Source organism: Bacillus sp. REN3 (genome assembly GCF_017912555.1).
Lineage (GTDB): Bacteria > Bacillota > Bacilli > Bacillales > Cytobacillaceae > Mesobacillus.
This window is the reverse complement of the sequence record NZ_JAERSD010000014.1, coordinates 1-56,915: the sequence shown is the minus strand read 5'-3', so window position 1 is coordinate 56,915 and position 56,915 is coordinate 1. Positions and strand designations below refer to the sequence as shown.

The following is a 56,915-nucleotide window of genomic DNA, read 5'->3' as shown; positions in this document are numbered from 1 at the left end:
GTATAACCGCAAAAGAGAATTCTCAGCGGCCATTTAAAGAATACACCCAAAATAATGTTTTCTGAAATTAAGGCATGGATTGTTAAAGGGAAAAATCAGAATGAAGATTATAATTCTATTATTTACCCACTAGCTTGCAGCATCAACATGAAATTTGGATGCTATCCCATAATCTTTACCTGAATGGGGTGTAATGATATTTTTACTGTAATCCTTCCGTTTCTATGGAATTGTAACCTCCGCTTTCCATATGTTTAGATAACATCAATCTGTGGGGATTTCCATTTTCGCAGTAAGGCCTTTCTACAACCTTTTGCTTTTTTCGATCTAAAATTACAAAATAGAATAATTTCCCAAGAAGTTTCCCCCCCTTTCTGTCAAAAAGTATGTTACGGTGAAGATAAGTCAACAATCTTTTGCCTTTTCCGGATTGTTTCAGGAAGGAGTGCAAGAAATGGAAAAAATCAGTGTTTTTCTTGATGACTATCGCATTCCGCCAGCAGGTTATGTTTTAGTTGAAACAATTGATGAATGTTTAATCTTGTTGAATAATTACGAGGTTGATCATCTTTCATTGGACCATGACCTTGTCAGCCAAACGAGAAATGGTTATATGCTGGCGCAAATCATGGTTGATCGAAACCTTTACGCAAATAGAATCACGATTCACTCCGCAAATTCAGTCGGCGGGAAAGCAATGTATAATTGCTTTAAGGAAGCCCAGCAAGATTTCAGGATGCCGCTCTCCATCTCAGTGAATCTAAGACCACTGCCCCTTCACCCCTATAAATCCAGGATGCTTGGTGACAATCCAAATTAACCCTACTGTAATCCCCCATGCCATGCCATTGAAATACAATCCAAATTATGATCTAATCATTTCTTCTTGTTGAATAAAAAGCATTTTTCCCTTCAATATTAGGATTATTTACGAGCTTGCCGGAAAACTTCTGGAAAACACGAGGATCGAGAAAAAGCAGTAACGCATTTTCCACTGCAAGAAGAATTAACGGGCAAAGTCCAGATGGGATGTTTTTTCGCTTATAAAGAAAAAGAACATCCCAATGGATGCCTTTTTTAAAAGCTAAAACCTTTTCCTGAACCATTCTTTTGCGGCCTTTACTTCTCCGGCAGTTAGTTGATGCCCTCTGTCTTCCCAATGCATTTCAACTTGAGCATTGGCCTGTTCAAGCAAAGTCTGCAATTCTTTTGATTCCTCTGGAGAGCAGATGGGGTCATTATTGCCGGCAGCGATGAAAACTTCTGTTCCTGATAAATCAGGAATGCTTACACCTCTTCTTGGAACCATCGGATGATGAAGGATCGCTCCCTTTAAAGCATTTTGGTGATGGAATAGGAGACTCGCTGCGATATTGGCTCCATTGGAATAACCGACAGCAACGATATTCTCCCGCCGAAAATCAAAATTTTGTGCTGCCTCATCAAGAAAATCGTTCAGTTCTTGAGTTCTATGAATAAGATCTTCCACATCAAACATTCCTTCGGCAAGCCTGCGGAAGAAACGTGGCATCCCATTTTCCAGAACATTCCCTCGGATACTGAGTACATTGGCAGTATTGTCAATCATGCCGGCAAGCGGCAGCAAATCATGTTCATCACCTCCGGGTCCCATGGAGCGTTAATAATGTGGGTTTAGAATGATCTGTTCCTTTTTGGAAAATATGTTTCATATTCTCACCTTTCCAATCCAGCTCTCTTACTTGAATCGATATCAATTTTCGTTCAAGCTCAGGATGTATTGCCCGTATTGTTCTAGGAAGCATTATTTTCTGTACCAGTGTTACAAGTGATTCATCAAGGGCGAAGCCAGGTGGATCGGTGGCGATTTCAAAAAAAGGAGATTATCGTCCTTGAAATGGATTGCTTTAAGCTTTCTTAGGGTCATACAAATGACAATCTTATATCTTGAATTCGAGATAATTGTATATAGGAAAGCTCCCTATGTCAAGGGGACTCTATTCTTTGCTTCTTCAGGGATCTTTTAAATAGCTGAGATTTCCTTGATTCCTGCAATGCTGTTTTGATTAGCTGCTTTCTTTCGTTATTTGATGTTCCGGAAATTCTTAAATGGAAAATAGACAAATTCGCTTGTGCCGACAATCTTATCAATTTTGATGTAACCTAATCCATTCCTGCTATCCATACTGTAGAGCCTGTTATCACCCATGACAAATAGGTGGCCGTCTGGAACAGTGAGAGGACCAAAATCCCCGGTAAGCCTGCTGCCATTTTTAGTTGCGTATTTTAGATTCTCCGAAAGATACGTTTCCTTGACGATTTTGCCATTAATATAGAGTTCATCACTTATCATTTCAATCTCTTCTCCAGGAAAACCGATAATTCTTTTCACATAATTTTTTTCTTGACCTTTGATAATGACTATGTCGCCCCTTTTAAAGTCATCTATGGAATTGAATTTATTGACGAAGATTTTTTCCTTGTCATGTAGAGTTGGTTCCATTGAGGCGCCATCGACAATATAAGGTGAAAAAATGAATGCTCGGACAAGGAATGCTACAATTAAAGCGAAAAAGATGGATTTCATCCAGGAAACCAATTCTTGTTTTAAAGTGTTGTTCTCCATAATAATTTCCTCCTGCTATTTAAACTTATTGGTGCATCCATGTGTTTCATCCAGAAACCAGAAACATTCAATGGGTAAATACCTTGCTTTAACCTTAAAAATGCAACATTACTTTGATTCTATCATAACAAATGGCAATTATACCGTATTATGGTTGAAAAAAGGCACCCCAGCCGTTTTCACGACCGAGTGCCCCTATATTTTTACTCCATCGATAAATCGTGGCGTGTGTAAAAATTTTGGTATCTATATAAAATCTCGAATTTCGCTTCCTTTCCTTCACAAGGAAAGGTATAAATGGTCCTGGTAGGTTCGTCCATTTTTTGATAGTCGATAGAAAAATTCTCTGCCGCCGATTCCAGAAATGCCTCCAACTCTTTTCTTTTGATTGTATTGGGCTGCCCATGACTTTCCTTTTTGGTCCGTTTTGTATTGATGTATTGGTTGATCGATGCTAGAAATTGTTCTCCTTGATTGTGTAGTAACAGCGTAATCATTCCTTTACACATTTAGTATCTTTATCCGTTGTCAAAAGGGGTTTGATCTGTTGGATCTTGGTTCATTCGAAAGACCCGCTAAAGGATATAGAATGCGAAGGGCTTCCGAGCAATAATTGCGGTAGGACAGAAGAAAAGGAATTCCACATGGATAATAAAGTCTGAATAATAAAAAAAGTCAGAAAAGGAGTGAATTTACCATCCTTTTCTGACTTATGTCTGGTTCTATGCCCATTCATTGTTATCAGAATACTGTATATTAAAATATTTTAGGCATGTGGTCATAATCGTAAGAAAGATTAAGAGTTTTAATCTTATCCCTAAAAGGAATGATAGCATGTCCCGGCTGATCTAACAAGGGGAGATATCATTAATTCGGTTTCAGGACGAATAAAATATAACTCTTATCCCGTTTAAAATCCCAATCAACAAAAAAGTCAAGGATTTTTGAATCAAGCTGGCTTTCAATTTCAAGCCTATGTTCGTCAATCATCCGTTTTTCCAGTTTCTTTTTTACGACTTTCAGGGTTTCCTGGAAACCCAGTTGGATGAATTCCTTCTCAAGGCTGATGAGAGTCCCCTTTCTCACAACAATCAATGTCCGTTCATTGAGCAGTCCAGATTGGATTTGTTCAGGTTTCTTTTGGATTTTAATGCTTAAGTCGATAATCTCCTTCTCAACTTCTGCTTTATTGCGATACTGACTTAAAGCTGTCTGCTCTTTTGACTCCAGTATAAATAGAAGGACTCCAGTTTTGGCATCCAAATTCCAGTCATAATAAAACTCTTTGACTTGATCTTCTGTATTCGTCTCTATATAGGCCCTGATTTCCTGTTCCAATGTTTCCATCATCAGATCTCTTGTTTTCTGTACATATACACTTTGCTGGCTGCCCATCAACGTCTTTTCCATCGGGGATAGAAAATTAGTAACGTAAATAGAGACAAACGGGCTAGCTACACTGCAAAAAACATTGCCAGGTCCACGGCCAAAGTTTTCCCTCAGAAGCCGGCCGATGAAACCACTTATTTCTTTTTCCAAAACTGCTACATCCATATTTTATCCCTCTATCCAAGATACTCCTCATTTTATTCCCTGATTGAAACTTAGCAAAACATCTAGCAAGTCCCGTTCAGCGTGGGTTTTATTATTCTGTATTTTTTCGTTCTATCACTTGCCATATGTAATCAGGATAAGGCGAGTTGGCTGAGGCGCCATCCAAATGACCTCTGATGGATGTGCGTGCCATCAGCAACAACTGTGGAACGATTGATTTTGAAAAGCATAATTTGCATTCAGCTAAATCTCCCAAGGCTGATTCAAAATTCTTTCGCTGACAGTGGCAGGAAGAATTTCACACCTTTTTTATTGAAAGGCAGGATTTTCATATCTGCGATTAAATGACTTATGTAGCCAATAAGGCAGGTAGGGAAAATTCCAACTACACCAATCGATTGTTCGAAACCTCTGGCAATAGCCGCAAAAAATACTAAGCCGATAAGGGAATGCGTATAGGTTCTGTGTGGAATTAAAGAAGCAACAATGATATAGACACCCAATAATATAAGCCAGTATTCTTGAAGTGATATGCCTCCAGCTAAAACCCCTATTCCAGTAATAGTCAGCATCCGCCTTTGTGTCAGGACTGAGGAAATCATGACCATTGCCGCTCCAATTCCTATACCAATCCATTTTTCCGTTGAATCTCCTTCCATGAAGCTGTAGAGGACCATTAACAGCCCAATGAGCTGGGCGACTGGGCGGATCATCTTATATGATAATGTGATCTTGTTGCTTAATTTACCATCGATATCGATGTCAGGCAACAAACCGGAAACTGCTCCTATACCTGATAAAAGCATTGTTGCCGAAGGATCACTATTCACCGCAGTCGCCGTAAAGAAACCTGCTGCCGCACCTAGTGCCGCATGTGCTGTACCATTCAATCTCTTTCCACCTTTTCTCTCTATGTATGAAGAAATGATAGTATATTCTATAAAAAGCGAAGTGACAATCCGATGAAAGACTTAATTTATGTGAAAGGACCTCCTATGGCTTGATGTCTGGATTACTGGGCTCCCAATTATACTGTTCCAATGAAAGGGTATGAGAGTTATCAAAAACAATCCCTTCAGCTTCAAGCATTAATTTCTGGTTTATATACATTTCTTGCTCTTTAAAACCAATTTGCCCTTTTGAGTTGAGCACGCGATGCCAAGGCAAATGATGTTTTTCTGACATCGAATGGAGAACCCGCACGACCTGTCTCGCCGCTTTTGGACTCCCGGCCAGTCTGGCAATTTGTCCATAGGTCATCACCCTGCCGGCAGGTATGCCGCTAATGATATTGATAACTTCCTTTGTGAAGTTCTCCATGGCTCTCCCCCTTAAATTAAAATAAAATTGTAGTGAATGAAAAAAAGAAAATGATTAGTTTCCCGCATTCTAATAGCGGAGGATGCCTTATCAAATCAATGACACAACAGGGATTAGATGTACACTGCTGGGAAAAGTTCCTTGGTTCACAGCCATTCCTGAAACGACATGACGAGGAATGCTCAGCTCATCCAGCAGAAAAGATTTTGGAACGGCTTAGGAATCATGGGAATCTCCCATCACAATTAGACTATGGATAATAGCTGGAAATTATATGGGGAGGATGGATCGCGGATTCTTTAATTCCGTTTTTCCTCGAAAGGATCCGTTGGATTTTTTTTAAAAATCAGCAGGGAACGCTATCTTGCCGGTTGGAATGAATCACATGCAACACTGTAATCGCTGTTTTTTATGGACAAAGGAATCCCAGTTTGAGGGAGCCATGATGAATTTTTTATCCTTGATGAACGTTTGTAAAAGGATATACCTGTTAGAGTACAGTCAGTTGGACTTAAGCAGTCTGTAAGCTTTCATGAATAAATGGGGATGGTCTTCAGTCAAATAAGAAAAAAGCCCACTCGTTGTGTGCAAATATAGGAAGCTCTTTCCTGACATTTCCCTGAACGAGATATCCAGGATATCTCGTATCATAAAGTGATGACTGGCAGTAATGACTTTGTCAGGATAAAGTTTGATCTGTTCTTCCTGGCGGATGAAAATCTGTGTATTATCCATTACCTTTCTGTTCACTTTTATATACCTGTGAGAGCAAATCATATACGGTCCCCTTTTTTTGCAATGGTAAACTTCATTTTCCCCTCGGTCCTTATTTTACTCATCCCTTATCCAAATCACAAATATAAAAACCATGCAGCAACCTGAATTTGAAAGATATCAGACATATTGTCGAATGACAAGCTGGGGGATGGTTCGGATACTTTCCTTGCGAAGTTTCTGTAAGTTTGAAATGCTATTTTGGCTGCCGGCGCGTTCTGGATTAAAGGGAGTAATTACATCCATAAGATTTAAAAGCACCAGCAATTTGCTGGTGCTTTTAATATCAGCCTGTATTTCGCAATCCTGCTGCTACGCCGCTTATGGTCAATAACACTTGAGTTAATAATTCGTCCTCCGGTTCTTTTTCGCTGCGTAGCTCTTTGATTAAGTCGACCTGAATGAAGTTAAGCGGATCGACATATGGATTCCTGCGGTGGACGGAATCTTTAATATTAGGTGTATGGTCCAGCAAATCTTCATCATCGGTTATGTTAAGCAAAATGTTTTTAGTCCTATCAAATTCATCAACGATATTGCCGAAAATCCGTTCAGCAATCTCCTTGTCTTCAACAAGCGAAGTGTATTCCCTTGCTGTCGTAATGTCGGCTTTCACCATCGCCATTTGCAGGTTATCTATAGTGCTGCGGAAGAATGGCCATTGTTCATACATTTCCTGCAAAAGACTGAGGTTTTCCTTGCTTTTCTCTGCAAAGGCCTCCAATCCGGTACCTGCAGCATACCAGGCTGGGAGCAGCTGCCTGCTTTGTGTCCAGGCGAATACCCAAGGAATCGCACGAAGATTTTCAAATTTGGCGCTGTTTTTCCTGCTCATTGGGCGTGAACCGATATTCAGTTCCCCCAGTTCTTGAAGAGGGGTTGCCTGATTAAAATAAGTGATGAAATCAGGGTCATCAAAAACAAGTGACTGATATTTCTTTAATGAAATATCAGAAATTTGTTCAATCGCCTCAACCCACCGGCTATCTCGCAAGTGGCCCTGTTCTGATTCGACCAAAACATTGGCTGCAGCTTTCATGAGCGTGGATGTCGCTTGCTCCAGACTTCTGTAGGCGATGTCTTCGAGCAAGTATCGGGATGAAAGTACTTCACCCTGCTCGGTGATCTTCACTCCTTGCCCAAGTGTTTCAACGGGCTGGGAAAGAAGGCTTTTATTTAACGGACCGCCGCCGCGTCCAAGTGAACCGCCTCTTCCATGGAAGAATTTTAAACCAATTTCATATTCCCTGGCCATTTCGTTTATTTCCAGCTGTGCTTTATAAAGCTTCCAGTTAGCGGTCAATGTTCCGCCATCTTTGCTTCCGTCGGAATAACCCAACATGATCTCCTGCTGGTCATTCATCTTTTTCAAATGGTTTCGGTACACCGGCAGCTTAAATAATGTTTCCATAATTTTTGGGCCGGCAGTCAGATCATCTATTGTTTCCAGTAGAGGCGCTACATTCAAATCAGACTCCAGCCTTCCGTCTGCATGGAGCCTGAAAATGCCCGCTTCCTTTGCCAGCACGAGAACCTCCAGCAAATCGCTTGCTGATTGAGTCATGCTGACAAGATAAACTGTGATTGATCGTTTCCCGAACTCGTGATGGGCTTTTTTGATCATCTGAAAAACTTCCAGCATTTTTTGCGTATCAGGTGAGTAATCTTCATGGAGCAAAAGCAATGGCCGCGGATCTTCAAGGATTTTAGCGAGGAGCTCCAATTTCTCTCCCTCAGGCAAGGATGAATAATCCTGTTCGAGCCCAACTTTCCGCAAAATTTCGCTGATGGCTGCTTCATGTTCGCCACTGTGATTGCGAATATCCAGAGTTGCAAGATGGAATCCAAACAATTGTACTTGTCTGATCAGTTTTTGCAGCGTCTTTAGTTGGTGATGGACAGGGTGATGTCTATAGATACTTCTTTCGATCATCTGTAAATCTTCGAGCAGTTCTTCAGACGCCTTATAGCCGATTTCTGATTTGCCAGACTGTTTCAGCCTTTCAATGATGACCGCGAATTTCCTCCGATAGACCTCCCCTTCAACGGTCCATTTCATTCCTTCTGAAAGGAATTGCTTCTCGTCTTCCAAAACCGACTTCTTCAACTCTTCGCTGACATTGACATGTGCTGTTGAATGGCTGAATCTTTTCATCAAATCAACGAGGACCGCTTTATATTTTTTCAGGACAATCCTTCTTTGTCTTTGCAATGTTTCCCACGTTACTTCCGGGGTGACATTCGGGTTCCCGTCGCGGTCACCGCCAATCCACGAGCCAAAGCGAAGGAAAAGCGGGACTTTCCATTCATGTTCAGGGTAATGTTCCATAAGGCTTGTCTCAACCTCTTGGTGGATTTCCGGCAATACACCAAACAAGGTCTTGTCAAAATAATAAAGCCCATTTTTTACCTCGTCGATGACAGTCGGTTTATGGTCACGCAATTCGTCTGATTGCCAAAGTACAGAGACCTCATTATATAAACTCTCTTCGCATCTCTTCCGTTCCTTTTTTGACAGGAGCGGGTTATCGAGTGACTTCAATAGATCAGCAATCCGTTTTTGTATTTCAAGAATGGACCTTTTGGTCGCTTCAGTTGGGTGTGCGGTGATCACCAGCTCCAATGAAATAGTGTCAAGGACGTTTTGGATGATCTCCGAGGTAATATTGTTTTCCTTCAAAGAAAGAATCGCATCTTCTATAGAGCCGGGCTGCGTACTTTTTTCCGATTGGAGCAAGTAATCCCTGCGGCGGCGGATACGATGATTCTGCTCAGCCACATTGATTAAATGAAAATAAACAGAAAAGGCACGGATGACGTTTTTCCTCATTGGCCCTGTCAATGTTGATAGTTCTTGTTTCAATTCCGGGTAAGCTTCCAGATCATTTTCGTTACGGAGTGTCTTGCATAAAGCCCGGATTTTCTCCACTTTTTCAAGCAGCTCGGTCCCTCCATGGTAGACGAGAATATCTCCAAGGATGTTCCCAAGCATTTTTACATCTTTGCGCAAGGGCAAGCTACTGTCATTAATATCGATTCCTGATGTCATTGTTTCACCTTCCTAAAGATACTTGCAAGAATATTTTAAATATTAATATATCATATTAATTAATAGAATGTGAAATTTGAAGCAAAAAAATGGCTTGTTTTTTACTCGGGGAAAGTCCAAATCCCCCCTTCACGCAATTCTAGCTTTTTTGGTACTGATCGACTAACTCATCCAATCGCTCAAGATGGAATGCATAATCATAGATTGCCGATCCAATAATCACAATCCGAAGTTTATGTTCACGTTCGAAACCAGTTTCAGCCATGATGCTTTCCAGGAATTGGCTGGTACCATCAAGTACAGCCATTTTGTAGCTCGCTTCGATTTCTTGGATTTTTCCAGCATGTTTCAACAGAATCATTTCATGGTAAGTGATCAATTCCTCAAGATGCCGATCAAACACCATTGACTCTTCCATTTCGGGATGGCTTTGAAAAAAATGATTTTCGATGATATCCAGTAGTCTTAGGCCGTGCCTCAGACAGGCAAGCATTTGTTTGAAAACGACCATTTCCCTTACGTCAAGTCTGGTAATCCTGGAGATTTTTTCCCTTTCTTCGTCCAGGGTCTTATACAGTTCTTCCAGCTTGGCCTCGTCCTTTTTTAGCCTTCTCCATCCCTCCTGAAAGGACTTTTCCGTCAATTCACTTGAAATGACCGTTCTCATCAGCAATGATAACTCTTTGAAGGCTAAGTCCATTTCACTCGTAAATTTTTTGTTGGAACTCGGAGGGGAAACGAGGATGTTTACAAGAAAAGCTGACCCCATACCCACCAAAACAATGATGAATTTGTTGCCTGCAGCGAGCAGTCCGTCATATTTCTGTGAACTCATGATCACCAATACTGTGATCATCGTTAATGAAATTGATCCTTCCATTTTAAGTTTTAGACCGATAATAATGACGATGACAACAACGAAGCCGATAACCACTGGGTTGCTGCCGAACAAGTAAATCGCGCTGATAGCAATGACTGCGCCAAGCGTGTTTGCCTGGAATTGTTCCAATACTTGCTTCCAGGAACGATAAATGGATGGCTGTATCGTGAAGGTTGCAGCTATCGCAGCGAATAATGGCGGCTCAAGGCCAAGCCAGTTTGTTATATGTATCGCCAGCATGACAGCAAGCCCGGTTTTCAGCACGCGTGGACCTAATGTGATCAATAATATCCCCCACTCTGATAAGAAAAAGGCTTAAATACCCTATTCACATTTTACAATCTTATGAAACACATGGGAAAGAAAATCCCCTTCAAAAAAGGTTATCCTAACATATAGAGGGAATAATTATGAAGCAGCAGTTTGACAATGGGGGGGGAAGAAAATGATAAACCTTGGACGATCTCATGATCCAAAGAAGAATGCAAAATTAATTTCTGACATCAATGGAGGACAATTGGATACAAGGAAACTAGTAACAGAGACAAACGCGCTTTTTTTAGAGACAAGCAAGGACTATAGTCCCCTTGTTGCCAGGAGTTCATCCACATTGTCCATGTTTTTAACAAACTTCAAGTCTTCAATAAAAAGGCTTGCATTTTCAAAATCAGCATTCGACCAAATAAATCATTACGAGACGGTAGTCGATAAAAATGGGAACGTTTACCCTGAATGGATGGAAAGACTGAATGAAGAATATAATCATTTGATAACCGAAATTGACCGTGAAGTGAATATCGAGGACTTTGGTGCAGTCGGAGACGGACAAACGGATTGTACAGAAGCGTTTCGACTGGCTCTTGGAAAAGGCAAGGTAAAGGTCTTTCTCCCAGAAGGAGTGTATGTAACAAGGGGCATCAAACTGCCGTCCTATACTTACATGATTGGTTCAGGAAAGGGAAAAACTATTATCAAGCTGCATGATTCCGCCCCAAAAGGAACCCGGCTAGTAACCAACAAAAATCACCGTACAGGCAACCGGAATATTTTTGTTAAGGGAATGACCCTTGACTGGAATGTCGAAAGGCTGGGAATGGTTGAAAAAACCAGTACATGGGGCAATCATTCTAGCTGCCTCCTTTATGCGAATGTTAAATACGGATGGGTAAGGGATGTCGAAGGAATCAATCCTGGGCTTCATTGCTTCGATATATCAGCAACACTGTATAACTATTACGGTGATGGTTACCGGGCCCGCGGCGGCAGTGAGTTTGTATGGCTCGACAATCTGACTGGCTACGGTTTTGGCGATGATGGCATTACCACGCATCATAGCGACAATATTTTCATTTCGAATTGCTTCATGTGTGATCCAAGCGGGAAAGCCCATAAAAGAGGATTCTCGAATTCAAATGGGATTGAAATCGACGATGGCTCCAGAAATGTCTGGCTCTGGAACAACTCGACAGCCAGGTGCTTTGGTGGTGTAGAAATAAAAGCGCACCATACCTCAAGTGCTGCAAATCATGTAGTGATCATTGGACATATCTCGTTGAATGACAATCGCTCCTATAATTTCCGGCATATTGGCCACCATCAGGAAACCGACCCAGAGTCGAAGACCGCGATCAATATCAGGGCTGCGAATATCGTTGCGGTCAACCCAGTACACACGGATTTATATGCGGGTTCTTCACCTCGTGCCCTTGTTGTTTCCGCATAAAAAAATGTCGCAATCAATCACTTCACCGTCATTGGCGATCCAGATTATGATTACAAAGGTGATCCGATCATTGCCATCCAATACCGCTCACGGAATGTCACGCTGAGTAATGTAAGGGTTACCGGATTCCCTACCGCGGCATTTGATATCAAGGTTTTTGGCGGAGACAACCATGCGGACAATATTAAGATCAGAAATGTGTTTGTCCGCCACTCCGCTCCTAAAAGTATACACATTGGAAAAGGAATCGAAAAAGCAGTGATTGAGAAAGTGGTTGCCGAAGCAATCGACGGGCAAACGGTTGTTGACGCGGCAGCTTCACAAGTTGCAATCACTAATATCAAAGCTGTCGGGTTTAAAAACCCCGTAGAGTTAAAAGGAGATAAACAACGTTCGTATGCATGAGAAAAGCAGTCCAGCTGGACTGCTTTATTCTATTGAGGAAAAAGTTACATAAATCGAGCAGACAAATATATCTGCTACGAACTATTTCCCAGACGATTATTATGCACTTCAGTGATCGACCAGGTTTTTTCTCAAAGGACCCACTTCTGTATTGCCCGGGCAACCCCGCTTTCTGTATTCTTTCCGGTAACATCGTCTGCGGCTTCTTTTACAGGAGTTTGAGCATTCCCCATCGCAATACCTAGCCCGGCTTCTGTAATCATCGCAATGTCATTAAGGCTGTCTCCAACAGCCATGACATTGTCCATCGATATTCCGAGCAAGGCGCAAACCTTTTCAAGCCCCTTTGCCTTATTTATTCCGATTGCATTCACTTCAATGTTCAAAAGACTGGAATTGCTGATTTCAAACAAACCTTTCTCTTCTAGCTCCCGCAAAACTTTTTCGCGGATTTCATCTTCTTCAATATGGAACCCGAACTTTAACCAATGTTTTGATAGTAAATCGTCTGGCATTTCATTGTTCCAATTGTTATCGCTGCTAATCGCCCAGAATCTTGCATCATGCTGCTGTGACAAGTCATACATCCATTTAATATGTTCCGGGTCAACAAGCTTCCTATCAATCAGTTCCCCATCTGGCCCCCATATTTCACTCCCATTGACAGTAACAAGGTATGAGGAAAGCTCGAGTGAAATGACATAGTCCCTTGCTGTTTTCAAGCTTCTGCCTGTGCTTAACACAACCTTTACGTCTTTTTTCTCCGCTTCCTTGATTGCCCTTCTGTTTTCTTCGGAAACCACATGATTTTCATCCAATAGCGTTCCATCCATGTCAAGTGCAATCAATTTGATTTCAGGTCTTCCCTTATCCAAAAATGATCCCCATCCTTATAGATTATGTTGATAAACTATTCGTTTTGTTCAGGCTGCATAGTGCCTGTTTTACATTGGCAAAAGTGTTGATTGAAGAAAAATCAACTCCGCCTTCAATAGCCGCTTGTACTAATTGTGGCCTCATCCCCGTGGCAATAGAATTAACACCCAATAATCGCAGAACATGATGGATATCTAAAATATGTTTGGCAATCGTTGCATCGATGGATACGATCCCTGAAAAATCAATGATAAGCGACTCTATTTTTTGTTGGACTACCCTGGGAATGGCACGTTCCATAATCAGTGAAGCCCTGTCGGAATCCATTTTCCCTACCAGGGGAAGGACAGCAACCTTTTCCTGGATCGGAACAACCGGCGCCGATAGAGTATTGACTTCATCCTGGACCTCTTTCATCAGCTGTAAGTTTTGCCTTTCAAAAGCGAATACCGTTTCATTGATGCTGATATCCAGCATATGGTTGATACGCTTATTAATCCATAATAAATCTTCCACATTGAGCCGATGTTTTAAACAGATTCCAGCAATTTTGTCGATAAAAACCAGCCTCGTAGGGGGGTAGCGAAGAATGATGTCAGATATTCTGCCTCCCTTCGCAGCTTCCCGTTCACCGTTTTGCCTGCTCCATTGGATCAGAGCTTCAGACGGTGTATTTTTTAAGCTATTCAGTGAATCACCAAGAAACCCAAGGTATTCCGTATAAACGTCAATTGCCTCGTTAATTTCATGTTTTGGAATCTCTATATGGAGTTGATTGATAATTTCTTCTACCATCTCGTTTGCAAGTCCTTGTGCGCTTTGCTGCAGTTCTTCTGCCACTGCTGAAATTGAACTCAAGAAGGTCACTTCCCTTTTTTTATAGGTAGACTGAAAAACTCTTTATTATTAAGAATACACTTTTCTTTCCTCTATTTCCTCTAGGAAGGAGAACATTTATATCCTCAATACTTTAATGGAAGATCATTCGTTAATTTATTTTAGCTATAGTGTAATTATTCGGCTGTCCAATCATACTCTTTCGGCCCGGAACGATCCCGAACCACGCCTTCTTTTCGAGCTTCGCAATGATTCTTCCATTTTAATACAAATCAAGTTTGAATTGAACCTTTTCTTGATTTCCATTCCTTTTTCCTATAGGCTATGTTAAATTTGATTGAGGATTTCCACTCCACACACTTCGACGGACAGGAAGTGCTAGTGCCGACTTTGCCGCAGGACACGGCGGTTTTATTCGGCCGCTATCCGGGGGCGTACAGGGGAGCCTCCTCGGCGCTTTGCGAATTCCGAGGTCTCCCCCTGTCCGGTATTCCCGCTGGACACTGAAATGGCTTCCTCGGGTTTGCCCACGCACGAAGGAAATGTGTAGCATTTTCGAGGGGGGTACGTGCCTTCTACTCCAACCATCAGGTATTCAAAAAGCAAAACTGGTCTTTAATCTAGCCTCCCTATAAAGGCATTTATACTGTTGGTACATAATTAACTTGTAAAAGCGATTGGAATAGGAATTGGAGGTGTGTGTTATATGAACGGTCAGAACAGGAACAACATCAAGCCGGGGAATAAAGTCAATATCGTCCTCAAAGCCGACCAGAAGTCAGGAAAACAGACAACAGGCATTGTAAAGGACATATTGACAAACTCTCCTACTCATCCGCATGGAATCAAAGTACGGCTAGAAGACGGATCAGTTGGCAGAGTAAAGGAAATACTAGATTGAAAACAGCAGGGATGATTCCCTGCTGTTTTTTACGCCTGCTTTTCCTTCACTTTTTCAACGATCAGTTTATTCAATCTTGGAGCGAATTGGAATAAGATCGTTCCAATTATGGCGATAGCTAGAATATAAAGACTTGCGAATGTTTTAAGCTCCCCAGTGGCAATTCCTGCAATAATGACAGAAAATTCACCTCTTTGAGTCAGGGACAACCCCGCCTTTAATGAGTATCGTCTAGGAAGTCCGTACCATTGACCGCCGAAATAACCGACAAGCAATTTATGGATTAAGGACCAAATCAGAAGGACAATCAAAAGCCCAGCATATGGGATTTCATTCGTTAGTTCGATATGCAGACCGAAATTCAGGAAAAAAAACGGGAGGAAAATATTCCTGACAGGCAAAGCCACCTTTTCGATTTTATCCTTAATGGATAGCTCTGACAGCATCATGCCTGCCAGAAAAGCTCCAATGACTTCTGAAAGCCCAAGCATGACCGCTATTCCTCCATATGTCAGGGCAATACCTGCAATCATTACGATGAAAACATCATCCTGCCTAATCTCTTTCAGTATTGGTTCGATTTTTGTGAAAACGAATTTAGAAAAGAATATAGCTATACCTGCAAGCAACGCAATTTTAAAGATGATAAAAAAGAAGTCTTTTGCGGTAAGGCCGTCTCCACTAAGGCCAATCAGCACAGTAACGAGGATTGGGGCTATCAAATCTTCAAAGATGAGGATGAGGAGCATGAAATCCGATTCTTTGTCCTCAGTACGATTTTTATCTTCCAAGAGCTTGGCTGTGATTGAAGAACTTGTTGCATAAACGATTCCCCCCACTATCAGCGACTCCACCATTTTCAATCCGAAAAGATAACTGATCCCGGCTGTGATGACAATACCAAGGATTACATCTAGTATTCCTCCCTTCCATACTTTCTTGCTGTTTGAAAGGAGCTTGTCGGCTGAGAACTTTTTTCCCAGCAGGAAAAACAACAGGACGAGGCCGATTTCTCCGGCAACCTCAATGACCTTCGATTCATCAAGGAACCTGGATAAAATAATTCCAAGTAAAATATACAATAATATATCTGGAATCTTGATTACTTTATTGCCTATGATTCCTGCGATAAAAAGAGCGAGCAAAAACAATCCGATCGCCAATGTCAAATTCAATCATCAACAACACCTTTACTGTAATTATTTGATTTGAGTTCTCTTTCTTCTACCCGATTAAGCATTTTTTCAATACAAAAAACAGGCATTCATCCGAAAAGTTTTCTATTGCTTTTTGAAGTCCTTAAACAGAACGAAACTGGTTTTTATGCTAAAATTAAATTATCCAAATTTATTAAGGGGGGAAATATGAACGATAATCAAAGAGATGCCCTAAGAAGGAGCCAGCATAAGGGCATGAAAAAAACAAAATTGGCAAGAAGAATATTCTTCATTGTATTGGGCGCTATTTTAATGGGAGTTGGCATAGAAGAGTTCCTGGTTCCTAATAAAATCCTTGATGGCGGCATCGTCGGGATTTCAATCATCCTTTCCCACATAACAGGCTTGCGATTGGGCTTGTTCATCTTCTTTCTTAATATCCCTTTCTTCTTTATTGGTTATAAGCAAATCGGAAAAACATTTGCTCTGTCTACACTTTTAGGCATCACCGTCTTGTCATTGACGACAGGCATCCTGCATGACTACCCAATGTTAACAGATGATTTGCTGCTTGCGACTGTTTTTGGCGGAATCATACTGGGAACTGGAGTCGGTATGGTCATCCGTTATGGAGGCTCTCTGGATGGGACTGAAATCTTGGCGATACTTGCTAATCGGAAGCTTCCATTCTCTGTCGGTGAAATAATCATGTTTTTCAATATTTTCATTTTCGGGGTTGCTGGTTTTGTATTCGGCTGGGATCGGGCCATGTATTCATTGCTTGCCTATTTTATCGCCTTCAAAACAATCGATATCGTTATAACAGGTCTTGATGAATCCAAGGCGGCTTGGATTATCAGTGATCAGCACAAAGAGATAGGGGATGCCATACTGGCCCGGCTAGGCCGTGGGGTCACATATTTAAATGGCGAGGGAGCGTTTACTGGCGAAGGAAAGAAAGTGATCTTTTGCGTCATTACCCGGCTGGAGGAGGCTAAATTAAAGTCCATTGTTGAGGAACTGGATGATTCTGCGTTCCTAGCCGTTGGCAATATCGCCGAAGTGCGCGGCGGAAGGTTCAAGAAACAAAATATCCACTAACGGAAAAAGGAAAGATGCAACATCATCTTTCCTCTTTTATATATGAATAGATCTAAGTGTCGTACGAAACTCCATGCTGGATGATAGATTTTCTTAAAATCCCCTCCCTTTTGAAACCGATATTTTCCAATATCCGATAAGAAGAATTGTTTTCAAAGAATACGACTGCGCCCATTCTTTCAAGTCCCATTTTTGCAAACGCATATGCCAACGCAGCTTCAGCCGCCTCTCTCGCGTAACCCCTCCCCCAGAAATCCGGATGAAGTTCATAGCCTATTTCCGCTCTCTTGTGTTTTGTTGACCACGCATGGAAACCAATGGTCCCAATCAACCTGCGATCGCCTTTTAATTGAATTCCCCATCTGACTCCCTTTTCTTCATTGAAATTATCTTTGAAAGCATGAATGAGACCGCGTGCCTCCTCGAGGTTTTCCATTCGTTCAGAACCGTAGTACGCCATCAGTTTCTTGTTAGAAAAGTTGATAAACAAATCCTCTGCATCACTTTCATTGATTCCTCTTAAAATCAGCCTCTGTGTATTAAAATTGGGAAATCCATATGTCCTCCTAATTCAAAATGAATCCCTTTCCTAATTTCCTTTGCTAAAGATCCTTGCAAATCCCTTTTTTTCTTCTTGTAAAAATTTTATTATTCCATATCAACAAACAAGTGGAAGTCACTCTAATCCGAGGGTTCAAAACCAGATTTTTATAATTTCCATTAAAAATACGCTTGAAAAAATTTTGGATTCGTTTTATAATAACGTAGTCGCCAAATAATAAGGCGATATATATATTATGTCTCAGTAGCTCAGTAGGATAGAGCAACAGTTTCCTAAACTGTAGGTCGGGAGTTCGAATCTCTCCTGGGACGCTTAGGAGAAGAAGCCTTGTCTATTTTGAAGGGCTTCTTTTTTATTAGGAAATTGGAACTAAAATCCCCCTTTATTCGTCTATATAGTTGTGAAATCGTTGAGTTCCAGCACGTTTGAATCAGTTTTACTTCCGGATTGCGATTAGAATGGTTGCAGTGTGGTATAAGTACCACTACTAAGTAAGTTAGAGGGGATTGCGATGAAAGCGAAATTAAAAGATTTACCCTATTTATTATTTTTGCTGGTGATGCCAGTACTTGGACTGATATATAAAATCTTGAATGATAACCCTCGAGATGCAGTGGTCCTTTCGACTGAAATAGATGCCACCATTCCTTTCCTGCCAGTGTTTATCTTGCCCTATATCATTTGGTATGCATTTATACTGGGCTATTTGTTTTATTTTTGGTATAAGGATACTGGCGTTTATCTAAAAACACTCAGTGTCATAGTATTTGGTGAGCTTGTGTGTTTTGTCATTTATTTCTTTTTCCAAACCACCGTCCACCGTCCAGATCTGCCAGAAGGCGGAATCCTGATTGATTTGGTACAAATGATTTATAATCACGACCGGCCATTCAATGCTTTTCCAAGCATCCATGTTTTGACGACTTTTGCCATTATACTGGGGAATATAAATATCCGTGATAAACATCTATTCCATCGATTATTTGTACCAGTCATGGGTACATTGATCATCATCTCTACCCTTTTCGTAAAACAGCATTACATTCTTGATATGTTTGCTTCAGTATTGTTAACTTCATTTATTTATGGAATTGTTTTTGATGTCTTGAAGGTATTTGTGACAGAGAAAACAAAAACCCTATATATAAAAGATTAAACATTTAGGGCAATCAATTGCATATTATCTGAAAAAGGGTTCGGAATCCTCTCATTCCGGCCCTTTTTCAATTCCTAATTCTTTTATAGAATAAAACATTTGTGGAACTGATCATGAGGCAAACGGGAACGATTGGAGCCGGATAGTGCCCAAACGGATGCTTGGATGAGAAAAAAGGGAACGATGGAGCTGGATCGTCCCAAATAAGAGCAGCGAGGATATCGAACACAATGATCGGCTGCCCATTGCTTAAGAAAAACCGGCTCTTGAATGAGCCGGTGGTGGAATTGTTCAGTTATCCTTGTCTTTCGGGTCGGTGTCACTTTTTAATTCATTCATTGTTCTGTACAGCTGGGTATGCATGCTGCCTTGGACGATGTTCTCCAAGAAGAATTCTCCTATTAGTTTTTTGTATTCTTCATCCTCGAACATCTTTTTATTTTGCAGTTCCATCTCTGCTAGTCCTTCATAAATTGCTATCAGGTTGTACGAATGGTCAGCTCCTGAAATCGGCGATAATAATTCGACTCGGTGCTGGTATCGTTCATTCCTAAAACGCTGGATCATTCGCAGATTTTTCATCCCTTCTGCGAATTTTTCCTGTTTCAATTCGAATGTCTGTATGCAAAAGACCGCCAAAACGATTTCCCCCTTAATACGAAAGTAGTTAACATTAGATTCTTCCTATAAAGGAAAATCTATACTATAAAGGAGAAAAAGCATATTCGGCTCTGTTCTTTGGTCATACTTCCCTTCTCATCGCTTGGAGTACATCTACTTTCGTTGCCCGTTGCGCTGGCCGGTAACCGGATATGATCGTAACAACGTAACAGATAATGAAACTGATCAAAGGCAGGGTAAATGGAATATGGCTGAAAATTAGTTCTTCCGGGGGATTTTCACCAAATGCTTGTTTAATGATCAATGGGAAACCAAAGTTTACGACAAAGCTGATCACATAGGCAATAATTGTTCCAATCGCTGCGCCGACCAATCCTATATAACTGCTTTCCAAAAGGAAAATGCTCTTGATGGTTTTTGGATTTGCTCCAATTGCTTTCATGATTCCTATATCAGGAGCCCTTTCGGTAATAGCCATTGTCATCGTGTTGTAAATACCGATAGACGCTATAATAATCGCAATCGTTCCAATAAAAATCAAGCCAACTTTTATGATCGTGAACATAATGTTAATTTCCTTCAATTCGTTTACAACAGAATACGTTCCATATTTTTTTGCTTCCAGTTCCTTGGTAACCGCCTGGACTGCTTCCAGGTTTTTTGCATATACTCTAACCTGGTCATAATCACCTATATTAGTTTCAGGGTCAGACGAAGAATTTGTATTCGGATCTTCTGGCACTCCACGAGGTGTTCCAGCATACTCCTCAATCATTTTCAAGAATGACTCCGAGGCAAAAACAGTATTATCAAATAGCCATTCCTTTGTCGGTTTCTTCCGGATCCCAACAATTTTCACCTCTATCGGCTTGTATACCTCTTTTCCATTTTCTAGCTTTATCGCGTTATAGGTGATTTTTTTTCCAAGCAAACTGCCTTTATATCGGAATTCTTCCTTTATTTCGCCTTTTTCATTATAGATATCCCCTTCCTGTGCATCTTTTGATCTTAATTCCTTGCTAAAATGGTAACCGACAACTACTTCGTTTTCCTTATTTGGTATCCTTCCCTCGGACAATTCCATGCCTGCTTTTACTTCTGAAGGCATGTGGGCAACCAAAGTTTCTGCGTTGGTTTGATAACCATCTATTTCATACAGCCCATTTTGTCCTAACGCTTTCCTCCTGGTGACAGCCTTGACGTTCTCTAGCTTTTCAAACACCTTGACATCTTTATCAGTAAGCCTTACGTATTCACCAGTCTTTTCATCTTCTTTTCCATGAACTTCAATTTCCGTGACAATCCTGCGTTCCATCGTTTCTTTGATGATGGATCTATGTAAGCCAAATCCAACTGATGCAAGGACAATCAAAAAAGCTACACTCATTGCAGTGGCAAGGATCGTCATGAATACCCTTGTCCTGTTCTTTTTCATATTTTGCTTGACGAATATGAATTGATCCTTCAGTTTCATGCTGGCACCTCCCAGAAAACACGGCCATCACGTAACTCGATTGTCCGGTGACCGATTCTGGCGACCTTTTCATCATGTGTAATGATAAGGAAAGTAATGCCAAGCTCTTTATTCAAATGAATGATGAAGTTCAGTAAATCTTCTTCTGTTTCTGTATCCAGGCTGCCAGTTGGTTCATCTGCAAGGATTATTGGCGGATTCACAATCAGAGCCCTAGCGATACTTACGCGTTGTTGTTGGCCACCTGACAGCTCACTTGGATAATGGCCGCCATATTCGGATAACCCTACCTTATTGAGCATGTCGTTCGCCATCACTTTCCTCTCACTTTCACTAATCCCCTTAAGAATCAGCGGAAGTTCAATATTCTGGAAAGCAGTCATGCTCGGTATCAATTGGAAGCTTTGAAAGATGAATCCTAAGTGCCTGATACGGAAATCAGCAAATTTTGATTCGTTGAAAGTCGAGGTATCGATTCCGTTTATATAAATCTTGCCTGCCTTTGGCCTTATAAATCCACTTACAAGATTCAATAACGTTGATTTCCCGGAACCGCTCCGTCCAACTATTGTTACGATTTCTCCTTGGTTCACATCAAATGTAATATCCCTAAGCACCGGGATAATTGTCTTGTTTCCTTTTTTCCCAATTTCGAAATCGTGGCTCAAGTTTTTGACTTTTATCATGTTTTATCTCCTTTTAAAGAACTTTTTAGGCAGAGGGTTTTTGCATCATCACTTTCCTCAGCTGTTTCCTAGCCCTATGAAGCCTTGTTTTCACAGTTCCGGATTTCAGATTCAACTGGGAAGCGATTTCTTCCTCCTTTAAGCCGTATTGCGCCCTAAGTACAAGTACCTGCTGATAATCTAGAGTTAGCGTATAGAGAAAATCCTGGATTTCCTCTTTAAAAAGGATGATTTCCACTTCTTTTTCAATTGAAGGGCTAGTGTCCTCATTACTGAACATTTGTTCCATCAAAGTTTGATCAGAAGGGATCGCTTTTTTTCTTTTTTCGGCCCTCAAATAATCAATAGCCGTACGTCCGGCTATCGCCGCAAGCCAGGAGCCGATTTTTTCCGTATTTTCAATTGTGTCGATTTTCTTATATGCTTTAATAAATGTTTCCTGCACAATATCCTCTGCTAGATAACGGTCCTTGGTTATGCTGTAAGCAACGTAATTGAGCCTTTTCGAATAAAGGTTATACAGCTCATCAAAATCAATGTAAGCCATTTTCATTCTCCCCTTGCATCATTCTGGACTCCTCACTAAATTATTATCTGGTTACCTCAAATGTGGGTCTTTCGATAATAAGGAAGTCCATCCTCTTTTGTGGTAATTATGTATCGTTCGAACAGCTGAATGTAAATTAACTATATGTCAATCCATTCTAAAAAGTTAGTATGTATTTCCTTAATAATTTCTTAAGAAAAATTAAGAATTAGAAGTTATAAAGAAGGTTTGAATCATATTGGTGGTTATCAAGGAAGTCATGAAAGGTTGTAAAAGTGTTAATTAAGTGTAATATTACACTTATTATGACATGAAGAAATGCCTTAACAATTAAAATTTTCCCGTATTTTTCCTCTTATTTACTCTTAATGTCTTTAAAGCCATATTGACTGAGTGTGTGAAGATCTTTTCTGAGTGAGATAAAGTTTATTGTGTTTAAGGCATCGATTAAAGAGAAAGCCTACCCCTAAATGCAATTTCCTGGCTGAAAGCGGTTGAGTATTTTTCTTTTTCATAAAATAACCATTTCATAATCAACATTAAATAGGGTTTCTTTATCCATAATAATTTGAGAGGTGAAGACATTGAAATTTCTGCTGATTATAGGATTGATTTTTGCAAACGGAACGATTCCTCAGGAAAATGAAATTGTCCTGAACGTGGATAATGAACAAGTTAAGGTGGTTAATCGCTCAGACTTCAATATTCCCTTCCTCGATTTTCCCGTCATGAATCATCGGCTTCTTGATTCCATGGTTGAAAAGCTTGCATTAGAAGTGAAAAAAGAACCGGTAAATGCTATGTTGGATGAACGAGGAAATATCATTCCCGAAGTGGTCGGGTATGTGATTGACAAACCTGAATTGAAAAAGTCACTTGCTTCTGCATTCTTTGAACATGGTCCCACTGAATTGAGGATCCCGACGATTCCCGTTTATCCAAAAGTAGACAGTGAAGTCATCGCCAACATCAGCACAAAATTAATCGGTCATTATATTACGTTCTATAATAGCGGAAATAAAGAACGTTCCCACAATATCGATCTTGCGACGGAAGCCATCAATAATTACGTTTTATTTCCTGGCGAAACTTTTTCCTTCAATGAAGTTGTTGGCAAGAGGACTGCTTCCAAAGGATATAAACCTGCGCCAGTAATCGTAAGAGGAGAACTCTCTGAAGGCATTGGCGGCGGCATCTGCCAAGTATCCTCAACACTTTTCAATGCGGCAGACAGGTCCGGAATGAAAATAGTAGAGCGCTATTCACACAGCAAACAAGTTCCATATGTGCCCCCTGGCCGGGATGCAACGGTCAGCTGGCAAGGTCCCGACTTTTCTTTTAAAAATATCTATAACCAGCCAATATTGATCAGAGCAAAATCTTTTCACGGCCAAATGGTTGTTTTGCTCTATTCTTCGGAAGACATCAATGTTGAAAAAAGAAAGGTACCTGGAATGTCCTAACAGCATGGCGGTACCTGAGGAGAATATCTAGAGCGGCGGGGGAAAACCGCTTATGGTATTCCTCTTTTTATTTGTCTGCCATAGCATTAATCGAGTAATTCAAACTGTATCACCATAATCCAGTATTCAAGGAGGATATTGCATGGATTTTCTGATGCACTCCCCCTGCCCTCTTGGCATCTCCTCCGCTGCTGAGTTGAATGATTCAAAAAGATATCTCCACAGTGGTTGGCAAAATAATCCTTTACATACATAGGACTCCTTCCTTACAATAATGGTAATACATGGTTTTGCCATTTGGTTTTTGGAGGTGAAATATGGCAAAGAAGAAAAATCAAATTTCGATAAGGATAAATGTTTTATTTTTTTTCGTCTTTCTGTTGTTTTCCCTGCTTGTCTTGCGGCTTGGTATTGTCCAGATTGTCCATGGGGAGGATTATAAGCGGGAAGTCGAAAGGAAAGAGGACGTTACGGTCAATAATCCGGTTCCCCGCGGAAAAATGTTTGACCGTAATTTAAAGGTGATAGTTGATAACCTGCCTCTCAATGCCATCACTTATACAAATGAGGGGGCTTCACAAAAGGAGATGCTGGCAGTTGCTGCGAACCTCGCCAGTATAATTGAGCAAAAGACAGATAAGGTAACGGAAAGGGACAAAAAGGACTATTGGATCATTAAGAACCCTGAAAAAGCAACGGCTTTGCTGACTCAAGAGGAGATGCAACTTTTCAAGGAAGAAAAGCTGAAGAATAAAGACCTTTATAAAATCCAACTGAAAAGAATAACCAATAAGGATCTTTCCTCCCTTTCTAAACAGGATCTTGAAGATCTCGCCATTTTCCGCATCATGAATAGCGGGTATATGTTCACGCCGCAAATCATCAAGAACGTAGGTGTGACAGACAAGGAATTCGCCCGGGTAAACGAAAACCTTGATATATTGCCAGGTGTGAATGCAACCAATGATTGGGACAGGGACTATAAGTATAAAGATCGATTTAGGCCCGTTCTGGGAAGGGTCACGACAGCTAATGAAGGACTTCCTGCTGATAGAATCGATTATTTCATGTCGAGAGGTTATATGAGAAATGACCGGGTTGGAAAAAGCTATCTGGAATCCGCGTATGAGGATGTCCTTTCGGGAAAAAAGGAAAAAATTGTCAATATCACCGACAAAGCTGGAAATTTATTAGAAAAAAAGGTTGTCTCCAAAGGACAACGAGGCAAAGACCTAGTATTATCTATCGATATGGATCTTCAAATTGCAGTTGAAGATATTATTGAAACTGAATTAAGGGCAGCAAAAAGGTCTTCGGGTACAGGGTTATTGGACAGGGCGTATGTTGTATTGATGGATCCAAACACTGGGGAAGTATTGGCGATGGCTGGAAAGCGGTTTGTAAAAGATAAGAAAACCGGTGGATTGGAACTCGTTGACGATGCTCTTGGAAACATCAGCAATACTTTCAACGTCGGTTCCGTCGTAAAAGGGGCCACCGTTCTTACTGGCTACAAATATGAAGCCATCAATTCTGCCACATGGATCGATGATCGGCCAGTCGAAATCAAAGGAACACCGGTCAAGAAATCATATAGTTATCTTGGTGTCTTGAATGATGTCAACGCCCTGAAAAAATCATCAAACGTCTATATGTTCCACACAGCAATCAGAATCGGGAAAGGAGTCTATCGATACAAGCAGCCTCTTAATCTTGATCCAGAGGTTTGGAATAAAATGCGGAAATCTTTCGCTTCATTTGGACTAGGAATCCGTACAGGAATCGATCTTCCTAATGAGCAAACGGGCGCAAAGGGTCCGAATGAGCCTGTTGGTAAATTGCTCGACCTAGCAATCGGCCAATATGATACATATTCCACCATGCAGTTGGCACAGTACATCTCAACAATTGCGAATGGAGGCTATCGGATACAGCCGCGGATCGTCATGGAAATAAGGGAGCCGCAGACAGAAAACGGCCAGCTTGGACCTGTATATAAGTCTTTTTCCCCTATAGTACTGAATGAAATTGGCATACAGCAGCAATGGCTTGACCGGGTCCATTTAGGATTCAGAAAGGTCATGCAGGAAGAAGGCGGAACAGCCTACCGTTTCTTCGGGAATGCCCCCTACTCCCCTGCGGGGAAAACAGGGACGGCTGAGGCTTTTTATGATGGACCGGAGAGGTATAAATACAGTATGCCCCCTTCTACCATGAATTTGAGCCTTGTCGGTTACGCCCCTTCAAATAACCCCGAAGTAGCGATGGCTGTAATGGTGCCCTGGGCTTATCAGGGAAAAGTCGATCATCGCGCGAATTTAAAAATCGGCAGGGCTGTGATGGACACTTATTTCAAAATGAAAAAAGGAAGCAAAAAGGATTTTCACAACAAAACTAATTCATCGGACCAATAAGAAAGCTGTGCCAATTAGTCGGCACAGCTTTTCTTTTAATTCACTTCTTTTGCGAGACTTGGTTTTTTCATATCAATACTTTCAAATGCTGTCCCAAGCTTTTCCTCACCCTGTGTAAAGGTTGCGTCCGCTGCTTCCATTGAAGGAGTGTCTTTCTTAAGCTCCTCTGCTTTCGCCTTATAAGAACCAGCGATGTCCTTCAATGCTGCTTCAAGGTCGGCTTTTTGATCTTTTAATTCTGTTGGGATTTCAAGGCTTTCAACCTTGGAAGCAACTGCTGATGCTGATTCGCTGGCAGCTGTTTTCATTTCAGCTGTCGGCTGTTCTTCTGATAGATACGCATTAAGATCCGCGTCTGCTTCATTAATGCCATTGACAAGGCTCATATAAAATTTATACATGGCTTTCTTTGGATTGGAGGCAGCTTCTTTCCCTGCTTCTTCTGTTTCTTTCTTCTCTGGCTCAGCTTCTTTCTGACCGGAACAGGCCGTAAGACCGATGGCCATCATCAAAGCTGTAAGTAAGATCCATCTTTTTTTCATCTCTCTTCTCCCTTTCTTACTCTATCTATCACTGCAAAATTATCTCACAGCATTTTACATTATATAGGGATAATTTAACATTTTCAAATTATTTCATTACTTTTTATCAAAAAGTCCCCACTTGCAATAATACAATGAAGTTATAACATTCTAATACTTTAACATGATAATGAACGTTTCCCCATCATGATTAAATACGTCAGCTTTTTGAAATCCAGCATTCATATACAATTTAATCGCCCTTTCATTGAATGCAGCAGCAGTAAGCCGGAAAGCTGTCCGCAAAAAAGTTTTCATTACCACATCGAGGATAAAGGAGAAAAAGATTTTCCTGTTCCCCTTACCTGTTAACGCAGGATTCATTCCTATTCCTATGTCAACAGCAGGTTCTCTGTAAAGTCCCAGCGTTATCCCCGCAGGTACTATTGCAGCGTCGCCAAGGCAATAAAAACCAGTTAATGTTCCGTTCCCGTCCAGGATTGCTTCGTAGAGATTTTCCATCAGTTCTTTTAAAGCATCCTCTGTATATTCATTGTTATACAAGTCATAAGGGGGCGGATATTCCCAACACAGTATGTCCTCGGCAAGCTCTTTTGTCATTGGACAAGCTCTTAGCTCCATCGTAGTTCTCCCCTAAAAAAAGAGGACAAATTGTCCTCTTTTGCTGCAATTTTAGCGGTCTTTTATCTTTGTCAATGCCTGGTTCAGGTTTGCATAAGTTGGTATTTTGCTGAAGTCGAGCCCCAATTGGACTGAAGTCTGCGCAATGGCCGGGCTGATGCCTGTCAACGAAGAATGAATCTCTAACAAAGAAAGGGCTTTAAAAACCTGGAAAAGTTCATTGGCAACCATTGTATCGACAATCGGGACGCCTGAAAGATCGATGATCAGGTATTGAAGGTTAAGTTTGGAGGATTGTTCCCATGCTTTTTCCCTGATGACTTTTGCTCTGTAGGTATCGATAGATCCAACCAGCGGAAGAATTCCGATTCCTGAGAAAATCGGAATAACCGGGCTGCTTAATTCGAGTACCATTTCCCGCTGGGATTCCAAATACTCTTTATGGACCCTTTGGAATTGGATTGATGTAAGTTCGATTATATGGTCGAATGTATAGGTAATCGGTAATCCGCTTGATCCAATTTCCAATATCACCTGGTGAAGATCTGTTTTCTTCAGCAAACTTGATGATATAATTCATAAAAACAGACCTGAAATTCTTGAAATTCTTTAACATATTCGACAGTTGTGTATGTGATTTGGCCCGCATTGCTCCGACTTCCGATGCCCACCGGGTGTAATCCGTCTCGTCAACCAATGACTTTGAAACTATTTTAATTAATTCCTGGTTCTGTGTTCTATAAGTTCATTTACCACATGCCTTGGGGCGTTAATATTATAAATAGATCCATCATCTTCACGGAGTTGGAGCCAGGCATCTGTCATGTATTGGGCATGGGCCAATAAAAATTCATATAGTTGTTTTGTACTATCCAATTTCCATCCTCCTAGTGCCTGGAATTATAAAGGATATAGGTTTATTTTTGTTCCTATTATGGTTCAATTGGTTTTAATTCGCATGCTATCGTTGCATGTCTATTGAGTAAGATTAGTATAATATAAATTTTAACCAACAACACTTCATAGCATTCCCGCATATGTGCCTTCTCAAGCTGCCATGCTGGAGATTAAACGACGATCCGTTCCTTCTTCAACAAAAACATGGCATCCCAGAGGATATACTACAGGAAAAAACTGCTTCCATACCCAAAATCTCATACGTATGTTACAACTCTATCCAGAGTAGAAATTGGCCTTTTTGATGATAAGTGGTTTTAACTCTATTCTTAACGGGAATGATGTAATTAACAAACAAATTATGACAGGAGCGATTACATAATGATTACGACTTTCGCATTACTCGGAGGGGCTTTCGCAATCGCGGCTGGATTGAATTTTTTCGCTGTTAAAAAAGATGATTTCATAGATGATGAAGCGATGAACTAAAAGACGCAACAAGAAGCGTCTTTTTTTTATGTCTTTTTTCCATTCTTATTCATGCAGGATATAATGGACATATAGAGAATAAGTTAGGTATTCTCCTAAACCAACTAAGGAGGTACGAAAATGGAATCGCCGTCTACATTGCCAGGTGATTTAGTAACATTGGCCAAGATAAGGGAAGAAGACCTGGATGCCTGGTGGGAACTTATATACAAAGATGAACATCCTGAATGGAAAAAGTGGGACTCTCCCTACTTCCCCTTGAAAAAAGTAGCCTTGGATAAATTCAAGGAACAAATGAAAAACATGATCCAGCGGGGATATAATCGCAAGTATTTAATTAAAACCAATGAACAGATCATTGGGATGGTGACCTACTATTGGGAACATGAAACTTCTAAATGGCTGGAAGTTGGCATTGTCATTTACCTACCTGAATATTGGAATGGCGGGTATGGAACAGATGCCCTGAAGGTATGGATCAAGCACCTATTTGAAACCTTCCCGATCCATCGAATCGGTTTTACCACTTGGTCAGGCAATTCAAGGATGATTTCGGTAGGAAGAAAACTAGGAATGGTAGAAGAAGCGAGAATCAGAAAGTGCCGTCTCTATAACGGAAAATATTATGATTCTGTAAAAATGGGTTTGCTGCGTGAAGAATGGGACAATTTAAACCAAGTATGACAGCACGCTTCATGGCGTGCTGTCTTTTACAGAAGATTTCCGTTTCATGTTCTTGGCAAAATCAAAGACATATAATATTCGTCCATGTAGCGTCCGTCAATTAGTAACGAATCGATCTTGGTCCCTTCGATTTTGAACCCGATTTTTTCATAAAGAGCTATTCCTGCATCATTGGAAGCAAGAACAGTCAGTTCGAGTCTATGGATTCCCTGTTCAGTTGCCCAATCAAGGAGTTCCATAAAAAGTTTGGTACCGACTCCCTTTCCTCTATGATTTTCTGATACCCCCACTACTATGTAACATGAATGCTGATTGCGCGGTGCATTGTTTCCTTTGGCAAGTAGATAGCCTATTAATTGCTGTCCCTCTGCTGCCAGGAAAATAGCCGAATGTCTATCCTCCTTGAAATTCCGGATCATTTGACGCTGGTTTTCTGGATTGAATGGTCTTTCTCCCGGGCCATAGAGCATATTGTTCGATGTTGACTCTACTTCTCTGATTAAAATAGCTAGATTTTCAGCGTCTTTTTCATATGCCTTTCGAATGATCATCATGAACCTCCCTCTGTTCCCAACTTTTTATTCTTCAAGGAAATCTTGTTGTTTTTGAATTTCCCATTGCCTTCGGCAACAACCTTCTAGTCTAAAAGAAATGAATCAAAAAAGCAGAGTCATTGCCTCTGCTCAGGAAAAAATGCTTTTAATGGTTTCTATCAGTTCCTTGAAAAAATTTGAAACTGACTCTAAGAAACCTTTATCGCCAACAGTTTCTTTAATTCTTTTTTGGATGTCATTCGATAGGTCTTCGAGCTGCGATTGGACATTTTCAAAATTGATATTCAGGTCGCGCATCCTATTGAAAAGGTCAATCAAAAGCTGGCGATCCTCTGGACTCAATTTGATTTCGAGTGTCTTAAGCTTATCGTCAATGATTTGCTCGATTTCTTCTTTAGTTGCAGGGTTTTGTTCCGCAATTTCTTTCTTGATTTCAGTCAGTAGCTCACTGACTTTCTCTTTATCCAGGCCTTCCTTTTTCGCAAGGTCCGTCGCCAAATTCAACTCCTGGTTGGCAACCTCCGTCCGATCTTTGTTCAGCGATGTACCTTTTCCTTCATCATATGCCTTGTAAATACCGACCAAAGCAGAATGGCCGCTGACCTTCACAGGCGAAGCAACATCCACGACTGCATTCTCGATTCCTGCTGTAAGCAGTGCATTGGCATACATTTCATCCGTCACTTCTGTTATGTTCTCGGGAGTGACCTGATTGATGACAAGTCCTTCTCCAGTGTCCTTTCTGGTTATTTTTGCTGAGGAATACATATTTGAATGGGCATCTCCATCAATATAAGTGACAAGATCTTTACCTGTAACGATGATTTCCTTTACCTTTGAAGGATCATCGACTTCCAGCAATTTTCGAACCTCATCTTTTTGGCTAGAAGATAATGCCTCTCCATATACTACGATCGGCAGGCCGAATTTTTCGTTGATGCTATCCTCATCATTGCCTGTCGAAGCCATCGCGGCAGAATGGAAACCAATCGTTAGCGAAACAACGGCAAAAATCACTGTGAATTTCATTAAACTTTTAAACATCACGCATGCTTCTCCTTTGCTTAATAAGATAGTTCCTTGCTGCTCGTATCATAACAAAATATCAATCTGGCATCAATTTTACATTCATACCTCTCTCTCATGATGCAGCAGCCATTAATGACGTTCAGCAGGGTTTCCTCTTGTCTAAGCTGCGAAACATGGCAGCTTGGAATATATTACTGCTACCCAAATGATTGTTTACCTCCTATAAACCTTAAACTCCTCATTTTGTTGTCTGTTAACTACCACAATCTGCATTCGGATCTTTATGAGTCTCTCAAATTGGGAACTCGTAAAATAATACGATTTTTTCGTTTGAAAAGTTTCAACCCAAATAGAAAAACTATTTTGTGGGACTCTTATTTTGTTTTTATTACTTATTTAAAAGCGAGCGAATCTGGGTGACTCTTTACCATTCAGCTTTTATGATTGTTCACCGCCAAAGCTCAATCCAAGTCTGGAGTTTAGATGAAGATAAGGTATTCAGTAATGCGCCTCATTCCCCATAACCGCTTACATCAGGATACGATGGATACTTATTCGAACCATTTCTGTCAAAGGAACCCCAGCCGTATTGAATAGTTGATGATGGAAGGTATCAATTAATAACGGAGAGGTATTAATTGATATTGATATCCCTTGCACGCCATTCTTTTGAAATTTTCGTAAATCCACAGGATGGTCTGTTATCAACCATGCCTTTGTACTAAAGCTGGATTATTGGCTGATATGTTGTGTTTCCCTCGTTAACAGAATATCCTCCATCTCTCAATAAATAAAAATTCAATGACTCCAAGTCATTATCTGCATGGATGTTCCAAAAAATGAAATGTTCCGCAGGTTCCTCCGGATTGATTTTCCAAACCTTCGATATACCATGAAACCAAGCCACGCGAACTTACGATACTTGCTCCAGCTTTTGCTCCTGTTCCTTCTTGAATATAAGATGAACAATACCCATACTCCGAGAGGAAGGATGGCTAAATTTTCATGCGTATCCAATAGTATTAAAGGGATTGAAAAAGAGAAGAGGCCAACCAAAAGGACTGCGATCATTTTCCAAATGACCGGTTTATCTTGCTGCTTTCGAGATTGTTTCCACGCCAGAATGATGATCGTCGACCAGGCAATGGAGTGAAGGATTAAAGAAACTCCGTTCATCCATTCACCTCTTGATTAAAAGCATAGATGATAAAATACTTGGTCAATGCAAGATATTCCCTTGTGTATGATTTCAATACTGCCTGGATCGGAGTTTTTGCAGGCAGGCCACCTAATTCAAGGTCCTCATCCTTTGCAATCAGCTTTGCTCTGAAAACGTGAAAATCATTTGTTACCAATAACCCAGTTGTTTCTTCCCCTGGAATGAGATTCCTGGAAAACCTGATATTTTCATAGGTGTCTGTCGATTGATCCTCCAATAAGATTCTCGTTTCCTCAATTCCTTGAGCCACCAATTCCCTTTTTATCGATTCTGCTTCACTGATTTCTTCGCCTGGTCCTTTTCCTCCTGAAGCGATTGCGATGGTTCTCTTATTTGCTTTTAAATATTCAGCAGCGTAATCGATACGGTATTTCAATGCAAGTGAAGGAACGGTCCCCTTAACCCTGGCGCCAAGGACAATGAGGAAATCAGCATTCGGCTCAGGTTTTATATTACCATGATGAACCATTTTGTATTGCAGGAAACTAATGTAGATCGCCCCCAAAATAATGAACAAGATGACAGGTTTTCTTAGTCTCAACTGTTTCAGCTTCATGATTTTTGCACCCTTACCCATTTATTTAAAAACATTTCGGTAAACTTGTTCTTGAAAGTGAATGATTTCCTTTGGAAATACGCGCGTCGTGTTAAAAAATGTCAATATCCAGGTATGTCCCATGCATCAGATATCCATAGATCGGCTTGGTTCGCCAGTCAGTCTGAAGATGGAATGGCGTCCGAGCCGCTGTGTCTTACCCACTTGAGTTACCGAAGATGAATCGAAAACTATTTCGTTAGCCTATGGCGTTTTCCCCCTTTAATTTTACCTTTGTTTTCCATAATAGGATATAACTTTTCTAAAGTCCAGACGAAAAAAATTGCATGAAATCCACTTTCTTTGACGAATAGAAACTAGTTTTGTCAGGCTTGGAGGATTCAGGGTTGCAACGGAGAAGTCTTTCCTTCACAAGGAGGGATCATGAATGAACACTGGCACAGTAGCCAAGATGCTTGGCGTTTCACCCAGCACAATCCAGCGATGGGTGAAACAGGCAAACCTTCAAATGGACCGGACAGAATTGGGGCATTATCAATTTTCGGAAGAGAGCATCGAGATTTTAAAAGACATCCAAAACCAATTGAATAACGGGGTGTTATTGCAGGATTTAAAGCTCAAAGGCAAGAAGTCCAGGCAGGCTGCAGTTTTGACTGGTGCAAACGATCTGAATTTCCAGAAGGTTATCCAACGAATCGAGGAGCTTGAGAAAAAGGTTAACGGGAAAGCGGATGACGTTGTCTCCTACCAGATTTTACAGCATCGGAGGGAGATAGAGGACCTGCACAATGAGGTATCAAGGCTTAACGAAGTGATCATGGGAATGGAAGAGGTAGCAGTTCATAAGGAACCGCTGCAAAATATAGAAAAAGGCAGGGAGTTCCCGCCTGAGGCTAAATTAAAGAAATGGAAGATCATCAGTTCTCTTTTCGGATTCTAAAAAGTTCTTTCACAAAAAAACAGACTCGGAGAAGCGAGTCTGTTTTGTCATCCTTAGTTAGAGTTTCTGTACGTTTGATGCTTGTGGGCCGCGTTGGCCTTCCTCAACATCAAAAGTAACTTCCTGTCCCTCGTCTAAAGACTTGTAGCCTTCACCCTGGATTGCTGAGAAATGGACAAAAACATCATCTCCATCCTCTCGTTCAATGAATCCAAAGCCTTTTTCACTGTTAAACCATTTTACTCTACCACGTTCCACTATTGTTGCCTCCTAGCGATTTAAAAAAATTGCAATTTAACCTTGCGTGTTTATTATTGCCAGCAAAAAACTTTTTAAACTGCAAAAAGGATACTTTTCTCAGCTATAACGAAGAATCGTTTTATCCATTCCTTTCTCCTATATGGATTTTTCGCTATGAGTTCAGGAAAATCAAAAGGTTATATCCCTTAGTAATCAAATGGCTCCTGCTTTGAGTAATCCCACTGACTTCTGACAAGGAGGCAGAGCCTTAATTCGCAGCACTACTTTCAAGGCAGCAAGGGATTGCTGGAATGCATAAAAGTTACCTTAAATTTTCTTGAGGGAATCATCAGTCATAAAATAATCATGGCTGTCCATCAATGCTTCCATTAAAGAGTCAGGTATCCTATTTGAATCATAGCTGCAAATGTTGATCAGGTTTGTTTGTCGGAGCAAATTTTCCACTTCTTTTTCATATTTACCAATCGTTCTGAAGATATCTTCTTGATCCCGCCATTCGACATGTGCCCAAGTGAGAATTTGGATATTATTTTCCAGATAAGGTGCGATCATCTCTTTTAGGTAGCTTAAAACCGTATCCTTATTGAAATTCCTGCGATAACAATAGAAATCATAATTATTCATTTTATGAATCCGCTCTATGTGCTCCTTTCCGAACGTTGAAGGGAAACTTTTTTCGATAAGCGGCATCAACCGGTCATTCTCGATGAGCATGATATGATTTCCCTGTTCAATGGCGACCGTCAGATACGTCAACGCATTATGGATATACTTTTCTTCATCACTGAACGAGTAAAATATATGTGCGCCGGAATCTTTGACTGTTCTTAGCAATTCAGCGATTTTTGATTGCATTGTTATCAGTCTCCTTTGGATTCCCAGGCAAACAATGAAAACTTAACAATGGTGGAATGCCTCTGAATCTTTAATCCAAACCATCAACCATCACAGCGGACTGGATCGTTCAACCATTTGACTAAGCCTCAGTATTTAATACACTGGAATTTAGCATTTTTGCTTTCTGGTTTACAGAAGAAAGGGCTTCCTGGTATTCCTTTTCCAGTTGGCTGATAATGTCTGCTGCAGGTTCAATTTTATTTATAGCCCCAACCCCCTGTCCAGCAGACCAAATATCCTTCCAGGCTTTCGCGTTTGTTTCTTTTTGCATTCCATCAAAATTGATATTATCTTTTTTCACAAGTTGCTCAGGGTCAAGCCCTGCTTTGATGATGCTTGGTTTCAGCATGTTTGCTTTGACCCCGGAAAATGCATCGGTCAATATCAAATCATCCTGGTCAGCATCAACAACCATCTGCCTGTACTCTTCCCTTGCCATGCTTTCTGTTGCAACAATGAATCTTGTTCCCATATAGGAGAGGTCTGCTCCTGCCGCCTGTGCCGCAAGAATTCCTTTCCCAGTCGATATCGAACCGGCGAGGACAATGATTCCATCCCAAAAAGTCCTTACTGACTCAACAAATGCTAAGCTGTTAAGCTCTCCGGCATGTCCCCCGGCTCCATTGGCGACAAGAATGAGGCCATCTATACCAGCTTCCACCGCTTTTTTTGCGAATTTCACATCGCTAACATCCGAAAAAACAAGGCCGCCATATCCATGGACAATATCAACTACCCTTTTGGGACTTCCCAATGAAGTAATGACAAGCTGTGGCTGGTGTTTTTCCAGCAATTCCAATTCTTGATCCAACCGGCTATATGTACTGTGGACTACCATATTCATCGCCCAAGGTGCGATTTTGCGATCTGGCTCTTTTTCTTTTGCTTCCTTTAAGCTTTTGTTCAGTCTTCCCATCCACTCATCGAGTACCTCGATCGGCCTTGCGTTCGGTGCCGGGAATGAGCCTATCACCCCATTCAAACAGCAGGCAGATACAAGATCAGGCCCTGAGACGAGGAACATCGGGGCCGCTATGGCCGGTATTCTCAGATTATTCCACCAATATTCAGGGATAGTTCTCTTCATAAAAATCGACTCCTTAATACATTTCTAAATTTTCTGAATCATCTTCTTCCATCTTAAGTTAATCTAAATTTAATTTCAATAAAAACAGGGAGAAAATTATAGTAAAAAAAAGAACCCCTCAGTCAGCGAAGGGTTCCTTCTGCTTTTTTTTAAAATGATTCAAGTACAACGATTTCAATCTTTCCATCTTTGGTTCACCAGCTTCTTTGTGATTGCTTAAGTACCTTCGCCAGATAAACAGGCTGGCCTCCTCTATTAAAACCAAAAGGCAAATAAAAGCTATAATGGAAACGGTGATGAGCTTCAGCATTCCGAGGTTCTCCCTTCAATGGATAATGTATCCTATTCAATTCTTTACCTCAAAATGTATGACCATCAAACATTCCCTCATTATACAGGTTCCTTATAACGAAGAGCTCGATCACTGTCCCCCAATCCTTTCGTAGTCGGATCCTGGATGATACCAAGCATGGATAGGACTACAAAAACGCCATTAGCGAACAACAGGACGTCATTTTGGATCTGAGCTGTCAGCTGGTAGGAAGTCAAACCGATTGCATTCAGACCCTCCAATATGATCTGGGCAACAATCATAACTTGTGAAAGAAAGGCCAGTACCCAGGTTTTATTCTTTAATCTCACGCTCCAGTTTACCATTTAAATCTTTCCTTTCCAGTAAATGTACTATCTTACTATACAATATTCATGACTGGAAATTGTTTGTCCGCCTTTGTCCCATCTGTGTAAAAAATAATTATTTTCTTGCCGCTCTTATGTCCAATCGTTGCTTTATATCCATGCGATGGACAAATAGGATAATCATGATAAAAAAGACTGTTATCATCAAAATCAAAGGAGAGGCTCCTTTAAGGTAAAGAGCAAAAGGAATCGCGAGGAAAGAGCCCAATCCAGCGAAGGTGAAACTTTTAAGGAAGGGATATAGAACGATAAAAGTGATTGCAATCACCGCAGCTAGAGATGGATCGAAAGCAATCATCCCGCCTATGAAGGTGGAGATCCCCATCCCTCCTTTAAAGTTCAGGGTAATCGGTTTTAAATGGCCGAAAATCGTGAAGGCCAATCCAGTCAAGATTATTTCTGGAGTAAAACCGATATATTTTCCCGCTAACACTATAAACGCTCCTTTCATCGCATCTCCAAGAAAGGTCAGGATAAAGGAAGCTTTTCCATGCACCCTTCCTGCATTCCTAGCGCCAACATTCCCGCTGCCTTCCAGGCGAAGATCCTTTTTGCCTAAATATTTTACAACAAAATAACCTGCCATCAGACTGCCAACTAGATAGGCGCAAGTGAAATAAAGGAATAAATTCATAAGGTTCACAACCTGTCCATTTTCATTTTACAATAATCTTATTCGATGCTTTAGTTCATCATACCTCTATAAACTTTTCATTACGTTTCTTACTGCCCGCGAAGCTGTTTTATATAGACATTCTCACCTTCAAGAAATTTTCAATTTCAAACCTTTGCAAAAATCCGCTCTTGCAACCTACTAAAGAAGCCTAATATCAAAAATGCTTTTTGGTCATATCCACACTAAAAATCCCGGCTGTTACTACAAGCCGGGAAAATGCATTACTCTTTGCCGATTTCGATTGCTTTCTTCAACAAATTTGGATCGAATTGTTTTTCGAGCAGCTCAATGTTTTTTTCCAAATGCTTGATATTTTTTGTGCCGATCAATACGGAACTGATGCCTTTGTTTTCATGAAGGAAGTTCAAGGCAAGAGACGTGAGAACGTCGCCATCATTATTGACGAGTTCAAGCATTTTTTTAAGTTTTGCAGGCTTCAGCTCTGCTTGCAATGCTCTTGAAGTCAGCAGGCCCCGTCCAAGGCCAGTCCGGATGAACACTCCCAATCCTTGTTCATTGCATAGCTTTATGTTCTCTTCGTTTTCCTGGTTCAATAAATGGTATTCCATTTGCATTACGTCAAAATCACCGGACAAAATACACTTTTTTGCAAGGGACCCGTCAATCGATGCACCGAGGTAACGGATTTTCCCTTCCTTTTGGGCCTCTTTCATCGCCCTGACTGTCTCCCCTTCAGCGATTACCTTTTCAGGATCAGGGCCAAAATGGATTTGCATCAGGTCAATGGTGTCCGTCTTTAACAATGCCAAGCTCCGGTCAATGGATTCACGGATTGCTTTATAAGAAAAATCGTAATAGGTTCCCGGTTCATCATTATGTTCCCCGCACTTTGATGCAAGGATATATTGCTTCCGGCGGCTTGAAATGAATTTTCCAATCCGTTCCTCGCTTCGATGATAGGCGCTGGCAGTATCAACAAGATTGATACCGAGGTCAAGTACAGAGTTCAGTACCTTACCCGCTTCCTTTTCATCTGGACGTCCCTTATCGGCAATGCCCCAGTCACGCCCAATCGACAAGGCGCCAAATCCAATAAATGTAACCTCCTCTTTCATACTTGCAATCGTTCTCTTTTCAAATGCTTTAGCCACATTCATCACCCCAGTTTGAATTTCTTCTAAGCAGTTAAGATTATAACAGAGTATGAGGTAACAGAGGATACTGAATGAGGTTTTGTGAATTCACCCACGAACGCAGAAAATGCGCTCGAATTTTCGAGGATTCAGGCTCCGTTTACTCCAATCAACAGGCTTTTCTAATAGTTTATCAGGAACATCCATCTATCTTAAAATAGATACACATATCACTAGAGATAATGAAGATGCTTTTGGAACACTCTAATTCTAAATCACTTTGAAATGGAAGCATGGGAGCTTATTCCCCAGGATCACTTGATCACTAGATGGAAGCATCTGAACAACCTTTCGGGGACATTAAAAATCATCCATGCTGGCGATGCTTACTTTCACTGCCCTGAATCTGAAAAAGAGGCCCAATTGGACATGAAAAAGTCGTCCTAAAATCGTGTTGAAATGACTGAGGGGAAGTCTGTTATATGCCTAAAACCGAGAAAATTCAAAAAGGGTCCGGAATGAGTACATTCCGGACCCTTTTTGTCGACAGTCTGAATAGCCGGTATAGACTGGCTGTTTTTATCGTTGTACCACAATTTGCGGAGTATGCCTCTGCTGCTTTTTCATAAAGTAAAAGAATAAAAGGAATCCGGCACCGCTCAGTGCCCGGAGGACAGATGAAATATTCATCGCTGTCTCAATTGAACTTAGTTCAAGCAAGAATACACCTAATTGCGGTGCGATGAACCCTACAATTGCCAGCAAAATATTATACTGGGCGATGTAGCTTCCCCGGTTCCGTTCTTTTGTCACTTCCAGGAGTTGATTGAATAAGAGCAAAACTGTTCCAGATACGAATAGTCCCGAAGATAGGTTTACAAGCGTCAGGTACATCATATTGGTGGATAGCATTGTCAGGAAAGGCGCTGTTGCCATACCAATTGCAGTGATAGCAAGCATTTTGGCATTGCTGTGCCGATCAGCCATCCTTCCCCACCATTTGAAACTGATGATTTGTCCAATCTGGTTCGCAACAGTGATGATACTGATCCAGAAACCGGTCATATGAGCATATTTGATATTATATATATTAAAGAGCGGCCATGCCATTTGCCAAGCAAAATTGAAGAACAAACCACAGATCAGAAAGTAAATGAAAGGCTTATGACGGTATACGTCCCAGCCAGCGCTGAATTTCCTTTTTTCGATATTATTCTCTTTCTTGGGCTCTATATGTCTATTTAAAAAGAATGCTTCCAGAATGCCAAATCCAAAGGCAAGGATGAATAATGCCTGGTAAGGATGCGGATTCGATTTATCAAAAAGCTGCAAAGTAACGCCAATCAACAAAGTCGTTACCATCCCTGCAAGTGTCAGGATCCTGTTCCGTTCACTGAAAAATCCGCTCCTTCTATTGTCAGGAATCAAGTCGCCAATGAATGATTGCCAGCTTAGCATCGCGAATGAACCGGGCAAATTCATCAAGCCAACGAGGATGACAAACGTCCATGCCCGCAATTCCGGAGGCAGGTAAACAACAATGAACATCCCTAATAGGAAGATTCGAGTGAATAGAATCGAATAACTGGTAAATTTCTTCTTTTCCTTGAGACCAGCCATGATAAATGTTCCGATAATCATAGCGAACATCCCGACAATTTGCGGAAGTGAACTGATCAGTCCGACCTGATAATTCGTGGCACCAAGGACACTGATTGCAAATAACGCAAAGTAATTATTGCTCATGCTTAAGACAACGGTGGAAGCAACACCGTTTATGACACTGTTCCTTTCGTTCCATTGCAGGACTTCGGAAGGTTTTTGCATAAATCCCTCTTCCTTTGGATTGGCGAATTTATTTTGGATATCGAAATATCCATCTTATTTTACTCTTTCTGATATCAAGTGGCAATAAGATATTTCAATGAAGGATGAATCTAAAAATCGAAAGGCGAGATTTGAAATACTCCTGGTTTCACCACGCGCAATGGACATTGTCAATAGGGATATCAGGAAATTAATCATTCTCCATCCCCTTCATCCCTAAAAACAAAAAAGGAGCATATCGCTCCTTTTCCGGCCTTCTCACACATTTTTTAGTACGAGATTCAATTTGTTGTTCCGTTCATTTTTCTCTTCTTCTGTCGCTAAATCGTATTTTTTCAGCAAATGGAACATTTCGTTAAGGAGATCCTGCGTATGATCCTCAGCAAAAAAGCGGTCAAATAACGGCTTCATCTCTTCAGGAAGATGTTCTTTTTGAGTCTCATATTTTTGTTTTACGTCTTCAAGACTATGGTCGATCCTGCATTCACCCATTTAAGCTTCCTCCTTTTTAGGTACATTATCAGAATAACAAATTCCTTTTGTATTTACCCTAAAAAGTTTCTTTAAGCATTTTTTTAAAGAGGCTATGTTAAATTTGATTGTGGATTTCCACTCCAGGAACTTCGATGGACAGGAAGTCCTAGTGCCGACTTTGCCGCAGGACGCGGCAAAGTCGGCGGCTTCCCAAGGGCGTGCCCGGGAGCCTCCTCGTCGTTTTGCGTCTCCAGGGTCTCCTCTGCTGTACTCCCGCTCGAATCAAAGTGCCTTCCGCTCCAACCAACAGGTCTTCAAAAATCAACACTGGTCTTTAACATTGCCTTTCAAAATTATATAATCCCTTCCGGATGGCCGGACAAACTTTGCATTACCATGATTCCAGCCTTATCCAAAATGAAGTGTCAAATATAACATGGAAATCAAACCGAGCACAAACGAATAGGTAGGGAAATTCACAAAATTGTCTTCCTGGCTTTCCGGGATCAATTCTTTATAAATGACGAACAACATAGCACCTGCTGCAAAGCTTAAGCCATAAGGGACTAACCCGTCTATTTTTGATGCGAGAAAATAACCGAGCACTCCTGTAAGGATCTCAACCGCCCCTGTAAAAGTCGCAATCAATAATGCCTGCAGCTTTGAAATTTCCTGATTGATCAAGTAAATCGCTACAAGGAAGCCTTCAGGCGCATTTTGCAGGCCGATGGCAAAAGCAATGATTGCTCCTAGCTTTTCCTGGCTTGCTCCATAGCTGACTCCTACTGACAAACCTTCTGGTAAATTATGAAGTGTAATGGCTACAATAATAAGGAGGGTTCTTTTGTCGATGCCAGAAAGGAACTTTGTATCCTCTTTACCTAGGTGTTCTGTTCTTGAATTGATCCTGTTCAATACATAGGTTCCAAGCAGCATACCTATTGCAATCGCGAAAATATCGGATGATTTCAAAGCCTCAGGAATCAAGCTGAATGTCGTAGCCGCCATCATGATTCCGGAAGCATATCCGAGAAGGGTCGCTTTCACTTTGGATGAGACTTCATTCAAAAACAAAACCGGAAGTGCCCCTATTCCGGTGGCCATCGCTGAGATGATAATTCCTATGAACGCTTCTGCCATAATCCTTTCAAGTGCCTCCTGTTTTATGAGAATAAAATTCTTATTCCCCCAATCCGGAAATATACACTTGGGTGCCTGGATTTAATGACCAGATGATGAGGCCGCAAGTTCCACCTTTATCCTGTCCGGGTCTTCAAAAAAAACGGCGTAATGCCCCTCCCCTCCTGCATAAGGATGGCGGTCTTCATAAAGGATATTGATTCCTTTGGATTTGAGTTTTTCGGTCATTTCATCTACATGTTTTCTTGACCTGGCATGGAAGGCAAGATGATTCAGTCCGATTCTTGATCGATGATAGCCTGCCACAAGGTGTCTATTGTCGGTTTGTACAAAGACGATATAAGTATCCCGGAATCGCCAGCTGATACCCCTTTCCCATTGCTGATACACCTCGTAACCCAAGTCCGTTAAAAACCACTGCCAAAATTGAATTGACCTTTTCAAATCCGAAACATTTATCTCGATATGATGAAGCATATTGGTCTCCTTTCCTCCTGTGTGTAATTTGTTTTATCTAAAATTATATTGTTGGAATTGATTTTAATGGATGTCTTATTTTGTTCATTGGACAGCTAGTTGCCTGCGTTATCATGACATCTTTTTTTAGTTTGGAAAGCGGACGACTCCCTATCCAGCTGCCCATTTCCTATCATTTCCAGCCTCGCTGTTTTTCCTGTTCTGGCATCAAGATCTATGGATAGATGATCCTCAATATCCCTATTTTAATCCCTTTGGTTGCTCATTCTCTATCATCTCATTTCCTGACTTAAAGCAAAGCAATATTGCTTAATTTCTTTTAAGATCCCCTTGCATTGACTATGATTATATTAGCCAATATAAAAATGACGTCAGCCCGATTCGGTCGCTCAAACATTTATGCATTAAGCCTTAACCAATCGTTCTTAAAAAAAATATAAAAGCTTACAGGGAGATTATATGATAAGGACAATCGCTGTTACACAGTCTGGAGATTTAAAGTTGGATTTGGCCATCAGAACCTTGATGGCAGGAGATTTTCGCTGGTATTGGATTGATTTCACTTCCCCAAGCGATGAGGAATTGAGATATTTGAAAGAACCGCTGGAGTTCCATCCTTTGTCGATTGAGGATTGCATCCATACCCTGCAGCGTCCCAAGCTCGATTATTACGATGATTATCATTTTTTTGTAGCTCATTCTCTTAACCCTCATTCACTGCAAAAAGAGGAAGTCGATTTATTCCTTGGCAGCTGTTATATTGTCACCTTCCATCATCATGCGAACCAGGAAATCGATGATGTGTGGAAACGTCTCGAACTGGCAAAGTCGCCTGCAGAGTGGGATCCATCGCTCGTCCTTTATCATGTCCTTGATAAAATTGTCGATAATTACTTTCCGCTCATTTATAAAATCGAGGATATATTAAATGAGATCGATGAAAACTCAAGCGGACGTTCCATGGAGGCTCTGCTGGAGGATCTTTTTGATACCAGGCATGACTTGCTTTCATTAAGGCATACAATCACTCCGATGAGGGATCTTGTTTACCGGATGATCAATTCGCACAGACTGTCCGGTATTCTGGCAAGAAAAGAATATTTTGCTGATATTCACGATCATTTGCTTAAGCTTTCGGAGATGGCAGAGGCAAGCAGGGAACTCACTGCTGACATCAGGGACAGTTACCTTTCAATGAATTCACATGAAACCAACAGGGTAATGAAGGTTCTTACCGTAATCACGACCATATTCATGCCACTTACTTTCATTGCAGGAATTTATGGAATGAACTTCGAAAATATGCCTGAGCTCCGTTGGCACTTCGGATATTTTGGGGCTTTGTCAGTTATGTTCATCATTGGCATCTCAATGTTTTTATGGTTCCGGAAAAAGGGCTGGTTTAAATAAGAAGCTGTCCCGAAAGGTCATTACTTTGAGCTTTTGGGACAGCCTCTTTCAATCTCCCTTCCCATTCATCAAAAAAAACTCGTCGACAAGGCATTTGCAAACTGTGAGCAGGCCAGCGAAAAAAAGCGAGGCTGTAATCGATATTGGAAAGGAAAAATAGGAAATGATTGTTGTTGCCGTCATCCAGATAAGCCAAAGGTACTTTTCGTCAGCCATTTACCTCCTCCGCCTTCCTGGAAACTTGACTGATGGCCTCTGCCAGGGCTTCGACTGTATTTTTTAATTCCTTCATATTATTGTCGACGCCTCCCACTTCCACAACAAGTGAATTGGCTGATAAGTCCTGGTTGTAAACGCCATCAACGCCAATCCCTTTTTTCGGAAGCACTCCTTTGCTGATTCCCGGATAGTTTTTATTAAGTATTTGATGCAATTCGTTGGCAAACTTGGCATTCTGCTTGAAGTTCCTATTCTCTTCACCAATGACAAATACAAGTTTGGCATAAGGCTTTTTGTTTATTATGGCTGTTGATGACTCCTTCCTTACTGCATCCCGATGCAAATCGAGAAAGTATTCAAGATTAGAATTCCCTGCCATCGCCGTCTGGACAATCGAGCGGGATACCTCGTAGGACTTCCCTGTTTGCCAGCCCTTTTCGTTCAATTCCTTGCCAATGTTCGTCTTATCCACCAGAGCCCCGATTCCTCGTTCAGCCAATTCCTTTCCGAGCAGTTCACCTATAATCGTGATGTTTGTTTTCCCATCTGCCGCAGCATCCAGATTGGAGCTGCCTTCAAGTCCGAGTAATGGCAAGTACGATTCCCAGCTGTGGGTATGATAGATGAATATCGTCTTTTCAGCCGGTATAGTGCCAGGCGGGCCAGAATCTTTATTCAGTTCTTCCAGTTCTTTTGCGGCCATATTTCTTTCTTGCAGCAATACATCCAGTGGCGGCGCTGATTCAACCGGTATGTCAGTGAAATTAACACCTTTTTCCGCAACAAGGAAATGGGAATCATAAGCCATGAAACCCGGAATCTCGCTCCGTACCAGGCTCCTTAAATCATTCATTTCGATATTCGTGAGAAGCTCGAATCCTGTTGAAAATAACGAAAATTCACTCGCTGAGCTTCTGAAAGCATGTCCAATCAAGGGATGTTCATAATTAATGATTCTTAGAAAGACCTCGGCTCCTATCTCCCCATTTACCTTAAACTTAAAAAACGATACAGGAGAAGCGGAAATCAATCCAGCAAGCATAAAAATACAAAAAGTAAAAAAAATGGCCATTAGGCTTACGAGCATTTTTCTATAGATACCTGTAACGAAGGATCCCATACTATCACCCTAATCATGTCGCTTATGAAATATATATTAAATACAGGGAGTTTTTAGACTAAAAAAAGCTCGGACTGCAAGGGTCCAAGCTTGAATCAGTATTAGAAGTATTTCTTTTTCCAAAAAATCAGGGCAGTCAATCCGGCAAGGAGCAATGCGAGACTCAGTGCAAAGAAAAATGCCTGGGGATGATGCTGGAATGGCAGGTCGACATTCATTCCAAAGAAACTAGCTACCATCGTCGGAAAGGATAGGATGATCGTAATCGAAGTTAAAAACTTCATAACAATGTTCAAATTGTTTGAAATGATCGAAGCGAATGCATCCATCATCCCACTTAGAATGGAACTGTACGTTTCGGCCATTTCAATGGCCTGGGTATTTTCAATGATGACGTCCTCTAGCAGATCCTTGTCCTCCTCATACATCTTCAAGTAATTAAAGCGCATGATTTTATCAAGAACAACCTTGTTTGATTTCAAAGAAGTAGTAAAGTAAACAAGGCTTTTTTCTAGAGAAAGGAAAGCATAGAGTTCTTTGTTTTTCATTGATTGATGCAATTCCCGCTCAATTTCATTCGTTTTTTTATTGATTTGTTTTAAATAACGCAAATAATAAATAGAAATGACGTAAAGAATTTGTAAAGCAAATCTTGTTTTTTTGAAAGTGAAGAACTCCTTCACTTTATTGTTTTTGAAATCATTGATGACAGGTGTTTCCTTTAACGAAACAGTGACAATGCAGCCTGCCGTAAGGACAATGCCGACAGGAATGGTTTCATAGATAGGGAACCCTGAATCATCATGGGTGATATATGGATAGTCAACAATGATATAAACATGGCCATCCTCCCTTTCAACCCTCGGCCTTTCCTCATCATCAAGGGCGTCCCGTATGAAATCGACGGCAATCCCGGTATCATCAGCGACCTTGTTGATTTCTGCTTCGCTTGGAAGTACCATGTTCACCCAGCAGCCTTTAGTGATGTCATTTACTTTTTTAAGCTGCTTGTCTTCACCGCTTTTGAAAATTTCCAGCATGTTTACCAACCTCCTCAGTTTTTAATGAGGAAGCCAACTACCTTTCAATCAGAGTTGATATTCTTGCAGCAATCAATTCTAATAGATCATCGACTTCCACGCGCCTTCCGGGATCAGGTTCTATTGAATAACCCAACAATACCAACTCCTTTCCGTTATACCTATTACATATTACTCCCGCTTTCAGAAAAGCACAATGCTATTTTTCAAAATCAGAATCACTTTTTAAACAAATGCTGTTTTCAACTAAAAGCAGCCTTTTTTTCGCGGGGCTTTTAGAGCGGCCTCCCCGTCTCACAGCAAAGAAGCTGTTAACTCAACAATATTTGTTTAAAGAATCGGCAATGCATACGCTTGCTCGAGTTCCCCATTTACAATCCTGCCTGGATGCTTTAGGTGCTTTGTTTTCCATAAGGAAAATGCCCAATGAAAAATGAATCTTTTATCCTGCCGAGCTGTATTCCCAAACTATTTTCCTAGAAAAAAACAGTCTATTCAGATACCAATAATGGAAAAAATAATCTTTTTGGCTGCCATTGGTTTTTTTCTTGATACTATCTTCCCTTTTATGGAAAGTCCTCCTTATATATTAGCCATATACAAAACATGAATATCTGTGAAAATATACTATAATGAACTTATTGAGTGATTTAAGGAGGGAAACGATGAAAAACAATTTAAGAAAGAAACTAATTCCTTTTGCCGCTGTCACCTCCCTTGCTGTTGGAAGCCTTGCTGCTACTTTCACTGCAGACGCTAAGGAAACGCCAAAGGCAAATCATGCTAAAATCAAAAATGTCATTTTTATGATTGGTGATGGGATGGGTGTTTCATATACATCTGCCTATCGATACTTGAAAGATGATCCGGATACGAAGCTTGCTGAAAACACTGAATTTGACAAGTACCTCGTTGGCCAGCAATCCACCTACGCCGAGGATCCTGAAGAGAACATTACCGATTCAGCATCATCTGCCACCGCGATGTCCTCTGGTGTGAAAACATACAATGCTGCCATCGCGGTTGACAATGATCTTTCTGAAGTAAAAACAATCCTTGAAGCTGCGAAGGAAAAAGGAAAAGCGACCGGGCTTGTTGCCACTTCAGAAATCACCCATGCAACCCCTGCATCATTCGGCGCACATGATGTCCACCGCAAAAATATGAATGCGATTGCGGATGATTATTATGACGAAAGAATTAATGGGGAACATAAGGTTGATGTCCTTTTAGGCGGCGGGAAAGATTTGTTTGTCCGCAATGACCGGAATCTTGTGGAGCAATTTGAAAAAGACGGCTATGGCTTTGTCTCAACCAAAGAAGAATTAGAAAAAGATAAAAGCGACAGATTGCTTGGACTGTTTGCTGCGCGCGGTCTTCCGAAGAAAATCGACCGCACTGAGGAAATTCCTTCCCTTGAAGAAATGACTAGATCAGCGATTGAAAGATTGAACAAGGATCAAGATGGCTTCTTCCTGATGGTTGAAGGCAGCCAAATCGACTGGGCCGGACATGATAATGATATCGTCGCTGCGATGAGTGAGATGGAAGACTATGAAAAAGCTTTCCAGGCTGCTATCGATTTTGCCAAGAAGGACAAACACACTCTTGTCATCGCAACTGCCGACCACTCAACAGGAGGATTCACCATCGGTGCTGATGGCATTTATAACTGGCATACCGAACCAATCAAGGCTGCGAAAAGGACACCAGATTTTATGGCTGAGGAAATCGTGAATGGTTCAGATGTAGAAGGAACATTAAGAAAATACATTGACCTTGAATTAACCGTTGATGAAATCGATTCCGTCAAAGAAGCAGCCAAGTCTGGAAAAATGCTCGAAATTGACAATGCGATCGAAGAAATTTTCAATGAGCGCTCAAACACTGGGTGGACTACTGGCGGTCATACTGGTGACGACGTGAACGTTTATGCATTCGGGCCTGGACGTGAAGGGCTTGCCGGAAAAATAGAGAACACCGACCTTGCCAATCATGTGTTCCAGTTGCTCGGACATAAAGACATAGTAAATGAAGATAACTAACATGATCGACGCCTCCCGCTGTCCGTTGTGACAGCGGGACGTTTGTTTATCTATATCTGGTAGGTGGAATATGAGAAAATTAATTTTTCTGTTGATGGGTATTGCATTCGTTGCCGGCTGTTCAAATACAGAAAACAAAGACAAGCCAACAAAAGAAAATGAAGTCGGACAAAATTCTGAAAGCAGCCAAATCGAGCGAGAAAATCAAGAAAATGGCGCGTATGTGCCAAATCCTCAAGTGATAGATGACCGCCAACTGGTAAATGAAGGAGAATCAATTGCTGATGAAAAAGGCGAAGCGGAGTTGATAGCCTACAAAAAAATGGAATATAAGCTTGAAATCGGTCCAATCGAGATGATAATCCACGAAGCGAAGGTTCTGGAGTTTCGCCCGGATTACAGCCTGATTGATTTTTATCATGGCTACACTCATGAGGAAAAATTCCCTTTTGTGAAAGTGTTCGTCGAAATCAGCAACAACTCTGACCGCTCATTGAATTTTGCGCCTGTCGCCTTCCTGCAGACAAGCATGGGTGAGAAGAAATCCTGGGAAGAAGACATCTACCTTGAAGAATTGAATGGGGAAATCAAATCTGGCGAAAAAAAACAAGGCAACCTTGGTTTCATCCTTTCTACATCCAATATTGATTCTTTTACAATGACAACCAGCAAGGTTCTTGAAGGCAAAGAAGAAATCAGCAATGAGAAAGTGATTGAAGTTGAATTTTAAGCATTTTGTCGCCAATATTGATAGAAAGAAAGCATGGGTCGGGTCCATGCTTTCTTTTAACTTAGCATTGTTTGCGTCTATGTCCCTGCAGCCTGATTTTCGCTTTTTCCTGTTTTCATTCTCGTGATCGGCTAGTTGATCATTTCCCCCTGGTCTCATCTCTCATGATTGAGTACATCTTTAAGTCACGATGCCTTCCTTTAACGAACATTGCCTTTCTTAAAATCCCTTCTAAATGCATTCCCGCTTTTTCCATCACTCGTTCAGAACGAATATTTTCCGAGAAGCATCTTGCCTGGATCCTTATTAAATCCATTCTTTCAAATCCAAATTGAATAAGTTTTGTAGCAGCCTCTGTTGTCAACCCTTTCCCCCATTGTTCCTTAGCAATGACGAAACCCAGTTCGGCGACTTTATGTCTTGGGTTCCAGGAAACAAAGTCGATTGTTCCTATCAGCTTCCCTGTCTTTTTTAACTCAATCCCCCAAGGCGCAATATTTCCACTTTCATATTGAGTAAGAATGAAATCGATGAAACCTTTTGTATCTTCGATCGATTTATGGGTTTCCCAGGTCAGATACTTCGAAACTTCCTCATTGGATGCATAGGAGAACATGTCCTCTGCGTCATGAAAGCCAATTTTGCGCAAAGTCAATCGTTCTGTTTCCATCCTTGGCAAATCCCCATAAATATCTTCTATTCGCATGTTGGCTTCCCCTCTTCATCCTTTTAAAACTACCTTACAGCAAGTATCGCTTACTCGCAATATTTACCAATAGACATTGAATATGTCAAACCGGAATGCTCCTAAAATTCGATGCATATTTGGCTCAATGTCCCATATGCGTAACTTCTGTGGTGAACAACAGGTTTTTTCCTTCCTGATCCCATCGCGACAAAAAGCGGCAAGAAATGTTCATTCCTCGGAATAGCCCTTAAGGCATAAGGTGCCCTCCGTTCATAATCAATCAGTTCCTCTGTCTTCCTTTCAATTACTTTCTCGAGCAGCCAGTCGTCAAATTCAATTGCCCAGTCCGCGGTATCTTCTCTTCCCCACTCGATCATTCTTAGATTATGGACTGTTCCTCCACTTCCAATGATAAGGATATTTTCTTTTTCAAGCCTGCGGAGAGCTTCCCCGACCTTGTAGTGATGTTCTGCCGTTTTGCTGGGATTGATGGATAGCTGGATGACCGGAATTCCTGCGTCAGGAACTAGATGGAGAAGAATGACCCACGCTCCATGATCGAGCCCTCTATGTTCATCCTTCCTGACTTGTATTCCTTCAGCCTTAAACGCTTCAGCGACCATATCAGCCATCTTCCTGCTGCCCCTTGCTGGATAAGCCAAATCAAATAATTCTTTTTGGAATCCCCCGAAATCATGGATCGTTTCATACTTGTCATCAGTGTAGGTCATTGAGAGTTCGGCGCTTTCCCAATGAGCGGTAAACAGGATAATCGCTTTCGGCCTTCCGATTTTTTTCCCGGCTTCTTGTAAAAATTGTGTATATTGGTTATTCTCAATCGCTAGTGAGGGTGCACCATGACAGATGAATAAGGATTGCATAACATATCCCGCCTTTATAGTTACTTTTTGTAAGTAAGTATAATTCGGGAAACTGTTTTTGTAAAGTAAACCACGAATCTGTATAATTTAGATGAGGTGATTTTTATGTACCAGCTTTGTCCAAAGTTCGAGTCAGCGATGCAGATTCTTAGCAAAAGATGGACTGGATTGATCATCCACAAACTTTTGACTGGCAAGCATCGATTCTCGGAAATTGAAGCCTCCCTTCCTGTGAGCGGCCGGCTATTGTCTGAACGATTGAAGGATCTTGAAAAAGCAGGAATCGTCAGACGGGAAGTTTTTTCGGAAGTCCCAATAAGAGTCGAATATTCATTGACCGAAAAGGGGATGGCACTTAAGCCTGTTCTCCAATCAGTCGAACAATGGGCCCAGGACTGGGTCACTGTCGAAGAAACGAAATGATTGTACAATGTCTGGCTAAGATGATGCCAGAAATTTGGTTTATTTTCCCCCTTCGCTTTTACCGAATACATATTGTGAGGTCTCATGCCGCAGGCATCCATCCTTTCAATCAATTGGAAAGGAAGCAGCAAGACTTCCGCTTTTCCCCAAATGCCAAATTCCTATATAATAGTAAAGATGAGTTCCTTCATCAACTTATTTTACTTGAGTCTTATACAGGTAAAAAGGTTATTTGGATAAAAGGAGATTTTCTTAATGCAAAGATTACAACCAGTTTGGGAGGCGATTGTCCGTTTCTGGAAACGCCGCCACATAACACAAATTTTGCTCTTGTCTTTACTAGTATTCATCTTGCTTTCGATATTGTGGTTCGCCTTCATTGCGAGCCGTGCCAATGTCCAATCTTTGAAGGACGGGCTTAGCCAGGCGACCGTCATTTATGACAAAGATGGGGATGAGGCAAGTAAACTGGCGACAAACAGGACGAGCGGCGTCTCGTTTGATAAACTGCCAGAGCATGTACCAAATGCAGTCATCGCGATTGAAGATGAACGTTTTTATGAACACAACGGGTTTGATATCAAAGGGATTGCGCGAGCTTTCTTTGGCAACCTGATCGCAGGCAGGATCACAGGTGGAGGCAGTACATTGACACAGCAGCTGACAAAGAACGCCCTTTTATCACCTGAGCGTTCGTATAAACGGAAAGTGGAGGAACTTTTTTTGGCCGTTGAACTCGAAAAGGTGTACAAGAAGGAAGAAATCCTCGAAATGTACCTGAATCAGGTCTACTTCGGAAGCGGTGCTTTTGGCATCAATAATGCTAGCAAAAAGTATTTTGCAAAAGACATCCAGGATGTCACAATCAGTGAGGCAGCAGTGCTTGCCGGTTTGCTGCAAGCCCCCTCTGCTCTTGATCCATACAATCATTATGATGCTGCTATGAAGCGGCGCAACGTTGTTCTTGGAAAAATGAACGAGCTGGGCATGATCACCGATACCCAATATAAAGAAGCAAAACGCGAGAAAATAAAGCTCAAGGACGGCGGAGGAAGCCTTGCCGACCGGAAGTATCCATATTACGTCGATGGGGTCCTTGATGAGGCGACAAGCAAATACGGGCTGACCCAAGACGAAATTTTGACACGGGGTTATCGGATTTACACACAGCTTGACCAAAACTTGCAATCAGGCCTTGAAAAAGTTTACAGGAAGGATTATCTATTCCCTGACCGCGCAAGCGATGTACTCGTTCAAAGCGGTTCAGTCCTCCTGGATCCTGGAAATGGCGGTGTCCGCGCCCTTGTTGGCGGCCGCGGAGAAAATGTCTTCAGGGGATTCAATAGGTCAACGCATTTGAAGGCCCAGCCTGGATCAACAATGAAGCCTCTTGCTGTGTATACACCTGCACTGGAAGAAGGATATGAATATGATTCAGTCCTTCAGGACAAGAAGCAATCATTCAAGAACTATAGCCCGAAAAATTTCTCTGACACGTATCAGGGAGAGGTACAGATGTACGAGGCGGTTGAAAAATCAATAAATCTGCCAGCAGTATGGCTTCTGAATGAAATGGGCCTTGATAAAGGGGTTGATGCTGTCAGAAGGTTCGGTATCAAGGTGGAAAAAGAGGATCAAAACCTTGCGCTCGCTCTCGGCGGTATGCACAATGGCGTCTCCCCTCTTAAGATGGCAGAAGCTTATTCGACATTCCCGAATGGAGGAAAACGCCACGACGCTCATTTGATTACAAAGATCGTCGGACCGACAGGGAATGTGATCGCGGAACACAAAGGACATGAGACGAGGGTTACCTCGAAGAAAGTCGCAAATGAAATGACATCAATGCTCCTTAATGTCGTGGAGACTGGCACCGGTAAGGGCACACAGATGAAAGAAGCTCAGATCGCCGGAAAGACAGGATCAACCCAGTTGCCTTATCCAGATATATCTGGCACCAAGGACCAATGGTTTGTAGGCTACACGCCGAACCTTGTTGGTGCAGTATGGTTAGGGTATGATAAAACGGACCGCCAGCATTATTTGTCGAGCAGCAGTTCTAAGGATGTTGTACCGATTTTCCGGGCAATCATGGAAGAGTCGGTTCCGCATATCAAACCAGAAGAATTCAAAGTGGATTCAGTGAATACAAGAATTTCAGGAAAAACTTTTGACTATAAGGAAACTGAAAAAGAAATAAAGGAAAGAGCCGCCAAACTCGAACAGGAATTGAAAGAGCGAGCGGACAAGGTTGGCGATAAGTTGAAACAAGAAGCGCCGAAATGGAAAAAGGTGCTTGAGCAGATGCAGCAAGATGCCGGAAATGTAAGTGATAAGGTTAAGGATAAATTCAAAGAATGGCAAGGACAGTAAATTGATATAAAAGCTGACTCAAAAAGGGTGAATATGACCCTATGAGTCAGCTTTTTTTTTCAGGAAAAGACAGGATGATACGGAAAGTTGAAGAAGTTGTCACCTACTAGGTATGAAGCCACTGAAAATCTGGTGGATTTTTCATCTGTCTAAGCCTTCCTGATGGCAAAATGTCCAGCTTGATAGACATACTTCCCTGTGTCTTTATTGAGTACGAATTCATCTTCCTTGTACGGGTGGATTGAGTAGTGGCACAAGGTTTCTTGGAGCGAAGGATGCGAGACTGCTGCGATCACCCGCACGCTCACGGGAAGCGAACATCCTTGAGCCGGAATAACCAGCTAATTTAGGCTATCCTTTAAGGAGCTTTTCAGCAACCGCCAGTTTATTTGGTGCACTTTTCTCTGTAGAACAGAAAAAATATGAAGATTCATTTTGATCTTCCGGACTCTAGAAAGTTTTCGCAAATACACAGGTGTTCCGCAAATCTGCCTCTTCTGAAACTTGGTCATTTCTTAGGATGCCTTCAAGCGTAAAGCCGAGGCGTTCCGGAATCGCCCTGCTCTTTAGATTCAGTTCATCACAGCGTATTTCAATCCGCCGCGCTTTCAACTCGCGGACGGCATAATCCGTTATTCCGGAGACTGCCTCCGTTACATACCCCTGTCCGCCGAAACGGCTGTCGACCCAGTATCCAATTTCAAATTTTGGAATATCCCAGTCGATCCGATGTAATCCTGAGGAAACGACGAACTGGCCAGTATCTTTCTTGAATGCAAGCAGGCGCAAATCCGTTCGGTTGAGGAAATTTATATAGCCATTCCGGATCGTAACCTCAGCCTCTTCCACTGTCTGTTCCCCTTTTGCCCATGGCATCCAAGGCCTCAATTCATTCAATGATGCATTGACAGCTTCGCATGTTATTGCCCCATCCCCCGGCAATGGCATCCTGATCTTCAGTCTCTCTGTTTCAAACTCTGTTGGAAAATCCAATAATACTGGATTCATCCTCTTTGCCCCCTTCTCCCATGATAGCAAAGGGAGCAGCAACGCTGCTCCCTCCTTTAACATTCTCTGTTAGATACTGATATCCCTTTTTTGGAAAAAGAAAAAAGTCACAACCATAAAAATCGCGTAATATACTGCAAGAATGGCAAGCGACAATGGCATCGTGATATCTTCTAGGATCTTATCCTGAAGGGCATAGACGGTCAAATCAAGATGTGGAAAAATCAAGAATTTCGCCCAGGTATATTTATCAGCAAGCATCAAAATGATACCGCCGAGTGTGGATGAAAAAAACAAGACAAAGATCCCGATCCCGACTGCAAGTGCCTGGCTTTTGAATAAAGTCGAGAGCATGAATGCGATGGTCATAACGACAAGGAGGCTTGGAATGTAGTAAAGCATTTTAAGGAAAAATTGAGTCCCTACCACAGCCTCCTTCCTTCCTTCGAGAGTGATCTCGAAAATTTTCATATGGAAATCACCGTTGCCGAACATGAGCAAACCTATCACATAGCCTGAAACCACAAGCGTCAACACCATCAATAACGCATAAATAATGACCGCTATGTATTTGGAAAGCAAAATACTCCATCTTCTGTGCGGCCTGATCAATAGTTGCTTGATCGTCCCGTCAGAGAATTCGGCCGCAACATTCGCACTTCCGACTACGACAACAAATAAAGTGACAAGCGAACTGACTCCGATCACTACATCGTTCATGAAATGCCAGTTCGTTTTAGCTGTAGGATCAATGTTCTTGTCGAGGTATTCTTGATTGTATTCAATTTGGTCTTCGATAAACACTTTTTCTTCTTCTGGAGCGGAAGCCAGTTGGTTTTCGAGCATCTTGATTTCCGCCTCAGTATCATGGCGCCAGTTGGGATTTGGTTCTCCCGAGAATTTCAAGTAGATGATTCCGGCAACAAGGACCGCAAACACAATAAAAATCATGTAGATCCAGCTTGCCTTTTTGCCGAAAATTTTCATCAGCTCATTTTGGATCAATCCAATCATGCCATCTGCTCCTTTTTGTCCTTATTGGTGATTTCGAGGAAACGCTCCTCAAGGGATGCTTTCACATATGCAATTCGGAAGACATCGATATTGTTCATGACGAGCAGCCTGTTGATCTCAGGGATGTTTTCCTTTTCTGCGGAAATGGCCAGGAGATTTCCTTTTGCTGCTGCGATGTGTACCGCTGGCATTCTATGCTGTAAAAGATCAGCTGCAGCTTTGGCATCGGAAACCTCAAATTCTAGTGTGCGTAAGGACTTCTCAACTGCTTCTTCAGTCTCGTTCATGGTAGCTATATGAACGAGCTTGCCTTTTTCGATAATAGCGAACCGGTCACACATCAGCTCCATCTCGGATAATAAATGGGAAGATACCAGGACGGATGTTCCCTGGCTTGCCAATAACCTCAAATAATTGCGGAACTCCCTGATTCCCTGGGGGTCAAGACCATTTGTCGGTTCGTCAAGAATCAAGATAGAAGGCTTATGTAAAATCGCCTGTGCTACTCCCAGCCGCTGGCGCATCCCGAGGGAATAGGTCCGGACCTTATCACGAATCGCATTGTCAAGGCCAACAAGCTTTGTAACCTCCTCAATTCGTTCCTCGCTCACATCAGACAAAGCCATCCGGGCATAATGGCGAAGATTTTTATAACCGCTAAGATATTTATAAAACTCCGGATTCTCTACAATTGCGCCAAGTTCGTTCATCGCCAGTGTAAAGGAAGCATCCAGGTTATGCCCATTTACGACTACTGTTCCGCCAGATCTGTTTATCAAACTGACAATCATCCGGATGATCGTTGTCTTTCCTGCTCCATTCGGCCCAAGGAGTCCGAATATTTCCCCGCGTTCCACTTGAAAACTGACGTCATCAACGATTTTTTTCTTGCCAATCGTCTTTGTCAATGACATCACTTCAAGAGCAAATTGTGACATCGCTCTCTCCTCTTTTCTATGTAAATTTTTTCGTTCACAAAGAATATTACGATATAGATTGTAAAAAGTTACAAAAAAAGCTGAGAAAGTTTTCGGCACCGCTCATGATTCCTGATTAATGTGATAGGAACTTCCATAAGACAATAAATCATATTAAGGGCTTCATGTAAAAAAACATTCTCTCATCCGCCTTTTCTCCCATACTTTATCAAGATAGTGTTTAACCCATTGCTGGCATGATGCATTTGGATACTGCGCTGATCGCTACGCAGAGTGAAAATGCATGGGGTTGCAACCATTATCGATAGTAGATATCTTACTGATGACATATGTTAGAAAAATGAACGCGGAGAACACTTCTGCCGCTCACAATCCACCATGTTATACAGGATCATGCGTATATTGGATTTCAAGGTAACAAACACTATGGAGGGTGTTCGTTTGGACATCCTTCAGTTTCAAAATCCATCCATGAGGTGATTGTATGAGTTATAAAGAACAACTGGATCCTCACTCAGAATTGTTCCACTATACTTGGACAAGGCGTAAGCGTACTAAATCCCAGGTGAATGGAGAAACCCAAGTGACAAAAAACACCCTCCTGGCAAGAAGCAACGCAAAAGCCCACCGCATGTCTTGATTTGAAACAACAAAAAGAAAAGACGCCGTCAGGCGTCTTTTCTCAGTTTGTAGACAAAAGGGGTTCGGAATGCTCTCATTCCGAACCCCTTTTTGGATTTCATCGGATTTTTCAAAGG

The 56,915-nt window shown here is 41.4% G+C and carries 59 protein-coding genes, 1 tRNA gene and 1 pseudogene; 17 read left to right on the top strand and 44 right to left on the bottom strand.

Features of this window, described 5'->3' with window-relative positions; translation table 11 throughout:
• Window positions 1–454: 454 nt before the first annotated feature.
• Window positions 455–820 carry a cyclic-phosphate processing receiver domain-containing protein gene (locus tag JJQ88_RS13390; RefSeq protein ID WP_210366535.1) on the top strand — a complete coding sequence of 122 codons (366 nt, stop codon included), beginning with the start codon at window positions 455–457 and terminating at the stop codon, window positions 818–820.
• Between the two features lie 52 nt (window positions 821–872).
• Here the strand turns inward: JJQ88_RS13390 and JJQ88_RS13385 are convergent, their stop codons facing one another.
• From JJQ88_RS13385 to JJQ88_RS13340, 10 genes and pseudogenes are all read right to left on the bottom strand, one after another.
• Complete coding sequence (locus JJQ88_RS13385) at window positions 873–1,106, bottom strand: hypothetical protein (protein WP_210366534.1); 234 nt, start codon at window positions 1,104–1,106, stop codon at window positions 873–875.
• Window positions 1,085–1,691 (bottom strand): annotated as a pseudogene (locus JJQ88_RS13380) (alpha/beta hydrolase). Before JJQ88_RS13380 ends, JJQ88_RS13385 begins: the two are co-directional and overlap by 22 nt.
• 371 nt (window positions 1,692–2,062) lie before the next feature.
• Window positions 2,063–2,605, bottom strand: coding sequence for a signal peptidase I (gene lepB / locus JJQ88_RS13375; RefSeq protein WP_210366533.1), 543 nt, complete (start codon window positions 2,603–2,605; stop codon window positions 2,063–2,065).
• Between the two features lie 203 nt (window positions 2,606–2,808).
• Window positions 2,809–3,102 (bottom strand): hypothetical protein, encoded by a 294-nt coding sequence (locus tag JJQ88_RS13370; protein ID WP_210366530.1) that lies wholly within the window; start codon window positions 3,100–3,102, stop codon window positions 2,809–2,811.
• A gap of 370 nt (window positions 3,103–3,472) precedes the next feature.
• Complete coding sequence (locus JJQ88_RS13365) at window positions 3,473–4,159, bottom strand: Na-translocating system protein MpsC family protein (RefSeq protein ID WP_210366528.1); 687 nt, start codon at window positions 4,157–4,159, stop codon at window positions 3,473–3,475.
• 263 nt (window positions 4,160–4,422) lie between these two features.
• Complete coding sequence (locus tag JJQ88_RS13360; RefSeq protein ID WP_210366526.1) at window positions 4,423–5,049, bottom strand: metal-dependent hydrolase; 627 nt, start codon at window positions 5,047–5,049, stop codon at window positions 4,423–4,425.
• Window positions 5,050–5,152: 103 nt separating this feature from the next.
• Window positions 5,153–5,479 (bottom strand): MGMT family protein, encoded by a 327-nt coding sequence (locus tag JJQ88_RS13355; protein WP_210366524.1) that lies wholly within the window; start codon window positions 5,477–5,479, stop codon window positions 5,153–5,155.
• Window positions 5,480–5,980: 501 nt separating this feature from the next.
• Window positions 5,981–6,256, bottom strand: a complete 276-nt coding sequence (locus JJQ88_RS13350) for a hypothetical protein (protein WP_210366523.1) — start codon at window positions 6,254–6,256, stop codon at window positions 5,981–5,983.
• Window positions 6,257–6,539: 283 nt separating this feature from the next.
• Window positions 6,540–9,302, bottom strand: a complete 2,763-nt coding sequence (ppc, locus tag JJQ88_RS13345; protein ID WP_210366522.1) for a phosphoenolpyruvate carboxylase — start codon at window positions 9,300–9,302, stop codon at window positions 6,540–6,542.
• 139 nt (window positions 9,303–9,441) lie between these two features.
• The gene (locus tag JJQ88_RS13340; RefSeq protein ID WP_246861164.1) at window positions 9,442–10,467 is read right to left on the bottom strand and encodes an FUSC family protein; all 1,026 of its coding nucleotides are present in this window, start codon (window positions 10,465–10,467) and stop codon (window positions 9,442–9,444) included.
• Between the two features lie 160 nt (window positions 10,468–10,627).
• On the opposite strand from JJQ88_RS13340, the gene JJQ88_RS13335 reads away from it, so the two are divergent.
• Together JJQ88_RS13335 and JJQ88_RS21690 are read left to right on the top strand one after the other, a co-directional pair.
• Entirely contained in the window at window positions 10,628–11,905 is a 1,278-nt protein-coding gene (locus tag JJQ88_RS13335) for a glycosyl hydrolase family 28-related protein (protein ID WP_349237137.1), read from the top strand.
• 198 nt (window positions 11,906–12,103) lie between these two features.
• The gene (locus tag JJQ88_RS21690) at window positions 12,104–12,310 is read left to right on the top strand and encodes a hypothetical protein (RefSeq protein WP_349237136.1); all 207 of its coding nucleotides are present in this window, start codon (window positions 12,104–12,106) and stop codon (window positions 12,308–12,310) included.
• Between the two features lie 131 nt (window positions 12,311–12,441).
• Here JJQ88_RS21690 and JJQ88_RS13330 read toward each other — a convergent pair whose 3' ends face one another.
• Together JJQ88_RS13330 and JJQ88_RS13325 are read right to left on the bottom strand one after the other, a co-directional pair.
• Window positions 12,442–13,185: a Cof-type HAD-IIB family hydrolase gene (locus tag JJQ88_RS13330; RefSeq protein WP_282597701.1), complete on the bottom strand. Its 744-nt coding sequence runs from the start codon at window positions 13,183–13,185 to the stop codon at window positions 12,442–12,444.
• A gap of 22 nt (window positions 13,186–13,207) precedes the next feature.
• Window positions 13,208–14,044 (bottom strand): STAS domain-containing protein, encoded by an 837-nt coding sequence (locus tag JJQ88_RS13325; protein WP_246861163.1) that lies wholly within the window; start codon window positions 14,042–14,044, stop codon window positions 13,208–13,210.
• A gap of 685 nt (window positions 14,045–14,729) precedes the next feature.
• Between JJQ88_RS13325 and JJQ88_RS13320 the strand changes: the two genes are divergently transcribed.
• Window positions 14,730–14,924 carry a YwbE family protein gene (locus JJQ88_RS13320; protein ID WP_210366521.1) on the top strand — a complete coding sequence of 65 codons (195 nt, stop codon included), beginning with the start codon at window positions 14,730–14,732 and terminating at the stop codon, window positions 14,922–14,924.
• Between the two features lie 29 nt (window positions 14,925–14,953).
• Here JJQ88_RS13320 and JJQ88_RS13315 read toward each other — a convergent pair whose 3' ends face one another.
• Entirely contained in the window at window positions 14,954–16,099 is a 1,146-nt protein-coding gene (locus JJQ88_RS13315; RefSeq protein WP_210366520.1) for a cation:proton antiporter, read from the bottom strand.
• A gap of 237 nt (window positions 16,100–16,336) precedes the next feature.
• Here JJQ88_RS13315 and JJQ88_RS13310 point away from each other — a divergent pair, with 237 nt between their 5' ends.
• Entirely contained in the window at window positions 16,337–17,182 is an 846-nt protein-coding gene (locus JJQ88_RS13310; protein WP_246861177.1) for a YitT family protein, read from the top strand.
• A gap of 52 nt (window positions 17,183–17,234) precedes the next feature.
• Here JJQ88_RS13310 and JJQ88_RS13305 read toward each other — a convergent pair whose 3' ends face one another.
• Window positions 17,235–17,708, bottom strand: coding sequence for a GNAT family N-acetyltransferase (locus JJQ88_RS13305; protein WP_349237138.1), 474 nt, complete (start codon window positions 17,706–17,708; stop codon window positions 17,235–17,237).
• A gap of 273 nt (window positions 17,709–17,981) precedes the next feature.
• On the opposite strand from JJQ88_RS13305, the gene JJQ88_RS13300 reads away from it, so the two are divergent.
• Window positions 17,982–18,055, top strand: a tRNA-Arg gene (locus tag JJQ88_RS13300).
• Window positions 18,056–18,255: 200 nt separating this feature from the next.
• Window positions 18,256–18,900 carry a phosphatase PAP2 family protein gene (locus JJQ88_RS13295; protein ID WP_210366518.1) on the top strand — a complete coding sequence of 215 codons (645 nt, stop codon included), beginning with the start codon at window positions 18,256–18,258 and terminating at the stop codon, window positions 18,898–18,900.
• A 291-nt stretch (window positions 18,901–19,191) separates the two neighbouring features.
• Here the strand turns inward: JJQ88_RS13295 and JJQ88_RS13290 are convergent, their stop codons facing one another.
• The 4 genes from JJQ88_RS13290 to JJQ88_RS13275 all read right to left on the bottom strand — a co-directional run bounded on the left by JJQ88_RS13290 (window position 19,192) and on the right by JJQ88_RS13275 (window position 22,228).
• Window positions 19,192–19,539, bottom strand: a complete 348-nt coding sequence (locus tag JJQ88_RS13290) for a hypothetical protein (protein ID WP_210366517.1) — start codon at window positions 19,537–19,539, stop codon at window positions 19,192–19,194.
• 103 nt (window positions 19,540–19,642) lie between these two features.
• Complete coding sequence (locus JJQ88_RS13285) at window positions 19,643–20,995, bottom strand: ABC transporter permease (protein ID WP_210366515.1); 1,353 nt, start codon at window positions 20,993–20,995, stop codon at window positions 19,643–19,645.
• Window positions 20,992–21,681 (bottom strand): ABC transporter ATP-binding protein, encoded by a 690-nt coding sequence (locus tag JJQ88_RS13280; protein ID WP_210366513.1) that lies wholly within the window; start codon window positions 21,679–21,681, stop codon window positions 20,992–20,994. The genes JJQ88_RS13285 and JJQ88_RS13280 overlap by 4 nt, the downstream gene beginning before the upstream one ends.
• Before the next feature lie 25 nt (window positions 21,682–21,706).
• Window positions 21,707–22,228, bottom strand: a complete 522-nt coding sequence (locus tag JJQ88_RS13275) for an RNA polymerase sigma factor (RefSeq protein WP_246861160.1) — start codon at window positions 22,226–22,228, stop codon at window positions 21,707–21,709.
• Between the two features lie 584 nt (window positions 22,229–22,812).
• Here JJQ88_RS13275 and JJQ88_RS13270 point away from each other — a divergent pair.
• The gene (locus JJQ88_RS13270; protein ID WP_210366512.1) at window positions 22,813–23,691 is read left to right on the top strand and encodes a VanW family protein; all 879 of its coding nucleotides are present in this window, start codon (window positions 22,813–22,815) and stop codon (window positions 23,689–23,691) included.
• A gap of 317 nt (window positions 23,692–24,008) precedes the next feature.
• Complete coding sequence (locus tag JJQ88_RS13265) at window positions 24,009–26,105, top strand: peptidoglycan D,D-transpeptidase FtsI family protein (protein WP_210366511.1); 2,097 nt, start codon at window positions 24,009–24,011, stop codon at window positions 26,103–26,105.
• A gap of 35 nt (window positions 26,106–26,140) precedes the next feature.
• Here JJQ88_RS13265 and JJQ88_RS13260 read toward each other — a convergent pair whose 3' ends face one another.
• From JJQ88_RS13260 to JJQ88_RS13245, 4 genes are all read right to left on the bottom strand, one after another.
• Entirely contained in the window at window positions 26,141–26,647 is a 507-nt protein-coding gene (locus tag JJQ88_RS13260) for a hypothetical protein (RefSeq protein WP_210366507.1), read from the bottom strand.
• A 150-nt stretch (window positions 26,648–26,797) separates the two neighbouring features.
• A complete protein-coding gene (locus JJQ88_RS13255; RefSeq protein ID WP_210366506.1) occupies window positions 26,798–27,268 on the bottom strand; it encodes a GNAT family N-acetyltransferase in 471 nt (156 codons plus the stop codon).
• A 51-nt stretch (window positions 27,269–27,319) separates the two neighbouring features.
• On the bottom strand, window positions 27,320–27,796 hold the full coding sequence (locus JJQ88_RS13250) for an STAS domain-containing protein (protein ID WP_210366504.1): 477 nt from the start codon (window positions 27,794–27,796) through the stop codon (window positions 27,320–27,322).
• A gap of 189 nt (window positions 27,797–27,985) precedes the next feature.
• Window positions 27,986–28,144, bottom strand: coding sequence for a hypothetical protein (locus JJQ88_RS13245; protein ID WP_210366502.1), 159 nt, complete (start codon window positions 28,142–28,144; stop codon window positions 27,986–27,988).
• Between the two features lie 630 nt (window positions 28,145–28,774).
• On the opposite strand from JJQ88_RS13245, the gene JJQ88_RS13240 reads away from it, so the two are divergent.
• Window positions 28,775–29,338 carry a GNAT family N-acetyltransferase gene (locus tag JJQ88_RS13240; RefSeq protein WP_210366501.1) on the top strand — a complete coding sequence of 188 codons (564 nt, stop codon included), beginning with the start codon at window positions 28,775–28,777 and terminating at the stop codon, window positions 29,336–29,338.
• Between the two features lie 44 nt (window positions 29,339–29,382).
• Here JJQ88_RS13240 and JJQ88_RS13235 read toward each other — a convergent pair whose 3' ends face one another.
• The 3 genes from JJQ88_RS13235 to JJQ88_RS13225 form a co-directional block, all read right to left on the bottom strand.
• Window positions 29,383–29,889 carry a GNAT family N-acetyltransferase gene (locus JJQ88_RS13235; RefSeq protein ID WP_210366499.1) on the bottom strand — a complete coding sequence of 169 codons (507 nt, stop codon included), beginning with the start codon at window positions 29,887–29,889 and terminating at the stop codon, window positions 29,383–29,385.
• Window positions 29,890–30,021: 132 nt separating this feature from the next.
• Window positions 30,022–30,936: a DUF1002 domain-containing protein gene (locus JJQ88_RS13230; RefSeq protein ID WP_210366498.1), complete on the bottom strand. Its 915-nt coding sequence runs from the start codon at window positions 30,934–30,936 to the stop codon at window positions 30,022–30,024.
• A gap of 1,157 nt (window positions 30,937–32,093) precedes the next feature.
• Window positions 32,094–32,696, bottom strand: a complete 603-nt coding sequence (locus JJQ88_RS13225; protein ID WP_210366497.1) for a YdcF family protein — start codon at window positions 32,694–32,696, stop codon at window positions 32,094–32,096.
• A 427-nt stretch (window positions 32,697–33,123) separates the two neighbouring features.
• Between JJQ88_RS13225 and JJQ88_RS13220 the strand changes: the two genes are divergently transcribed.
• On the top strand, window positions 33,124–33,636 hold the full coding sequence (locus JJQ88_RS13220; protein ID WP_210366496.1) for a MerR family transcriptional regulator: 513 nt from the start codon (window positions 33,124–33,126) through the stop codon (window positions 33,634–33,636).
• 57 nt (window positions 33,637–33,693) lie between these two features.
• Here the strand turns inward: JJQ88_RS13220 and JJQ88_RS13215 are convergent, their stop codons facing one another.
• From JJQ88_RS13215 to JJQ88_RS13170, 10 genes are all read right to left on the bottom strand, one after another.
• Window positions 33,694–33,894 carry a cold-shock protein gene (locus tag JJQ88_RS13215; protein ID WP_210366494.1) on the bottom strand — a complete coding sequence of 67 codons (201 nt, stop codon included), beginning with the start codon at window positions 33,892–33,894 and terminating at the stop codon, window positions 33,694–33,696.
• Between the two features lie 309 nt (window positions 33,895–34,203).
• Entirely contained in the window at window positions 34,204–34,752 is a 549-nt protein-coding gene (locus JJQ88_RS13210; protein ID WP_210366493.1) for an MEDS domain-containing protein, read from the bottom strand.
• 121 nt (window positions 34,753–34,873) lie between these two features.
• Window positions 34,874–35,881 carry an NAD(P)H-dependent flavin oxidoreductase gene (locus tag JJQ88_RS13205; RefSeq protein WP_210366491.1) on the bottom strand — a complete coding sequence of 336 codons (1,008 nt, stop codon included), beginning with the start codon at window positions 35,879–35,881 and terminating at the stop codon, window positions 34,874–34,876.
• Window positions 35,882–36,271: 390 nt separating this feature from the next.
• Entirely contained in the window at window positions 36,272–36,538 is a 267-nt protein-coding gene (locus JJQ88_RS13200; protein ID WP_210366489.1) for a phage holin, read from the bottom strand.
• Between the two features lie 97 nt (window positions 36,539–36,635).
• Complete coding sequence (locus JJQ88_RS13195) at window positions 36,636–37,214, bottom strand: glycerol-3-phosphate acyltransferase (protein WP_210366487.1); 579 nt, start codon at window positions 37,212–37,214, stop codon at window positions 36,636–36,638.
• A 263-nt stretch (window positions 37,215–37,477) separates the two neighbouring features.
• Window positions 37,478–38,368 (bottom strand): aldo/keto reductase, encoded by an 891-nt coding sequence (locus JJQ88_RS13190; protein WP_210366485.1) that lies wholly within the window; start codon window positions 38,366–38,368, stop codon window positions 37,478–37,480.
• A gap of 561 nt (window positions 38,369–38,929) precedes the next feature.
• Window positions 38,930–40,177: an MFS transporter gene (locus JJQ88_RS13185; protein WP_210366483.1), complete on the bottom strand. Its 1,248-nt coding sequence runs from the start codon at window positions 40,175–40,177 to the stop codon at window positions 38,930–38,932.
• A gap of 258 nt (window positions 40,178–40,435) precedes the next feature.
• Window positions 40,436–40,669, bottom strand: coding sequence for a group-specific protein (locus tag JJQ88_RS13180; protein ID WP_210366481.1), 234 nt, complete (start codon window positions 40,667–40,669; stop codon window positions 40,436–40,438).
• A gap of 390 nt (window positions 40,670–41,059) precedes the next feature.
• The gene (locus tag JJQ88_RS13175) at window positions 41,060–41,791 is read right to left on the bottom strand and encodes a ZIP family metal transporter (protein WP_210366479.1); all 732 of its coding nucleotides are present in this window, start codon (window positions 41,789–41,791) and stop codon (window positions 41,060–41,062) included.
• 81 nt (window positions 41,792–41,872) lie between these two features.
• A complete protein-coding gene (locus tag JJQ88_RS13170; protein ID WP_210366477.1) occupies window positions 41,873–42,268 on the bottom strand; it encodes a VOC family protein in 396 nt (131 codons plus the stop codon).
• 459 nt (window positions 42,269–42,727) lie between these two features.
• Between JJQ88_RS13170 and corA the strand changes: the two genes are divergently transcribed.
• The gene (corA, locus tag JJQ88_RS13165) at window positions 42,728–43,678 is read left to right on the top strand and encodes a magnesium/cobalt transporter CorA (RefSeq protein WP_210366473.1); all 951 of its coding nucleotides are present in this window, start codon (window positions 42,728–42,730) and stop codon (window positions 43,676–43,678) included.
• Between the two features lie 48 nt (window positions 43,679–43,726).
• Here the strand turns inward: corA and JJQ88_RS13160 are convergent, their stop codons facing one another.
• From JJQ88_RS13160 to JJQ88_RS13150, 3 genes are all read right to left on the bottom strand, one after another.
• Window positions 43,727–43,894, bottom strand: coding sequence for a hypothetical protein (locus JJQ88_RS13160; RefSeq protein WP_210366471.1), 168 nt, complete (start codon window positions 43,892–43,894; stop codon window positions 43,727–43,729).
• Window positions 43,887–45,017 (bottom strand): stage II sporulation protein P, encoded by a 1,131-nt coding sequence (gene spoIIP, locus JJQ88_RS13155; RefSeq protein WP_210366469.1) that lies wholly within the window; start codon window positions 45,015–45,017, stop codon window positions 43,887–43,889. Before spoIIP ends, JJQ88_RS13160 begins: the two co-directional genes overlap by 8 nt.
• A 101-nt stretch (window positions 45,018–45,118) precedes the next feature.
• On the bottom strand, window positions 45,119–46,057 hold the full coding sequence (locus tag JJQ88_RS13150) for a magnesium transporter CorA family protein (protein ID WP_210366467.1): 939 nt from the start codon (window positions 46,055–46,057) through the stop codon (window positions 45,119–45,121).
• Between the two features lie 665 nt (window positions 46,058–46,722).
• On the opposite strand from JJQ88_RS13150, the gene JJQ88_RS13145 reads away from it, so the two are divergent.
• Both JJQ88_RS13145 and JJQ88_RS13140 read left to right on the top strand, forming a co-directional pair.
• Window positions 46,723–48,102 (top strand): alkaline phosphatase, encoded by a 1,380-nt coding sequence (locus tag JJQ88_RS13145; RefSeq protein ID WP_210366465.1) that lies wholly within the window; start codon window positions 46,723–46,725, stop codon window positions 48,100–48,102.
• A gap of 70 nt (window positions 48,103–48,172) precedes the next feature.
• Window positions 48,173–48,832 (top strand): DUF4352 domain-containing protein, encoded by a 660-nt coding sequence (locus tag JJQ88_RS13140; protein ID WP_210366463.1) that lies wholly within the window; start codon window positions 48,173–48,175, stop codon window positions 48,830–48,832.
• A gap of 139 nt (window positions 48,833–48,971) precedes the next feature.
• Here JJQ88_RS13140 and JJQ88_RS13135 read toward each other — a convergent pair whose 3' ends face one another.
• On the bottom strand, window positions 48,972–49,538 hold the full coding sequence (locus tag JJQ88_RS13135) for a GNAT family N-acetyltransferase (protein ID WP_210366461.1): 567 nt from the start codon (window positions 49,536–49,538) through the stop codon (window positions 48,972–48,974).
• A gap of 101 nt (window positions 49,539–49,639) precedes the next feature.
• Window positions 49,640–50,401, bottom strand: a complete 762-nt coding sequence (locus tag JJQ88_RS13130; protein ID WP_210366459.1) for a dioxygenase family protein — start codon at window positions 50,399–50,401, stop codon at window positions 49,640–49,642.
• Window positions 50,402–50,506: 105 nt separating this feature from the next.
• On the opposite strand from JJQ88_RS13130, the gene JJQ88_RS13125 reads away from it, so the two are divergent.
• Entirely contained in the window at window positions 50,507–50,824 is a 318-nt protein-coding gene (locus JJQ88_RS13125) for a winged helix-turn-helix transcriptional regulator (RefSeq protein ID WP_246861159.1), read from the top strand.
• Between the two features lie 255 nt (window positions 50,825–51,079).
• Entirely contained in the window at window positions 51,080–53,197 is a 2,118-nt protein-coding gene (locus tag JJQ88_RS13120; RefSeq protein ID WP_210366457.1) for a PBP1A family penicillin-binding protein, read from the top strand.
• Window positions 53,198–53,346: 149 nt separating this feature from the next.
• On the opposite strand, the gene JJQ88_RS13115 is transcribed toward JJQ88_RS13120, so the two are convergent.
• The 4 genes from JJQ88_RS13115 to JJQ88_RS13100 all read right to left on the bottom strand — a co-directional run bounded on the left by JJQ88_RS13115 (window position 53,347) and on the right by JJQ88_RS13100 (window position 56,157).
• A complete protein-coding gene (locus tag JJQ88_RS13115) occupies window positions 53,347–53,505 on the bottom strand; it encodes a hypothetical protein (RefSeq protein ID WP_210366614.1) in 159 nt (52 codons plus the stop codon).
• A gap of 142 nt (window positions 53,506–53,647) precedes the next feature.
• Window positions 53,648–54,205, bottom strand: a complete 558-nt coding sequence (locus tag JJQ88_RS13110; protein ID WP_210366455.1) for a GNAT family N-acetyltransferase — start codon at window positions 54,203–54,205, stop codon at window positions 53,648–53,650.
• A 69-nt stretch (window positions 54,206–54,274) separates the two neighbouring features.
• Window positions 54,275–55,219: an ABC transporter permease gene (locus tag JJQ88_RS13105; protein WP_210366453.1), complete on the bottom strand. Its 945-nt coding sequence runs from the start codon at window positions 55,217–55,219 to the stop codon at window positions 54,275–54,277.
• On the bottom strand, window positions 55,216–56,157 hold the full coding sequence (locus tag JJQ88_RS13100) for an ABC transporter ATP-binding protein (RefSeq protein ID WP_210366450.1): 942 nt from the start codon (window positions 56,155–56,157) through the stop codon (window positions 55,216–55,218). The genes JJQ88_RS13105 and JJQ88_RS13100 overlap by 4 nt, the downstream gene beginning before the upstream one ends.
• A 484-nt stretch (window positions 56,158–56,641) precedes the next feature.
• Between JJQ88_RS13100 and JJQ88_RS13095 the strand changes: the two genes are divergently transcribed.
• Window positions 56,642–56,797 carry a YpzG family protein gene (locus JJQ88_RS13095; RefSeq protein ID WP_210366448.1) on the top strand — a complete coding sequence of 52 codons (156 nt, stop codon included), beginning with the start codon at window positions 56,642–56,644 and terminating at the stop codon, window positions 56,795–56,797.
• Window positions 56,798–56,915: the final 118 nt, after the last annotated feature.

Excerpts from the sequence above, each read along its gene's own strand:
- JJQ88_RS13390 (WP_210366535.1), top strand. The coding sequence starts at position 455 with ATGGAAAAAATCAGTGTTTTTCTTGATGACTATCGCATTCCGCCAGCA.
- JJQ88_RS13385 (WP_210366534.1), bottom strand. The coding sequence starts at position 1,106 with ATGGTTCAGGAAAAGGTTTTAGCTTTTAAAAAAGGCATCCATTGGGAT.
- lepB (WP_210366533.1), bottom strand. The coding sequence starts at position 2,605 with ATGGAGAACAACACTTTAAAACAAGAATTGGTTTCCTGGATGAAATCC.
- JJQ88_RS13370 (WP_210366530.1), bottom strand. The coding sequence starts at position 3,102 with ATGATTACGCTGTTACTACACAATCAAGGAGAACAATTTCTAGCATCG.
- JJQ88_RS13365 (WP_210366528.1), bottom strand. The coding sequence starts at position 4,159 with ATGGATGTAGCAGTTTTGGAAAAAGAAATAAGTGGTTTCATCGGCCGG.
- JJQ88_RS13355 (WP_210366524.1), bottom strand. The coding sequence starts at position 5,479 with ATGGAGAACTTCACAAAGGAAGTTATCAATATCATTAGCGGCATACCT.
- JJQ88_RS13350 (WP_210366523.1), bottom strand. The coding sequence starts at position 6,256 with ATGATTTGCTCTCACAGGTATATAAAAGTGAACAGAAAGGTAATGGAT.
- ppc (WP_210366522.1), bottom strand. The coding sequence starts at position 9,302 with ATGACATCAGGAATCGATATTAATGACAGTAGCTTGCCCTTGCGCAAA.
- JJQ88_RS13335 (WP_349237137.1), top strand. The coding sequence starts at position 10,628 with ATGATAAACCTTGGACGATCTCATGATCCAAAGAAGAATGCAAAATTA.
- JJQ88_RS13320 (WP_210366521.1), top strand. The coding sequence starts at position 14,730 with ATGAACGGTCAGAACAGGAACAACATCAAGCCGGGGAATAAAGTCAAT.
- JJQ88_RS13310 (WP_246861177.1), top strand. The coding sequence starts at position 16,337 with ATGAAAAAAACAAAATTGGCAAGAAGAATATTCTTCATTGTATTGGGC.
- JJQ88_RS13295 (WP_210366518.1), top strand. The coding sequence starts at position 18,256 with ATGAAAGCGAAATTAAAAGATTTACCCTATTTATTATTTTTGCTGGTG.
- JJQ88_RS13285 (WP_210366515.1), bottom strand. The coding sequence starts at position 20,995 with ATGAAACTGAAGGATCAATTCATATTCGTCAAGCAAAATATGAAAAAG.
- JJQ88_RS13280 (WP_210366513.1), bottom strand. The coding sequence starts at position 21,681 with ATGATAAAAGTCAAAAACTTGAGCCACGATTTCGAAATTGGGAAAAAA.
- JJQ88_RS13275 (WP_246861160.1), bottom strand. The coding sequence starts at position 22,228 with ATGGCTTACATTGATTTTGATGAGCTGTATAACCTTTATTCGAAAAGG.
- JJQ88_RS13265 (WP_210366511.1), top strand. The coding sequence starts at position 24,009 with ATGGCAAAGAAGAAAAATCAAATTTCGATAAGGATAAATGTTTTATTT.
- JJQ88_RS13260 (WP_210366507.1), bottom strand. The coding sequence starts at position 26,647 with ATGAAAAAAAGATGGATCTTACTTACAGCTTTGATGATGGCCATCGGT.
- JJQ88_RS13255 (WP_210366506.1), bottom strand. The coding sequence starts at position 27,268 with ATGGAGCTAAGAGCTTGTCCAATGACAAAAGAGCTTGCCGAGGACATA.
- JJQ88_RS13240 (WP_210366501.1), top strand. The coding sequence starts at position 28,775 with ATGGAATCGCCGTCTACATTGCCAGGTGATTTAGTAACATTGGCCAAG.
- JJQ88_RS13235 (WP_210366499.1), bottom strand. The coding sequence starts at position 29,889 with ATGATCATTCGAAAGGCATATGAAAAAGACGCTGAAAATCTAGCTATT.
- JJQ88_RS13230 (WP_210366498.1), bottom strand. The coding sequence starts at position 30,936 with ATGTTTAAAAGTTTAATGAAATTCACAGTGATTTTTGCCGTTGTTTCG.
- JJQ88_RS13225 (WP_210366497.1), bottom strand. The coding sequence starts at position 32,696 with ATGAAGCTGAAACAGTTGAGACTAAGAAAACCTGTCATCTTGTTCATT.
- JJQ88_RS13220 (WP_210366496.1), top strand. The coding sequence starts at position 33,124 with ATGAACACTGGCACAGTAGCCAAGATGCTTGGCGTTTCACCCAGCACA.
- JJQ88_RS13210 (WP_210366493.1), bottom strand. The coding sequence starts at position 34,752 with ATGCAATCAAAAATCGCTGAATTGCTAAGAACAGTCAAAGATTCCGGC.
- JJQ88_RS13205 (WP_210366491.1), bottom strand. The coding sequence starts at position 35,881 with ATGAAGAGAACTATCCCTGAATATTGGTGGAATAATCTGAGAATACCG.
- JJQ88_RS13200 (WP_210366489.1), bottom strand. The coding sequence starts at position 36,538 with ATGGTAAACTGGAGCGTGAGATTAAAGAATAAAACCTGGGTACTGGCC.
- JJQ88_RS13195 (WP_210366487.1), bottom strand. The coding sequence starts at position 37,214 with ATGAATTTATTCCTTTATTTCACTTGCGCCTATCTAGTTGGCAGTCTG.
- JJQ88_RS13185 (WP_210366483.1), bottom strand. The coding sequence starts at position 40,177 with ATGCAAAAACCTTCCGAAGTCCTGCAATGGAACGAAAGGAACAGTGTC.
- JJQ88_RS13180 (WP_210366481.1), bottom strand. The coding sequence starts at position 40,669 with ATGGGTGAATGCAGGATCGACCATAGTCTTGAAGACGTAAAACAAAAA.
- JJQ88_RS13175 (WP_210366479.1), bottom strand. The coding sequence starts at position 41,791 with ATGGCAGAAGCGTTCATAGGAATTATCATCTCAGCGATGGCCACCGGA.
- JJQ88_RS13170 (WP_210366477.1), bottom strand. The coding sequence starts at position 42,268 with ATGCTTCATCATATCGAGATAAATGTTTCGGATTTGAAAAGGTCAATT.
- corA (WP_210366473.1), top strand. The coding sequence starts at position 42,728 with ATGATAAGGACAATCGCTGTTACACAGTCTGGAGATTTAAAGTTGGAT.
- JJQ88_RS13160 (WP_210366471.1), bottom strand. The coding sequence starts at position 43,894 with ATGGCTGACGAAAAGTACCTTTGGCTTATCTGGATGACGGCAACAACA.
- spoIIP (WP_210366469.1), bottom strand. The coding sequence starts at position 45,017 with ATGGGATCCTTCGTTACAGGTATCTATAGAAAAATGCTCGTAAGCCTA.
- JJQ88_RS13150 (WP_210366467.1), bottom strand. The coding sequence starts at position 46,057 with ATGCTGGAAATTTTCAAAAGCGGTGAAGACAAGCAGCTTAAAAAAGTA.
- JJQ88_RS13145 (WP_210366465.1), top strand. The coding sequence starts at position 46,723 with ATGAAAAACAATTTAAGAAAGAAACTAATTCCTTTTGCCGCTGTCACC.
- JJQ88_RS13140 (WP_210366463.1), top strand. The coding sequence starts at position 48,173 with ATGAGAAAATTAATTTTTCTGTTGATGGGTATTGCATTCGTTGCCGGC.
- JJQ88_RS13135 (WP_210366461.1), bottom strand. The coding sequence starts at position 49,538 with ATGCGAATAGAAGATATTTATGGGGATTTGCCAAGGATGGAAACAGAA.
- JJQ88_RS13130 (WP_210366459.1), bottom strand. The coding sequence starts at position 50,401 with ATGCAATCCTTATTCATCTGTCATGGTGCACCCTCACTAGCGATTGAG.
- JJQ88_RS13125 (WP_246861159.1), top strand. The coding sequence starts at position 50,507 with ATGTACCAGCTTTGTCCAAAGTTCGAGTCAGCGATGCAGATTCTTAGC.
- JJQ88_RS13120 (WP_210366457.1), top strand. The coding sequence starts at position 51,080 with ATGCAAAGATTACAACCAGTTTGGGAGGCGATTGTCCGTTTCTGGAAA.
- JJQ88_RS13110 (WP_210366455.1), bottom strand. The coding sequence starts at position 54,205 with ATGAATCCAGTATTATTGGATTTTCCAACAGAGTTTGAAACAGAGAGA.
- JJQ88_RS13105 (WP_210366453.1), bottom strand. The coding sequence starts at position 55,219 with ATGATTGGATTGATCCAAAATGAGCTGATGAAAATTTTCGGCAAAAAG.
- JJQ88_RS13100 (WP_210366450.1), bottom strand. The coding sequence starts at position 56,157 with ATGTCACAATTTGCTCTTGAAGTGATGTCATTGACAAAGACGATTGGC.
- JJQ88_RS13095 (WP_210366448.1), top strand. The coding sequence starts at position 56,642 with ATGAGTTATAAAGAACAACTGGATCCTCACTCAGAATTGTTCCACTAT.